The sequence below is a fragment of the Neobacillus sp. BP17 genome, from assembly GCF_059579525.1.
This window is the reverse complement of the sequence record NZ_CM184198.1, coordinates 232501-290171: the sequence shown is the minus strand read 5'-3', so window position 1 is coordinate 290171 and position 57671 is coordinate 232501. Positions and strand designations below refer to the sequence as shown.

Here is a 57671-nt window from a genome sequence, read left to right as displayed (position 1 = left end):
CCGGTAGGTCGTCGGTTTACCATTGTTTTTGTGCCATCATTTAACTGGATTGTAATTTTTCTTGGACGGTCTGCAGAACCATTTGTTATGAAGTCACTTGTTGCAAGCCCTCTTCCGCCTTCATTGTATCCACCTTCATATTGGTTTGCAGCAGTAGCTCCACCCCATAAAAAATTTTCTGGGAATGTTTTTTTCATTTAATTTCATTTCCTTTCTAAGAACGAGTAAGCCAAATAATCTTTAATAAAAAAAGCCCAGTATTGGGCAATTAAAAAATGACATACCTTTTGCAAAGTTACCAACAATGTTTAACTTTTGTATGCCCTCCTGAAAGATGATCTTGTTTTAAGCCTTTTTGATAAGTTTATGCAATTCAATGATTTCTCTCGCTAAATCTTTTAGAGTCAATGAGTTCATCAAATGATCTTGTGCATGAATCATAATAAGAGGAAGATTAAAGTCATCTCCGCCTGCTTCCTTTTGGATTAAATCAGTTTGGACATGATGTGCTTCATTAAATGCAGAATCTGCTTCGGTTAGTTTTCCTTCCGCTTCATCGAAATTTCCCTCTTTAGCTGCATACATCGCTTCCATTGCTAAGCTTTTTGCATTTCCTGAATGAAGGATTAGTTGAAATGCATGATTGTAAAGTTCCTCTTTATTCATGATTAACAGCCTTTCATATGATTTACTAGGAGAGGAACAATATCCTCTCCTGTCAATTTTGGATCCCCGAACTAATACCCAGTCTTTTTTCTTAGGCGATACTTTCCTTTGTTTCACCTTTGTTCATTGCATCTTCTTCTCTCTTTTTCGCTTTATCATATATTCTGAAGAATGGAAGATAAATGACAAAAGAAATAGCAATGTTAACTAAGTTCATGATAGCACCTGAAATATGTCCGCCAGAAGCAAGATATCCTGAGATAATTGGCGGCATGGTCCAAGGCACTGCAATACCGGATGGTTTTGCGACTAATCCCATATCCATTCCTAGGAAGGTGACAATAACAGTAACGATTGAAGTAAGGACGAATGGAATGATCATGATTGGGTTTAACACGATTGGCATACCAAATATTAATGGCTCGTTAATGTTAAAGATACTTGGAGCAAGCGCCAAACGACCAAGACTTTTCATTTGTTGAGATTTAGCAAACATAACCATGGATAGAACCAAACCAAATGTTACACCTGTTCCACCGATGTGAACAAAGTTATCCCAGAATTGTTGTGTAACAATATGAGGTAGAGGCTGGCCAGCTTGATAGGCCGTCATATTGTCACCCATCGCACCAAACCAAATTGGTTCCATTACACTTTTAACAATGTTTGTACCGTGTAATCCAGTAGCCCATAATAAAGTTACGAATAATTCAGCAACAATGGTTCCACCTAGAGTAAGACCTACCAACTTTAATGGGTCACCTAAAAGGGTCGTAACTAAACCGTTGATACTTTGATAAGGAGTCATTTCAACAAGTAAACGGATTACCCAAACCACAAGAAGGACAAAAAATCCTGGAATTAATGCTGCAAATGATTTACCAACACTAGGCGGTACACCCGCTGGCATTTTAATAACAATATCTTTTTTGACAACCCAACGATAAATTTCTGTTGATATAATGGCAAACAGTAACGCAACAAACAAACCTTTACTGCTCAAGAAAGCTTTTGAAATTGCACCAGTTACCAAAACTCCTTCTTCAGCTCCAGTTGGAGTAAATAAGAAACTAAATGGTGTTGTCAACATGAAAGCAGCAACTGAAATTGCACCCGCACTCATCGCGTCAAGCTTATAGCCTTCTGCTAGTCGGTAAGCCACGGCGAACGCTGCAATAAGTGACATGATATTGAAAGTTGCATCTACTGGATAACTTAATTTAGCAGCCCATGTTGGGCCAAAAATAGAAGTCATCCAATCAGCATAACCTGGAATCGGTAAATTAGCCACGATCAAGAAAAATGAACCAATGACAATGAATGGCATGGTCGCAATAAGACCATCACGAAGAGCCAATAAGTGTCTTTGCGCACCAATTTTTCCTGCAACTGGCATGACTTTCTCTTCTAGAAAGCTGTTGAATTTACTCATTTTCTTTTCTCCCTTTATTATTTATTATTGGCTAGATTTATAGCTGTTTTTAAAACTTCTGCACCGTTACATGTACCATAGTGGATGGGATTGATGGCATCCACTGGTATGCCCTTTTCTTCACCTAACTTTTTCATATTTGAAAGAAGGTATCTAACTTGAGGTCCTAAAAGAAGGACATCCGCATTGTCAATATGTTGATTGACTGAGTTAGCTGCAACTGCCCAGATTTTCCCTTCCAACCCTTGTTCTTGGGCTGCTTTTTCCATCTTGGTTACTAATAAACTTGTACTCATTCCTGCTGCACAACATAATAAAATATTCATTGATTTATTCCTCCTATTATTCATAAAAGTTATTTTGAAAAATAATCTAAAGTGTTTTAACCTCTTTATGTTTTATAGTTTACGTTGAAAGCGTTTAATTTTACAGAAAGGTTTTTTCCGTTAGGTAACGGAAATATAATAAAAATTGGCTGTGTAACTAGTCTGTTGATTTCCGTTCCGGGCACAAGCGGTTCGCGGGCGTGCCGGGGAGCCTCCTCGTCGCTGCGCTTCTGCGGGGTCTCCCCTGCCCCGTACTCCCGCAGGAGTCTTCGTGCCCTCCACTCCAATCAACAGGGTGCCAAAATCAACATTTTCCTTTAACACAGCCTAAAAATTATGATGAAGTTACTGTCATGTAAATTTTAGACCCAATATAAAAAAGGGAATTCCTTTTGGAATACCCTCGTTCTTTCCTATGGCATAAGTTAAGATTCGTTTAATATCTTTATAATTTCTTCAGCTGATTCACTTTTAATAACTTTTTGGACCGTTGTACTGTTTTCAACTAGAGCAATGAGCCTTTTATACATACTATCCAGATCACTCTCAGGTACTTTTCTTATGTTCAACAAGCAAATAAATTGAACCCTATGTTTGTCTGTCCATTCGATTGGCCTCTTTAATGTGCACACGGTCCAAAATGTTTCATCTGTTTCCGGCGTAAGTGGATGAGGGATGGCCACCAGATTCCCAAAGCTGGTGGGAGCAACCGCCTCCCTTTCCAACACCAAATTCACATAATCTTTGGAGACGAGTTTTTGTTTGTATAATTCATCACACATAAAACGGATAACACTTTCTTTATCCTTCAAGTCTTTATGAATAAACACTTTGGATCTATCTAAATAGCTCTGACACTCTTTTCCAGACGATACTCCCTTCCGAATATTGGCAATATCTCCTTCCCCTAAAAAGGTATTAACGACTAGTACTGGAACGCCTATCTCTTCTTTTACAGGGATCGTACTAATAATAAAATCAATAGACGATAGATCGTATTCTTTTAATTGATAATAATTGGTTGTAGCCACAATATCGAGTTCATCATTGAATTCATTTCGTAAGCGATAAAACAAAAGCCTTGCACTGCCCACACCAGACGCACATACCACGAGTACCCGTTTTGCTTTTTTCTGCCTTGTCTTCATTCTTTCTAATGCTACCCCTATATGTAAGGCAATATATGCAATTTCGTGTTCTCCTACCTCTCTCTCCAAATAATCGTCGATGCATCTGCTCGCAATGGCTGCCCCCTCAAAGGCACTAGGATATTTTCGTTTAATTTCCTCTAATAATGGATTCCGAATGTTCATGTTATAGCGTAACCTGTTCATTGCTGGCCGAATGTGTAAAGTCAGTGCTTGAATGAATTCGGAATCTTCTTGGAAATTCCAATTTAATTCAGTTTTCAATCTTTCCAACATGCATTGAATGATGGTGCCTAGTTCATCAAATTTACTAAATTCATTCAACGTATTCTTATGAATTAATTTTGTCCCCAACAAATGGACAATAATATAGTCAATCTCAGATTTGGGAAATTCCAAACCCGTAAAATCCTCTACCTCTTTGACAATTTCATTTGCCACTATTTTTTCAAATGGATATTTTCCTATTAAATCTTGTTCAAGGTTTTCAATGACAAATCCTTTTTCAATTCTATTGCATCCAATTGTGATATGGGTTGCCAAATTTTCGAGTGCAATGTCAGATACCTCAATTTTATATTCATTCACTTTTTTTATAATCGTTTCCTTTATCTTTTCAAACAGATTTTGATCCAAAAGTTGAAAGGAATGACTGTCAATGTTTAAGTTGCTATTTCGCCGTAAAATATAATTTGAAAAACATAGCCGCTTCATATATTCATCGCCTTCTGCCTGCGAACCATGATGCGGTCTTGTAACTAACTTTAGATGATAACTTTCCAATAATTCACGGACGATTTTTAAGTCATTTTGAAGCTTTGGCTTGGAAACGAATAGCTCTTCTTCAAGACTTTCTAATTTTATAGGTCCCTTTTCTAATAAAAATCGTTTTAATATATACAAAACCCGATTTTCCTGTTCGGAAAAATCAGATTGGCTTTCATTTATTGCATCATTCGCATTAGAAATAAACTCCTGCTCAAACACTTCATAATCCTTTATATCTAATAGGTAACCTTTTCCTCGAACCGATTCAATCATGATTCCTAGCGAAGTGGATTGTGACTGAAGTTCCTTGATCTCGGTACGAATGGTTCTATCACTCACACCGAGCTCTTTTGCTATCCATTCGGCTGTAACAGGTTCTTTCTCCTTCATTAAAGACAACACGATGTCTTTTTGTCGTTTCGACACCATTTATTTATCTACTACCTTTCTTCATAAGTTGATAAATATATTATTCATAGGTTATTTTGCGTTTTTGTGTCATGGTTACTCCTTCACCTCACGAGGGGTGACAGGCACCGACTGAACCCCCTGAATGAATTCAGTCGGGGCACAGCCCATGTATTTATTAAATACCGAATTGTATTGTTTGTAGTCACTAAAGCCTACTTTTTCGGCTATTTCATACATCATATATTTTTTGGATAGCAATAATGGAATCGAGGCTTGAATTCTTTGTTGATTAAGGAAATGGTGGAAGGTCCGGTTGGTATCCTTTTTGAACACTCGGCTTAAATAACTGGAACTCACACACAGTTCCTTTGCTAAATCATCAAGATTAATCTTTTCGGCATAACGTGACTGAAGACTTTCGATTACTTTCTGTGTATAGGCGTTATAGGATTGCAAGTTTTCATTTTCCGGAAAAAGTAACTCCATCGAAGAAATACCGATTTTATTCTGGAGAAGTTCTTGCTTCTTTTTCTCTTTTATTTTCTTCACCAAGGATTCCATCATTGTTCTTAAGATCTCTTCATCAATGGGTTTAAGTAGATAGTCAAAAACCTTTAATTGGATACACTTCTTTGTATACTCAAAATCACTAAAACTAGTGAGTATGACGGTTTCAAAATCATGAAAACGAGAAGCCTCCTGAACCATTTCGATACCGTTCAATATTGGCATTTTGATATCCGTAATCACAATATCCGGTTGTAACTCGATTATTTTCTTCAGACCTTCTTGACCATTGGCTGCTTCGCCGATAATTTCTGTCTGCATTGCTTTCCAGTCAATCGTATACATCATCCCTTTACGGATAATTTGTTCGTCCTCTACGATAATAGCCTTGATCACCCTAACTTCCCTCCTTTATGATTGGCAGCCTTACTATAACAAGGGTTCCAATCCCCTCTTCACTAAAGATCCGTAAGCTATAACGCTTGCCATATAACAATTGAATCCGACGATTTACATTATGGATACCGATATGATTGGTTTCGTTTTCTTCCACTAGGAGCGAATCTTTCAACTCTTTTAATCTTTCTTTTTCAATTCCTTCTCCATTATCACGAATAATTACGTACATCGCCTTTTTGTTGCTCTTAATGACAATGTCAATCTTTAAGTCCGCTTTTGACTGAAAACCATATTTAATGGAATTTTCTACAAGCGGCTGGATAATAAGCTTAGGAAGAAGATATCTTTCTGTCCCTTCTTGAACACTAATGCTATAGTCTAAAGCATCGCCAAACCGAATTTGCTGCAGGGTTAAATAATCTCTTAAATAATTTATATCCGCTTCAATTCGGTTGAATTGCATCCCATTGTTAATACTATACCGTAATAAATTTGATAAAATCACGATCAAACGTTCTGCCTTAACAGGATCGGTTTTCGTTATATATCTAATATTCTCTAATGTGTTAAATAAAAAATGGGGATCAATTTGAGTTTCTAATTGTTTCAGCTCTGCTTGAGCACTTCTTTTAATCGACTCATTATTTTCCTTCATTAATCGTACAATATCCTGAAGAAGCTGTTGAACATACTCTCCAATAACTTGAAATTCATCCTCTTTTTCAAACTTCACTTTCTGATTAAAATGACCTCTTTTGGCCCTTGTGATAATTTTTAATAACTGATCAATCGATTGCATCTTTTTTCTTGTTGAGTGGTTTGCAAAAAAGATAGTTCCGATGGTAATCAGTAAAAACATACTGATTAATGTAACCAAGCCAATTTTATAAATCTTTGTTAATAAGCCTATATACAAAATTGCATGGACTTCAATGGTTTCATTCAGGATCTTGATTTGCTTGGTAATATAACTGTGCTCATCCACAGCCCTCAATTTCCCAGCCTGCGTTAACAGCATCTCATTCGAGGTTAAAATACTGTTTTCAAACTGATCACTAATCACGATATCTGTGTAATGAACATTGTTCATTTGCTGCCTAAATTTATTCTCCAATAAATTAAAAATAATATATCCCGTTACCTGCCCTTGCTCATCATAAATGGCATTTGCAATATTATAAAAGACGCGGTCGTTTTTTAACAGCTGACGATTGGGATACATTAAGCTTCCAGATGGATTTCCTTTTTTCAAGCGTTTATTCAAATACCAAATTGCATTCTTATGGGTATCGTCTTGTTCCTCAATCCAGTTTGTTGCGATCACATCTCCCTCTGCATCAATTACAGAGAACAAGCTGTTTAGTTTTTGTTCATTAACGGCATTGTACAATTTTCCATACATTTCTTGCCGATAGGAGCTATTAAACTCCAATTTATTGATATCTATCTCTTTCGCTAATTTCACACTCTGGGCCGAGATTTGCGAGAACTTCAACAGAAGTTCATCGCCTACTTTTTTCCCCTCATTGTACGTATTCTCGTTCAAAATTTGATAGCTGATCACGAAAAATAGATTATAAAAAAGAAGCAAAATGATGGCTACCGGAATAATACCAAACCCAATTAATGATCGCTTTAACTCTTTTCGATAGAGACTTGATACCTTCATTGTCTGTTCCATAAATGCTCCCCTATTCACAGAGAAATAGTATCTAATGCAGAAAAAGACAACCCCTTTCCGTAGAGTTGCCTTTTCCATATCAAGTTATAAGCTTACTTCTTTTGAGCCTGTCATCCGGAAGAAAATTAGCAACGAGACCACGGTTGTGACCGTTAAAATTGTCGATAGTGCAGCTGCCGTTCCGTAGCTGGCTCTGATGACTTCCGAATAAATGGCTACAGACATCGTCCTGGTATTCCCCGTAAACAAGATAATTGAGGAACTCAACTCATTTATTACGGTAATCCAACTTAGTAGTGCCCCGGCTAAAACACCAGGCATCATTAATCGTGCTGTCACATTAATAAATGTTCTCATTGGTGAATATCCCAGACTAATCGAGGCCTCTTCCATACTAGGGCTGAGCTGGTAAATAATCGCAGCACTAGACCGCATTGTATATGGAAGTCGACGAATGATAAACGATATAATTAAAATACTTGCCGTTCCACTTAATAAAAGCGGTGATTTATTAAAGGCGAGCAATAAGGTAATCCCCAACACCGAGCCTGGCACGATATAAGGAAACATGGCAATCGTGTCAATGAACGAAGTAAAGAAATTCTTTCTTCTTACAGACGCATAGGAAATCAGCATCCCCAAAATAATAATAATTACTAAAGCGATAATACCATATACATACGTATTTAAAATGGAATCACCCATCCGTTCGAGCACTCTTTTGTAACTATCTAGTGTAAATCCTTCAATGAACATGGCACCTCTAGTCTTTAAGAAGGAGGTGTAGATCACCGTTACTTGAGGAATAATCGCTAATCCTACAATAACATAAATGAATAAATGAGCAAAAAAGTTTTTTATTCCCGTTGCCTTAACAGGCTGGATTGGTCTAAGAGAACTCATTTCATAGGATTTCTTATTAACCACATATTTCTGCGCAATAAAAATAATCGTGGTGATTAGAATCATAATAGTAGATAGGGCCGCAGCAAAATGGGCATTCCCGCCTACCTCGCTAATAAACTCAGAGTAGATGAGAACAGGCATGGTTGAATAGCCTTCACCAATTAACATTGGTGTACCAAAATCCGCCAGTGAGTTCATAAATACGAGCATTGCTCCTGCTAATACTGTAGGCAGCACAAGAGGTAAGACGAGTGTGGTCATTTTCTTAATCCCGGTCACGCCTAAACTTTCCGCCGCTTCCATTAGTGAGGAATCCATCTTTTTTAATGCACCAGAAACATACAAATAAATATAAGGAAATAATTTCAAGGTAAACACTAACAAAATACCGCCAAATCCATAAATACTCGGCACGGTAATATCAAAATGCTCCATGAAGAATTTCGACACAACTCCGCTTCTGCCTAGTAACAGGATCCATGAATAAGCCCCAATAAAGGGTGGTGAAAGGACCGAAATAATAATAAAGATTTCAATAATCCCTTTTCCGCGAATTTTCAAGGTAGACATTAAATAAGCAAGTGGCACTCCTATAGCAATTGCCAAAATTGTCACACAGATCGTAACAGCAAAACTATGCATCAACGATTGATAGTAATATTTTTTTTCGAAGAAGGTTTGGAAATGCTCCAAAGTAAAAGACCCATCATTGCCTTGAAAGCTTCCTAATAGTAAAGCTCCTAATGGGTAAATTAAAAATACCGCAAAGAATACAATTAAGGTAATGGTCGTTAGGTTCCAAAAGTCGAGTTGTTTCTTTAGTTTATTCAACATATCGGGTCACTCCCGAAATGAGGCTTTTCTCACCATCTGCGGTATAAACGTTGATTTTTTCAGTAATTGCCTCTAGATAAACCATCCCGCCTACCTCAAGGAAGCGGTTCCTTAGATTCGTATCTTGAGTAAATTCAATGCTCTGACCATCTTCGAGAATAAGCTCATAATTTATATATTTTCCAAGAAAGTTGCGGTGCTTTACGTTTGCACGTATGCCCTCTTGTTTCTCAGATAGCGCAAATTCTTCTGGGCGAATCGCAATCATTACATTTTGCTTATCTTGAACCTCATTTATGAGAGTATCAATGGCAACGCGGTAATCCTTTGTAACACGAACGTACGTCACTCCATTCTCCTTTTCAATCGCACCCTGGAATAGATTCGAATGCCCGATGAAAGTAGCAACAAACGTATTAAATGGCCTTAAATAAATGGTATCAGGATAGCCGACTTGTTGGATAAATCCGTCCTTCATTACCGCAATCCGATCTGATATCGCCAGTGCCTCTTCTTGGTCATGTGTAACATAAACAGTAGTGATATCAATAGACTTTTGAATTTCACTAATGGCCCGTCGCATATCAATTCTTAATTTTGCATCTAGATTTGATAACGGTTCGTCCATTAGGAGCACTTTAGGATGAATAACAATCGCTCTAGCCAAGGCGACACGTTGCTGCTGTCCTCCTGACAATCGGTTCGGAAGACGGTCTTTGTATTCTGTAATCTTTACAGTCTCAATAATATCATCCAGACGATTAATCATTTCTTCCTTGCTGATTTTTCTATTCTTAAGACCATATTTTACATTGTTGTATACCGTCATATGAGGAAAAATCGCATAGTTTTGAAAAACCATTCCGATATTACGTTTATGGGCCGGAATATCATTAATAGATAGTTCATCGAAAGAAATAGAGCCACCATCAATACTGTGGAACCCGGCAATCATCCGAAGCAACGTTGTTTTTCCGCACCCTGAAGGTCCTAATAATGTAAATAATTCCCCCGGTTTAATTACTAAATTAAGATTAGAAATAACGGTGTTTTTTCCATAATCTTTTCGTACCTGTTCAAACTTAATCGTTGTACTCACGATCTGTCTCCTCCTTGTGATCCTCTCATATTTACCCGTAATTTTTAAAAGAGTATGAGTCAAATTCAACTCATACTCTTTACTTTCATGGTTTAGTTACTTGTAAAGATGTCTTTAAATTGATCGAGAATGGCTTCTTTGTTTTTATTGGACCATTCTTGGTCATCCTCAATTAACTCGATGTCTTTTAAAGGCTTCATTCCATTGTCATCCTTGATTTTTACTGTAGATAAAATCGGACGACGGTTTAATTCGTTGGCCACCAATGTTTGCGATTCCTCGTTGGTAATGAAATCAATGAATTTTTTAGCATTCTCAAGATTCTTGGCACCTTTAATAATTACAACTCCATCCGGTTTTACAATGGTTCCTTCTTTAGGGTAGACAATGTCTACAGGTGCTCCATCATTCATGTAATTCACAACTGGCTCTTCAAATGTGAGTCCAACAGAATATTCTCCGTCTGCCACACCTTTATAAACTGCGGAGGATCCACTTAATAATTTCTGATCTAAATTGCCAATGAGTTTGGTAACATAATTCCAGCCCTTTTCAGGATCGCCTTTTCCCATGGCATATAATTGGTTGATAACCTGTTCAAATGAGGAAGAGGATTTCGCTGGATCTGCGAAAGCAATCTTTCCTTTTAATTGCTTATCTAAAAGGTCTTCATATCCATCAATTTTCATGTCACCGACAAGATTTTTATTAACCATAATGACACTTGGGACTAAAGAAAATCTTGTAATATAGCCATCTTCATTTTTAAAATCCTCTATTACCTTGTCCTCATTTTGGGATTGATACTTTTCAAAATGGTCGGTAAATGGTTCAAGCGAGGATAGGGATCCGCCCCACATCACATCACCTAATGGATTTTCACCTTCCGATTCAATACGTTTAAGAAGCTCTCCTGCTCCTGCTGATATCACTTCAACCTTAATTCCCGTCTCATCTTCGAACTCTTTTACAAGCGGCTCATTAAATTCAATCGGATTCGGTGAATACACTACAAGCTCTTTACTTTCAGCTTTGCCCGCTGTCTTGTCTGATTTGCCCTCTGAAGAACAACCAGCTAATATCCCTGATACCCCTAAAGCTGCGACTAACGCTACTGATAATAACCTTCTTTTTTTCATTGCTTAATCTCCCCCGTTCCCTTTTTAAACGCTTCCATTTCTCTACACTCCAAATATTAAACGCTTTCATACTGGTCAACAATCCAAAAAAGTGACGTAAATATCTGAAAAAATGAACAAGAAAAAATTGCCCCTTTAAACCTATGGAACTAAATTTTAAAGAAACTTATAAACGAGTTACCATTTGTACATTTTAAAAGAGAAAGGAGGGGGCTTTTATATTGGTATGGATTTTTGGACTCTATTTATTAAATACTATTTTTATGATCATTATGGCGGTCCGCGAGGTAAGGCGACCAGCAGTGGCATTAAATTGGATAACCATTAGTTTTATCTTCCCTGTGATTGGTTTTGGGCTCTATCTTATTACATCAAATCCGATACGTATGAATCGAAGTAAAAAGCCAGCGATTATTTCTTCTGAATCAGACATGCTTCCTGATTCTTTTGGCAGCTCAGCTCAGCAAATAGCGAAAGCATTGAAACATTTAACCGGGAATGGAGTAAAGTCAGGTCAAGTACAAGTACTTATAAATGGGATGAATACTTATGAAAAACTTATGGAATCTATACAGAACGCCCAAAAAACGATTGACCTTGAATATTACATCTATAGAGACGACGAAATCGGAAGGTACATGACGGACTTACTGATTGAACGGTCATTGGAAGGTGTACATATCCGGTTTATAAGAGACGGTTGGGGGAGCAGGAAATTATCCAAAAATCAGGTTTTTCGGATGATGGATGCTGGAATAGAATGCCGGACTATTTTTCCTTTACGTCCCCCTTGGATATTTTCAACATTGAATAACCGGGATCATTGTAAGATTGCCCTAATCGACGGCAAAGAAGCGTTTACCGGCGGGATTAATATTGGGGAAGAATATACTGGATTAAAGCCAAATGTAGGCCACTGGCGTGACACTCATGTAAAAATTGTTGGGGAAGCTTCAGCTGATTTGAAAATGGTTTTCGAGAACCATTGGAAGATTGCCTCACCAGAATACATTAAGGGGAATTCTGGAATGAAAACAATAAAGGATGGACCCTCAATCATTCCTAAAACCAGCAAGTTAAAACCATTTACCATGATGACAGAATGGAGCACAGAGCTGGGCACGGTTGAACGAACAAAGACGAATAAAGTTCCGGCAAATGAGAAAATGCACCAAGCCTATGTTCAGACAGTAGAAGGGAATCCAAGTATTCCTACACCTTTTATTAGGCAAGCTTACTTTATAGGGTTAATACAAGCCACAAAGACTGTTGATATCACCACACCCTACTTTGTACCAGATCAGGATATTATTATGGGGCTTAAGACGGCTGTGCAACGTGGAGTACGTGTAAGATTGCTGGTTCCCCATCAAGGGGACCAAAAAATGGTGGAACGTGCAAGCTTTACTTATTATGGAGAGTTATTGGAAGCAGGAGTCCAAATCTACTTATATAACAAAGGAATGCTTCATGCGAAGACGATGGTTATCGATGGGGAAGTAGCAGAAGTGGGAGCAGCAAACTACGATATGAGAAGTTTTCGTTTGAATTACGAAGTGAGTGAATTTTTTTACAGTAAGGATGTGGCGAAAGATCTTACAGAACAGTTTGAGCAAGACCTTTGTGATTCTGTCCCATTGCGAATGGATGATTTATTGCAACTCTCGCCTTCACAGCGGTTAATGCAGCAAGGGGCCCGCCTACTTTTTCCGCTGTTATAGCTATTAACTTTTATTTTGAAGATAATCATAATAATACATTCCATAAGCCCTCAGACGATTCAAATCTGAGGGCCTTTTTGAAAATTAAATTAGAACCCCGGGAAGAAATACAAACGAACAGATCAGTTTGGATTTTATTATGAAAAGGTCGGGGCAGGAAATTCATCAATTTTGATACGGAGTAAACTATATGGTTTCTGTCGTAAGTCTTTTCCATAATGAAATCTAGGCTGTCGATGTAATTGGTTCACAATGACATACAAATATTGATCTGGACCAATTGAAAATGTATCCGGCCACAAAATTCTCGGATCATGTGCGATAGTTTCCATTATCCCATTTGCCAATATCTTACGGATACTGTTGTTTTCATAATCTCCAGCGTAAACAGTTCCCTTTGCATCGGTGATCATTCCATCAGACGCACCTTTTTCTCCCCAATACTCCACATGATAAGGTAAATCCATGTCCGGTATATTTCTGTCTCTAAGGGCTTCTGTTGTGATCGAGAACAGATGACGACTGGTTAGTGGACAAAAAAATAATACGCTTCCATCAGGAGAAATCGCAATACCGTCAGACGCCAGTCTAAATGGAGAAGTACTGCCATCTTTATTTCGATTCATTAACACCTTTCCTTCTACTTTTGGGATAAAATAGGGATCGGGTGAAGTTGAATTTGCCCCATTTAACCGTCTAACCGCTTTTCCATTTGATAAATCTACGACAATAATAGCTCCTGGTCCTCTTGAAGAAGAATCTGTTATATAGGCATAACCAGCTTTTCCAACACGAAAATCAAAACGGACATCATTCAGATAAGTTGTTGGCAAGACAACATCATCTGTAAAGGTATATACTTTTCTTATTGTATTGGTTTCTAAATCAACAGCGACTAATTTTGCCCCCCCTTTAATAGGTTCAGAAAAGTTGGGTGCCGCTGTATCTAATACCCAAAGCGTTCCCCTTCCATCAGCAACTACACTTTGGACACTGATGAAAGTCATTGTGATATTCTCGGGATTAACCAAATTGGTTTGTAAATTAGGATAAGGCTGCAATTTATCCTCAACAATTTCCCCCACCGTAAATTTAACATCGTCTCCCCATTTCGGAAAGCAAATGAAAATACGACCGGTTTCTGAAACAGTAACACCTGTAGGCATAGCCCCATAAAATGCATAAACTAGTTCTAAATTACCGAAATATTTTTCACTAGGTAACATAGGTTTCATAATATCCTCCTCAAACGGGATATCACCTATATATGATTTATATTTTTTCTAGTGCATGTTCCTTAATAAGTTTTTCAAACGGCAGGTACCAGTTCAATCTGGTGCTCTTGGTATTTTTGTTCAGCTGCTTTTAACAATCTGGACGAGGAAGCCTTTTTAGTTTGAAGATGTGAAGGCATTTCCCTTTTTAAAACGAGCCATCCTTCAACTCTGGTAAATACGGTGGTATTGGTACATTTATGGTTGATGCCGGTATCTCAAGTATCTTTCCCATTTGAATATCGTAGGGCGAAATGAATGCGTTGGCTTTTTGTAGATTATCAACGGATATACCATATTGATTAGCCAGCGATTGCAAAGTATCTTCTTCAGTAACGATATGCTGGGTCCGCAACTTTTCGATTTTACATGCTGATTGCTTAAATGTTGGCTGTTTGGATAGTGGATCGGTAAAATCCGCTGTTAACTCATTTGCAGCTTCCCGTCTTTCCCAACCGCCAAAATGAAATGGAACAAATACTAGTCCTTTTTGTACCACATTTCCAATTCTTGCAGGAACCTTAATCCATCCACGTGGGGACGAAATACGTATAAGTTCTCCGGGAAGAAGAGAAAGTAACTCTGCATCTGCCTCATTGATTTCCACATATCCTTGGGGAGAAGCAACATGCAAAAGAGGTGAGCGGGCGGTCTTTGTCCTGGTATGCCAATGCCAAACAAGTCGTCCTGTTGTCAGCCACATTGGATACTCTTTTGTTGGCTGTTCAGCAGGTGGCAAATAGGTGATTGGATAAAGGATTGCCCGGCCATTTGGATTTTTCCTTTCATATTCCAATTGGAGGTGCAGTTTTTACACTGTCTTATTTTCCTGCTTGATTCATTGCTTTATGAATCATTTCAACCACAAAGGGATCTCGATTTTCCAAATCATGTAGTTTTACAGATCCATTCATTAAACTGTCGCAAATCTCATTTATATCTTCTTGAACTGATACAGGAACTAGGTTCCAGGTTATCATTTGTTGAAGTTCATTTGCTACTTTTGTTTCTTGATCCAAGAAAAACACAGCCTTTCCGAAGTTATTCAATTTAGTGTTGGTTTTTCAATGTTTTTTATTCAATAGGGGTGGAAATTCTTCTGGCTAGGATGGTGAAGAATTTTACTTACTATCAGGGGCTTTATCATAATTTAAATCGATTAGGCACCTTTCTATTGTGATGTATTTATCGGTAACCTAACTTCAACCGTGGTACCATGGCTTTCCTTACTTTTTACTATTATGCTCCCATTATGCTGCCGAACAATTTTATAACATAACATCAAACCCAGACCAGTGCCTTTTTCTTTATTGCTGAAGTACGGTTCACCTAATCGTTTAATACGTTCTTTATTTATACCAATTCCATTATCAATAATTTTCATTAGGAGATTTCCATCTTCTACAGTACCCTCAATTTTCACAAATCCTCCATTAGGAATTGCTTCAATGCTATTTTTTATAATATTAACGAAAACTTGTTTAATTTGGTTCCTATCGCACAAAACTTGTGGAAGATTTGGTTGAAATTCTTGAGAAATCTCTACGTTTCTCAAATTTGCTTCGGAATTAAGTAATATAGTAACGTCATTAAAAATAGTTTGAATATTAACCTTTTCCAACTGAATCTCCTGTGGTTTTGCAAGAGTTAAAAATTCTTTTAGAATTCCCTCAATCTGATCAAATTCTTTAAAAATGATTTCAAAATATTCTTTGTTATTGCTTCCTTGCTCAAGAAGCTTAATAAACCCTTTTATCGAAGTTAGAGGGTTTCTAACCTCATGTGCCACTCCTGCTGCAAGTTGACCAACAATAGATAGTTTTTCAGCTTTGGAGAGCTTTTCTTCTGTGATCCTTTTTTCGGTAATATCTCTTCCAACCACAATAAAATATTCTGGTTCTCCATTTTTCCCAAGTACCGGTGTACCAACACCTTCAAATAACACGGAATTTCCACTGCCTGTCAAAAAATGAGCTTCCATCCTAGCTGGTGTTTTCGTGTCTATTACTTGTTGAAACTCCATTATTACGCTTTGTTTGTCTTCGGGATGTATTAAATCAAATGAACTTTCACCTACAAATGATCTTAAAGGGTCACCGATTATATTTGCTAAGGATGGTGATGAATATAATATTTTTCCATGGATGTCCAATAACATTATTATGTCGGTCATATTATCAGCAATAAGGCGATATTTACACTCACTCTCTTTTAAAGCTTGCTCTGCTTTTTTTCGTGCAGTAATATCAATACAGGACCCAATAACTTCAACCACTTCTCCTCCCTTTTTTAATGGGCGTAAATGGGCTAAATAACAAATTCCATTTAACTCGTCCTCATAAGTAACAAATTCTTCTCCATCCCAAGATCTATTGTAGAAAGAAGTTTTTTCGATAGCACTTTGTTGAGGCAGAAACTCCTCTAAACTTTTGCCAATAACTTGAGAAGGAATCATTCCAAATCGGTAGAGTAAGTCCCCATCGCAGAGTGTATGAATAAATCGATCATTAATTTTTTTAAACTTGAAAATCATACCTTGTTGTAATCGAACAGTATCTTGTAACTCTCTTTTAGCTTTTTCATAAAATTCTTTCATCCACAAATTTTCTTTTAGATCCCCAGGGATCCCTTGGTCTCCAACAATTTGTTCAATTCCAAAACGTTTTTGTTCTAATTCATTAGCTAGTAACGGCTTACTTAAGAAATAACCTTGCCCTTCGTCGCATAAATGGTGCTGCAGAAAAACAAGTTGCTCCTTTGTTTCAATTCCTTCTGCGACTACTTTCAAATTTAAATTATGTGCCATTGAAATGATTGTTTTAACAATTGTTTCATCGTTAGGATTGTTGTGAAGTTTTCTAACAAATGATTGGTCAATCTTTAAGGTGTCTACAGGGAAATATTTTAAATAGCTAAGAGAACTGAATCCAGCTCCAAAATCATCAATACTTATATGAATACCAATCTTTTTTAGTTGCTGTAACATTAAAATTGTACTGTCAATATCAGCAGTTATGCTTTCCGTAAGTTCAACTTCTAAAAAATGTGGTTCAAGTCCTGTTTTTTGAAGAATAGTTTCGATTGTATCAATTAAATTTGATTGATTAAATTGAATCGCTGACAAATTAACAGAAACAACTGTATTAAATCCTTGTTCTTGCCATAATTTGTTTTGTTTACAAGCAGCTTTCAAAGCCCATTCACCTATAGGTATAATTAATCCTGTTTCTTCAGCTATTGGAATAAATGTCCGAGGTGAAACTACTCCCCACTCTGGATGTTCCCAACGAATTAACGCTTCTACACCTACTATTTTCCCTGTTTTTAAATTTATTTTAGGTTGATAGTGGAGGAATAACTGATCTCGATCTATAGCTTTATAAAGCTCCACTTCCAGCTTTAATGGGTCAATACTTCCTTCTCCCTCATTAATGGAGTAATTAGCTAGATAATTCATTTTTTGATACTCTTGTTTTTGCTCAGTAATATCTCTAAAAAATACGGACAAACCTTCAGCAGATGGGAAAGCCCTTATTTCATACAATCTATTGTTAAAATACTCTTTAAATTCTACCGTATTTTGTTTTAATAAAGCCCTTTTGTATCGGTTTACAAAATTCTGTATATCACTGTGTGGTAATACATTATATATATATTGTCCAATCGCCTTTTCACGGTTAATTTGTAAGAGGCTTTCGGTTACATTATTTATGTATTCAAATTTTAAATCTTTATCTAACGAGTAAAAAGCATCGGAAATTCTTTCCAAGATAATCTCAGTATTTCTTGTCTTGCTCAAACTCCTAAACTCCTTTCCATTAGAGTATTGATTATTCGTCCCCAACATAACATAGTTACAATTAAATTTCCCGCTTCGTTAGCTCCATAAGAAAAAAAGCCACCAAGTGGCTCCAACTAACCCATCAATTGATATGATTGTTTTAAAAGAATACATTAGGTACCTTTTTTAAGAATAATTCATCTTCTAACATATTCCCATTACCTTTATTCAACCTGCACTGTAGCAGGAACATGACTGAACAAACCATTACCATAAGTGCTAAATTTAAAAACTGATAAAATGTAATTTGCTACATTCTTACTTAATTTTTTTACATAAGTTAATAATGATTTCCACATACTACTTTCGAAATTTAAAATCATACGAAAGAAGGATTAACCAATGACAGTTGGAAAACAAGTTCAACAAGCACTTGCAGGTTTAAAAAGTGCACAAGCGAGCTTTGAAGGCTTCGCCCTAGCAACCGATAACCAAAATGCCAAGCAGCTTTATCAACAGGCAGCACAACAAACACAACAGGTTCTTGATAGTCTTGAACCACGTCTTCAAGAAATTCAAAGTGAAGAACCTCAGTACAAACAGCAATAAATTGTAAACGTTTTTCTTAAATATGATAATCAACCCTGATTCATTATCTGAAGATTATAATATAATATTATATGAAAAATTAAATCCATTTTCCTCAACCATCCATAATAGGATGGTTTTGTTTTTAAATAAACCATCCTTTTTTTCATAAGCGTTTTACAATAGCACATCCGAAAAAAAAGAAAATTAGTTTTATATGTATTAAGCACGAGTGCTGTTTTTCCAAATTTAGATTATTTCATTTAGACATATTTACCGTAGCTTATTTACTTTTTCTAGATAAACATCTACACGACTAATTATTTACAGCGGTTGCCTAAATGTTGTCCATTCCTATTATTATATAGAAAAAAATATCAGTCAGCACATACTAAATCTTTCTAATGATAGTATATGATGACTGAATGATAAGCCTGTTCACTGATGCAATAGAGAATTGTGATGAGTAAATTTATTTATCTGTTCACTTCAGAGCGTTAAGGGCTACCTTGGCGGCTTCTGCGATAAGCGCATTGTCATAGGTGGCATTCTGTGTATCGCGCTTGGATAGAACTGCAATGACAATGGGAGCTCTATTCGGCGGCCAAACAACAGCAATGTCATTCCGCGTTCCATAGCTACCTGCCCCGCTCTTATCACCGACTTCCCAGCCTGTTGGTGCACCAGCACGGATCAATGCATCTCCAGTGGTATTTCCCCGCATCCAATCTGTCAGGGTTGTACGTTTTTCAGCAGGGAGCAAGTCACTGACAGCGAAGGCCTTGAGGCTGGTAGCAAGTGCTTTTGGTGTGCTTGTGTCACGTGTATCTCCAGGAACAGCTGAGTTCAAATCCGTCTCGTAGCGATCAACTTGGGTAATGTTATCGCCAATCTGCCTCAGTGCTGTTTCAAATCCCTCAGGACCTCCCAGTTTCTTTAATAAAAGGTTCCCTGCGGTGTTGTCGCTATATCGAACAGCTGCCTCAATCACTTCCCCAAGAGTCATCCCGGTATCTACGTGAAGCTGTGTAACAGGTGAATATGAAACGATGTCCTCGCTGTTGTATGTGACTAACTCGTCTAGTTGATCTATTGAGTAATGCTGCAGCAATGCACCTGCTGCTAAAGCTTTGTATGTAGATGCGTAAGCGAACCGCTCCTGAGGCCGATAGGAGACGGTACGATTTGTACCTGTATCAATAGCGTAGACCCCGAGCCGGGCGTCAAATTTGCTCTCGAGTTCTGCAAACTCACGGTGTATATGGGGTACTGATGTTTTCTTGACTGCCTTTCCGTGCTGATCAGAAAGGTTATGGGTGGTCATTGACCAACCGGCGAGGGGTACAATGGCAACCACTAGCACAAGCAGGGCCAATATAAAATTATTAATGCTGTAAATATCATGTGTTTTCCTCAAGATCTTAACCTCTTTTCTCCAATTTGATTACATGCGTAATATTAGATAACGCACATAATACTACATATGTAGTATTTAATTACGTTTGTAATACTACACGTGTAATAAAAAGATGTCAATATCATTTTGTAGTTGGCCCCGTTTGGCATCCGGTACGTTTCCCGGTAGGTTTCTGCTTCAAAATACATCAGCCCTTTCATACTGGGAAGTTTGTGTACAAGGTAGCTATAAATATTACAACTGTAGTATTTGGTACCAGAAAGTCCCAAAAAGGAAGGGTAATCCTTTCTGGGGTTAATTATAATATATCTTTTTATGATGCAGGATCTGCTTGGCAATCTCCGCTGCCTTACTTCCTTGAGCTTGACCATCCTTATTTTGAATATTAACGGCAAAATAAAAACGATCATCACCTTTATCGACAAAGCCAATAAACCAGCCATTTACATTCTTTCCATTAATCATACCGGTTCCCGTTTTACCATACAACCGCCCATTCTTTTGCCCATCTATTAAAATTGCCTTTTTTACCGCTTTGATATTTTCCCCTTTAAAACCCCATTGATTTTCTTCTAATTGGTATAATAATTGGACTTGTTCAATAGGTGATATTTTTAAGGAAGATTCCATCCAGTAACTATCCAAATTCCCTGAAAGATCCTCATTTCCGTATTTTATCTTGTGAAAATAATCTTGCAGCGGCTTTCTCCCTACCTCTCGATCGGTATTCTGGAAATACCAATTCACGGAACGGCTTAAGGCAGTCGCTAAATTTTGATTTTGATTCCATTCTGGATAAGGATAAATCTTCCCATCCCAAACCTGTTTATTGGTATTCGTGGAAATCACATTGGATTCCAATGCAAATAAGGCAGAATATATTTTATAGGTGCTATCAGGAGAATTTCTCTGTTCACTCATCTCTCGATTATAAATTTGATATTGGTTTTTAGAGGGATCATATAAAACAAAGCTGCCCTTGTAGCCCTTAAAATAGGAGCTTAGATCTTCATAGACCGCATTCTTCCCGCTAAACTGATACACATCATCTGGGCTGGCAATGACGGTGGTAATCGGAGCAAGGAATAGCACAACAATTCCTAAAACAGAACAGATGACCTTGCTTTTCCATTTCAATACTAGAGAATCACTAGAGAAGCTTGCAATGCACTGGATTCTTTGTTTGATTTGTTTTTTTGTCCCACCTATACCTGGAGCAAGCTGTTCAAGGGTACGATCATATTTTTTATCTGCAAAACGAATGATGGTATGCCCATATTCGATATATCCACTCTCATCCAAGAGATTTAAAACGGATGCATCACAGGCTAATTCCCGATCCATTCGAATCCTTTTTAAGGCATACCAGACGAACGGGTTAAACCAATAAATAATACGAAACATCCACATGACGTAATTCACGAACAAATCTTTGCTTTTATGATGGTGCAGCTCGTGCAAAAACACGTATTTTAATTCATTTAACGAGAATGCTTCTCGTGTTTTGCTTGGTAAAAAAATAAAGGGCTGAAAAATCCCGAACGTGATCGGCGAGGAAATAAGAGAGGTCTCCCGCAACCTTATGTTTCTTTTCACCCCAACCATCTCTTTACACGCTTCTAATAGTTTAATTAGCTTTTGGTTATGAACAGCTGCAGCCGACTTTTTAATTTGATAGAGTTGATAGTTTGAATAAACAGCAGCCCCAACAAAAAGAACCACTCCAATGATCCAAACTGTAAAAAATGTATGGTAGACGAAATCGGGCGTTGACTTATTTACCGATACCGTGAAATCATGTAATAAATCGCTGTTTGGCGCCTGAGAGGCATCCACTCCATTAATCCTTTCACTCTTCGATGGCGTTTCTCTATGGAAAAAAAGTAAGCTTTTAAAAAAGCGAGTTCCTTCTCTAAGGCGAAAATAATTCCAAGGTAAAAAGGCAGCAAGGATTGGAATGCAAAGAAAATACCAAATATGATAATGTGCTTTCACTGTCATATGATTGTTTAATAGCTTTTTGATTAACAGAATTATGAAAATAAGGAGGGATACCACGATTGTACTTACTAAAATCCGCAGCAGCATGGTATCCATTATTTTTCACCTTTCTTATCTCTCATGGATAATATTTTCTTTAATTCCGAAATATCGTCATTCGATAACTTATCATTTTCAATAAAATTTAATATCATTGAATTTAACGTGCCGCCGAAAAACTGCTGCAGAAAGGATTTACTTTTTTGCTCAACATATTCGTGCTTTTCAACCAGTGAAGTATAAATAAACACGCGGCCATCTTTTCTTGCGTGCAAAGCCTTTTTCTTAACTAGGCGCGCCAGCATGGTGTGAATGGTATTTGGCTTCCAATCACTCTTATTCGATAATTTCTCCACTACCTCAGGAGTCGAAATCGGCTCATAGTTCCATATAACCTTCATCACTTCATATTCTGCTTCTGATATTTGTGGAATCTCCTTCATGATAACCCTCCTACTTTTACAACTGTAGTATTTATTATAGCAAGACGGTTCAAATACATAAAGAATATTCGTCCACTCACTAAAAAACGCAAGGAGATATCTAAAGGTGCTTTAAAACACAAAGACAGCTTGGAAATACGGATATTAATACGACAATGAATATCTATGCTCATATAACCTCTAAAATGGAAGAAAAGGCATCCCAACAGTTTAGCAAACTGATGAAAGACCTTCTCCTATAGTTAGCTTTTTAGTCATGGGCTGCCCTGTTTTTTATAAAACGAGAACAAGAAAAGCATTATATCATTTTATACAAAATGAAACAATCCACTCTAGGAATAAATGGATAATTCACAACAATTAATTAGTGTTTTTTAATCCTTTGCGCTTGATCAAAGAAAACAAACGAATCCGGTTTATGGCGTGATTGAGTGAACTCAAACATGATTCCCTTAGCATTAAATGTATAGTTGTTGATTACCGCTACACAATTATAACCATTCAACCCAATGTACTTCTCATCATTTACATTGGCTTTTTCAACTGTCATAAATCGTTTGGTAGTTACGATGTTTTCGCCGAGTTCATTTTCTATATATTCATATATTGAGCCCTTGGCTATCTCTTCCGTTAGATGCTTTACAACATCTCTCCTAAAATAGTTATGATCAATGATTAATACTTTTTCGTCCAGCAGCCTTAGTCGCTGGATATAATAGATTTCTGTTCCTTCAGGAATGGATGTCATTTTATTTATTTCTTTATCTACTATCAATTCTTGAAAACAAACGACCTTTGTTCCATACACTTTCTTGTTCCTGATAGAAGATTCCTTGAAGGTCTCTACCCCTCCAAGTATATATTCAGCTTGTTGATATGGATCATAAATAACACGTACACCCTTGCCATGGAGACTTTGTACATATCCCTCTGAAACAAGGTTTGCTATCGCCCTGCGGATTGTGTTCCGAGAGCATTCATATTGTTCGACCAACGTATACTCTGAAGGTAATAAATCCTGATAAGCATAAACTTTATTTTCAATTTTATCCTTCAGATCTCTATAGATTTTATCGTATTTTGTTCTTGTCATTCTTCACGCACCTAATTATTCAATTTTATCCATCTCATTTTATCATAAAGGTTATTACTAGAAAAATTTAAAAAAATTGCACATGGAAAACCCATGTGCAACATTGACCTATTCGTTTTTAAGAAAAGTAAGGGATTCATATGGTTTCAAAATCAAACGATTACTAGGGTCCCTACTTTCATAATTGGATAGGATACATTGGTATCCTTCCATGTTCTCTTCCAGTTCAACCTCTGTTTCTGTTCCGTAGAAATTATTGATAACAATCAAGGTTTGACTATCATATGTTCTCTTGTAGGAAAAAACTGACTCATGGTCAAGAAGGATTGGAATATAGGATCCTTCAGAGATAACCTTGTATTCCTTTCTTAGTCTGACCAACTTCTTGTAATAGTCCAAAATGGAATCTGGTTCAACAGCACTGTTTTTTACATTAATTTCCTTGTAATTTCCAGTAACTTCGATCCAAGGTTTATTTTCGCTGAAGCCTGCATAAGGTGAATCATCCCACTGCATAGGGGTTCTTGAGTTATCTCTTGAACGCTCCTGAAGAATGCGGTAAATATCCTCTTCCTTTTTACCTTCCTTCTTCAGGATTTTGAAATAGTTAATGCTTTCAACATCCCGGTACTGCTCAATATGTTCAAAATACGCATTGGTCATACCGATTTCTTCCCCTTGGTAAATATAAGGTGTTCCGCGCAAAAAATGTATCATACTTGCAAGCATTTTTGCTGATTCTTTATGATATTGTTTGTCATCACCAAAACGAGACACAATTCTTGGCTGATCATGATTGCACCAGAATAATGCGTTCCATCCGTTGCCCTCTTGCAATCCAAGTTGCCAATCGTTTAGCAATTTTTTCAGCGCCATGAAATCACAATTCCGCAGAATCCACTTTTGTTGATCTTTATAGTCCACCTTCAGATGATGAAAATTAAAGCACATCGACAGTTCTTTTTCTTCCGGATTTGAATAACGAATGCAGTTATCGATGGTAGTTGAAGACATCTCCCCAACCGTCACCATCCCATCATCATTCAGTCCACTTTCATGGCATAGTTCCTTCAAGTAGTCATGAACTTTAGGGCCATCTGTATAAAATCTTCGTCCATCGCCTTCGTGGTCATCAGCATATTTTTCAGGTTTCGATATGAGATTCACCACATCAAAACGGAACCCTTTAACACCTTTATCCATCCAGAATTTTAGTACATTGACAAGCTCTTTTCTCACATTTTTGTTTTCCCAGTTCAAATCTGCCTGTGTCTTATCAAATAAATGCAAGTAATATTGATTAAAAGCTGATACATATTCCCATGCACTTCCACCAAACTTGGATACCCAATTGGTTGGTGGAGTGCCTGGTTTGCCATCCTTGAAAATGTAAAAATCCTTATAATATTGGTCTCCCGCCAGCGCTTTTTGGAACCACTCATGTTCCGTCGAGGTATGATTGAACACCATATCCAGCATGATACCTATTCCTCTGCGCTTCGCTTCTTCCACCAATTCTTCAAAGTCCTTCATCGTTCCAAAGAGAGTGTCAATATTCCTGTAATCCGCAACATCATATCCATTATCTTTCTGTGGCGATGTAAAAAATGGTGTGATCCAAAGGTATTCAATTCCTAGCGATTGAAGATAGTCTAATTTTTCTGTAATTCCTTTTAGATCTCCAATCCCATCTCCATTGGAGTCATGGAAAGATTTTGGGTAAATTTGATAAATTGTTCTTGCCTTAAAATCACTCATAATAAACTCCTATCAGTTCAAATTATTCCTTCCACTGTTAATTGTCTTTCGAGTGAAAGATTTTAAAGCGATAAAATATAAGTGTTAAACCAACGGTCATCGCAAACGCAATTCCCTCTCCGATAAAATAGGAAACCCAATGTTCAGGGAATACAGAAAGGAAAGACAAGACGCCTCCCACGCCGACAGAAGTTGCCTTAACATTTTGATAGGCAAGGAAAGCACTCCCTACCGCACTTCCTATCATGACTGCAACGAACGGATAACGGAATCTTAAGTTAATCCCGTAAATAGCCGGCTCAGTGATTCCCATCCATGCGGATGCAGTCGAAGTGAGCGCGACTCCTCTTAACTTCTTGTTATTCTTAAGAAGGAAAAACATAGTTAATGCAGCTGCACCTTGAGCCATTGTTACCGTTTCTCCAATCGGCCAAAGTGTTACATAACCAAGTGATCCGGCCATTTGAAGATTGACTCCCAAAAATAAATGATGCATTCCTGTAATGACTAAAGGCGGGGAAATTAAACCATAGATAGCTCCCGCTAATACTGGTGCTGAATGAAATAGGGAAACAATGCTGTCTGTAATCAAGTTGGCACCAGCCATCGTAATAGGACCGATCACTGCGAAAGTAATAAATCCCGTCACCAAAAGAGCGATTGGTGAAACTAATATCAACTGAATGGATTCAGGTATGATTTTTTTCAATTTCAATTCACAAAAAGATAGGATATATGCTGCAAAGATGACTGGAATAACCTGTCCCTGATATCCAACTTTCGGTATGTGTATTCCAAAAAGAGACCAATTTTCTGCTTTACTTGGATCGGCAGCAAATTCATAGGCAGACATCAAAGAAGGATGAACCAGTACTAGCCCTAACACAATCCCGAGAACAGGGTTGCCGCCAAATTTTTTTACGGCAGACCAGCCTATCAGAGCCGGCAGGAAAGTGAACGCTGTATTTGCAATGACATTGATGATGCCGGCTGCACCATCCCAAGAGCTATAAACATCTAAAAAGGACTTATCCTTAAAGAAAATTCCCGGGTTAGCCAGGACATTATTTAACCCCATTAACAATCCAGCAGCGACGATAGCCGGCAGGATTGGAATGAAGATATCTGCCAAAGTCCGAACGGCTTTTTGGATAGGATTATTCTTTTGATTAACCATTTCTTTTATTTCTTCCTTGGAGTTTTCCGAAATCCCAGTTTGAGAGATAAATTCTCCATATACCTTTTCTACCAGCCCAGGGCCTATAATCACCTGGAATTGACCGCTTGCTTCAAAACTTCCTTTTACTATATCAATCTCTTCTAGCTTTTTACCATCAACTAAGCTTTGGTCATTTAAAATCAATCTTAATCTTGTGACACAGTGTGTACCACTTTGGACATTATCTGCCCCGCCGACGCTTTCAATAATCTGCTCAACACTCTGTTTCAAATCCTGCATTTGATTTCAACCTCTCCATTGAACTCCTATTCGATTAGACGAAAGGGTTGGTCTATTAGAATGAATTTACGACAACTTGTTTGAACAAGTTTTAATGCCTTCATCTTAACTTGTTTGAACAAGTTTTAATGCCTTCATCTTAACTTGTTTAAACAAGATTTGTCAACCATCATTTTTGCGCTTTCATTTGGGTTATATCAATTATGTGAGTGTTTTACTGAAATCCCTTACATATTCAACATTTTTTTAAAATTAATGCAAAAGACTAAAGGTGTGTAATTACAACTAAAAGATTCGAACCGAGAAATTTCATCCCATAATTTAGCATTTTATCTTCTTGACTAGGGATATTTTATATTTATAATGAGGAGTAGTAAAACTTGTTTAAACAAGCTAAAAGAAGGGAGTTTTCACTCATGAACCTAGCCCACACACCATTCAGCTACTTCGGATCCTATCTATCGCTTTCTTACCAAGAAAGTGAAAACGATTCCGAAAATGGCCTTTTTTTACGTTCCTTACACGGTAAATCAAAACCTCACATGAATTCACTTAAATTAATACCATTAAAAAATGGAATACCTGTAGACTATAGCTACACAGCTGATTACAACCTCATTACTCTTACATTTGAAGGAGGAGATATTTCTATCTGTTTTGATGGAGAATCGAAGCTGCTGGTAAAAGGTACCGGAGAAAAGATAGGATTCCGGCTCGACACTCAGCCCCTCTATAATTTCGAATATAATTACTTGCTTGGCAAGGATGATAGGAAATTTTGCATCGTCAACAGCTATAAAAACTTAACTAAATATCTTATTTTTTGCTCCAAGGGTTCAGTGGATCTTAAGCAGAACATCCACATCGATGAAACCGGGAGCATGAACAAGGCTGACAACATATCTATTATTGAAGTGTCATCCATTAAGGATGAATTTCTATGCGTTATTCAGGACATCCCGACCCATGTGTTGAAACCAGACTGGAAAGAATATGATTTCGAGCAATCGCTGGAAAAAAGCCGGGAGAACTTCCAGAGCTTTTGCGATAAGCAGCTGGCAGTTCCTGCAGCCTATCAAGCAGCTCTTAAACCAGCGGCTTATATTACATGGTCATCGATCGTAAGACCCGAAGGATACTTAAAAAGGTATACGATGTACGCTTCGAATCATCATTTTCCTGGAGCATGGAGCTGGGATCACTGCTTTAATGCTGTAGCTTTGGCGGGAGTCGATAATGATTTGGCATGGGATCAAATGGCCGTATTGTTCGATCATCAAGACGAACTTGGGCAAATTCCGGGATCCGTTTCTGATTCGACCATACGCTGGAACTTTACGAAACCGCCGGTACAGGGGTTGTTTTTCTCTAAAATGATGAAAAAAATGGATTTTTCCCCTGAACAATTAGAACAGGTTTATCACTATGTAAGCAAACAGGTGAATTTCTATTCATCCTACAAGGACTCAAATGAGGATGGGATTTGTGAATATCATCACGGTAACGATTCAGGACAGGACAACAGCACGGTATTTAATTCGCCCATTGTTGTTGATTCTCCTGATCTGACGGCATTTCTCATAAAAGCAATGGATATGCTGTCTGAAGTTGCCAGCAAATTGGGCATGGGCTCTGAGCAGACAAAATGGCAAGAAAAGGCCGATCATTTAACGAGAGCCTTCTGTGCCTATTTTATTAAAGACAACTTACCAGTTGCTAGAATTACAGCAAACGGAGAAATAATAGAAAGCTACAGTATCCTTCCTCTCATCTCAATCATTTTGGAGAATAGGCTTCCTGAAGAGATTAAGGAAAACATTATCGAACTGCTTTCCAGTGAGCGTTATTTAACACAATGGGGTATCGCTACTGAAGCGATTGATAGTCCATTGTATGAGAATGATGCATACTGGCGCGGAGCTATTTGGGGCCCGACTACCCTTCTCGTAGTGGATGCTTTGGAGGGTTGTGGAAAACGAGGGCTGGCTATGGAAATTGCAGACCGATACTGCCGACTGACATCCAAGAGCGGATTTCCAGAAAACTTCAATGCCATTACAGGAGAACCATTGAGAGACCGTTCATTTGCCTGGACAGCTAGTACCTTTCTTTACTTAGGAGCTAAATTAGTCAAGTAAATGAATAATAAAACGAGTGTAAATTAAGCCATGTAACATTTTTGTTAAGCCTTCCTGAGTAAACCAACAACTGGAAGGCTTTTTGCATAGCTATCTAATTTGTTTCATTATAAATTTCAACTAACATAGTACCACTGTGTATTTTTACATCCATGAACAATTATTCTTTGATAACTTTGAACTTATAGAATTGCCTCCATCATTGTGGTTCCCAAACCCTCGAACAGTTAAGGCAAGAAACTACACTCCGAAACTTACTTTCCTATAATCCATCTAGGCGCCCACCAATTCGCAGGACCTAGCAGCTTCATTAATGCAGGAACCAGGATAATCCGAATAAGGGTAGCGTCAATGAAAATAGCACAAAATAAACCTACACCCAGTGCCTTTGTAATTTCAATGTTTGTAAAAATGAACGATCCAACGACAACTAGTAGAATTAATGCAGCACTACTAATTAGACGACCAGTTTTTTGTAGCCCTATAGCGGTACTTTTTACGTTATCACCTAACTTATCATATTCTTCCTTAATCCTTGAAATTAAAAATACTTCATAATCCATTGATATACCAAACACAATACAAAAGATTGTAACGGGCATAATGACACTAACATATCCAGTTGAGGTAATATTTAGAAAATCAGCCAGCCACCCATATTGAAAAACAATTACCACAATGCCCAGGCTTGCTCCAAGGCTTAAGACGTTCATAATAACGGCTTTAAGCGGAATTAGAACAGACTTGAAAGCCGACAGTAATATGGAATAAGTCACGATGATAATAAACAACATCATCAGGGGTAATCCTGAATTTATTCGATCGATTAGGTCTACACGCAAAGCTGTTTGCCCAGTAACATACGTTTCTAATTGACTCATTGATTTATTTCTTATCCGATTAACAAGATCAGAAGATTCTGCTGAATCCGGCTTCGACCTTGGCACTACTGTCAGCAAGGCAAAATTTCCTCTTAATAAATTTTCGTTTTGCATTCGGTCATGTGTACCTTTTAACTCTAATAGATGTGAGGTTTCTTCTGGTGTTCGATTTCCAAGTATGTCTATATAACTTTGTACCTCCAACACACCATGAATTTGGCGAATTTTTTCCTCCAATTTTTTAATCTTCCTAATAGATGCTACTTCTGTGACATTTTCCTTTGCCTTCACAATAATGTAAAGTGGACTTGATTTCCGTACGTCATAATTTCCTTTCAATAATTCCGCCCCTTTCCTAGATTCATAAGCAGGGGGGAGTACTTCCGTAGTAGGAACCCCTACTTTCATCCGAAAAATTGGCAGCATAAGTGATATTAGTAAAGTGCTTATCAAGATAGCTAATATCGCTGGTTTTTTCATTACAGAATTGGCGATTCGCTCCCACATAATTGAATTTTCCAGTTTCTTTTGAGTACCAGGAAACACTTGAAGAGAATTTATATGATGTCCAAAAATACCCAATAAAGAAGGTAAAAGTGTGCATGAAAGGATCATTGCTGAAAAGACCACTAGCACTCCACCCAGACATAACGAATAAATTATAGGCAGTTTTATAAATAACATGCCAAACATACCAATCAAAACAGCAAATCCTGAAAAGATAACAGATTGTCCTGCTGTTTGTGTAGCCATGGCTACAGCGTCCCCTACTGACTGTTGCCTCTTTAATTCCTCCCTAAAACGGCTGACAAGAAAAAGAGCATAATCAACTCCAATCGCAAGTCCCAGCATCATCACTATATTAGGAAGAAAATTCGAAAGCGAATAATAACCAGTAAGATAATACGTAATACCCATTGTCAGAGATACACTCATCAACCCAACCAGCAGAGGTAGAATAGCTGCCCATAAAGTCCCAAATATAAATAAAAGAACAATTAAGGCAATAGGAAGGCCAATCTTTTCTGATTTTGCCATATCATGTTTTGTCGCCAACTGAACTTCATGAATTGTAGCTATTTCTCCATCAACATATGTATCCATTCCCTGGGGCTTCCTTATTAGCCTTTTCATCTCTGGAAAATTGTTGAGGGCCTCTTCATTATTTAGTTTTAGTTCAACCACAACAGACTGAATTCCCTTATCTACTATTAAACGCGGTGTTTTGTTTATTTGAATTTTTTCAACATATTTCTGCTTTTTTAATTTATCTAACGATTCTATTATGTCCCTCATTGCTTTTTCACTAGTTAAGTCCAACTTACGACTAGTATAAACAATAGTGATCGTTGACGGGGAGGATCTTAATTCCTTTTTCATTAATGATACACCGATGTCCGACTCACTCCCCCTTGGATTTAAACCACTATCATTTAGCCTATCAGGCAGCCGTTGGGCAAAAAATGCTGAAAGGATGAATAACAATATCCAAAAAATTGCTATTGCCCAGCGAAATTTGTACATCTTTATTCCCCAATGCCAGAATAGTCCTTTTTTATTAATTTCTCTCATCTATTCCTTCCCCCCCTTTTGTTTCCACTGAGAATAGGATTACTCATTTCTCACTTTTTTATCATAAAGAAAGAACGTCACTAGAATTAGTGCTTATTTATAAAGATTTAGGAATTATTTGCATTTCTAATTAGTTTCAAAAAGGTAAAAATATTATTGCACCAAATTATAAGGAGGATACCAATGGTCTATATAAAAGCAATGTTAATGTGCATGCTTACTATCCCATTCCTGTTCAATGTTCCTTCGGCTCAAGCTGCTCCTTCTGAAAATGAATTAAATCAATATTTAACCGAAATCGGATGGACAAAACAGGATTTAATGGATTATCTAGACTACTACGAAATCCCTTTAGATGATTTTAGTACAGTGGAAGAGCTAAAAGAAATTATGGGTACCCCTATTAACTCAAAAAATTTACAGGAGTTATTAACTAAATATGGTCTGACTGAGAAAGAATTAAATGAGTTAATGGATCATTTTGGTGATAACTTGAATGAATATAAATTTATTGAGGATTTGGATGCGACAGTTGAATTTTACGCCAACTATGACAAATATATGGCTGAAATCGAAAGTGGTTTAAAGGAATTTGGCATAACAGAAGAAGAAGCAGAGAGATTTTTCACCTATTTAACTGAAGTAGAAGAAAAAAATAAAGACCAATTGGACCAAATAGCAACAAACGATACACTTTGGGAAAAAGTTGCGAATGTTGAAGATCCTTCCCAATTAAGCGATGAAGACCTGGATGAAATGGTTAGAATATTAGAGCAAACCATTGCATTGTATGAAGTTAAAATGAATTTTAAGGTTAATGGCCAAGCTGTGACGTTAAAGGATTTATTGAAAATGGAAGAACCTCCAGCAGGTAATTTGTCTGGTAGTATCTACAGTACTTCAGGGGAACTTCTAATCGATTTTAATATCCCTAAAGAGTATTTTGAATCACTGGAAGTAGTTGATGAAGGTGAAGACATACTTCATTTGGGTGAGATTTCCGATGATTATGTAGATCATATGCATGAAGAAAAATATGAAGATGGACGGAAAGGTTTAAAATAAAACTGTAATTGTTGTTAGGCTCTTCCGTTGGGAAGGGCTTATTTTTTGATTGGACTTCCTCAATTAAAGCACCCGTTTGTTTAAGTATATTACTTCACATAATTGTGTACAATATGTCCTGTCAATAAAGCAAGTAGCCGTAAATTAATACCTATAAAAGCTAGCTAATAAAAAAGTGCAAAATAAATTGGTTATTATCAGGCTTTGATAGGGTTATAAAAATTATTTTGGAGGCATAGCAGTGATAAAAAAAATCGTAGAACTGGATGTATCGAATCTTTGGACCCCCTATCTCACCAACTCGATGGCACGGTGCGTTAATTCCTATGCATTAAAAACCATTATGGATTCCGACATCTATTCCATTTTTGATAAAGCACAACAACTGTCCAATCATCTCCTTCAAATGATCACTGAGATTTTTCAAAAAGAACAGTTTCCGATTCCGCATGGATTTACGGAGAAAGATGTCCATCTTGATGCCCCTCGCTTATTTTCTGATGAATTTTGGCTGTTTTATCTTCACGGAATGACTACCCATGGATTAACCGCTTATTCACTCGGAATGACCATATCTCACAGGCTGGACGTACGAAGATTTTATTTAGAAGCATTCAAAGGCGCTTCTGAGATATATGATACGACCTTAGACATGTTAAAATCTAAGGGACTATTGGATCGGGTTCCTACCATCACCTTGCCAGAAGAAGTGGAATTTGCTAAAAAACAAAGTTTTCTTGCCGGGTGGTTAGGGGACCATCGACCCTTGAACGTTATTGAAATCAGCAGTCTTTATTTTAATTTACAGAAGAGTACACTCGCAAAAGATTTAATCTTAGGTTTTAGCCAAACTGCGGAGTCGAAAGAAATTCGGACATTTTTCCAACGGGTGGTGGAACAGACAGAAGAGCATCTTACGATTTTTCGTTCAATCCTGCATGAGGACTTTATCAGTTCGTCGATTTCCTGGGATACCCATATCACCGATTCCGAGACAGCACCTTTTTCCGATAAATTAATGATTTTCCATTGTGCCTTTCTTATTCAATCTGCCATGGCATATTATGGAACTGCCTTATCCGGTTCCATGCGGCGCGATCTAGGACTCAGATATGCTTCTGCAATTAAAAATGATGTCAAACTCGCGGAAGACTGTGCGGAAATCATGATTGCTAATGAATGGTTCGAGAAACCACCTCATTCGGTTGATCGTAGAGAATTCTCTAATTGATAAATTTACCGAATTCTGCAAGATGAACATGGTGATTCTGTCAATCATATTGTACAAAACATGACTGGAATGGGCGGTATGACTGACCAAGTCAGCAACAAATACAGCGTTGAATCTTGCACAGCAATAATAAAAAGGAGAACAATTTCTCCAAGGCAAATATATGTATATTTCAAGCTTTATGGCAGTTCTTATTATGAAAGGCTACTTGCGAATCGCAAGTAGCCTGTAGCCATATTATTTTATTCATACATTTTAAGGTTTAGAAAAGTGTTAACACATCAATACTGTTAACGAGAAGTATTTCCTGAACCACCAAACTGACCTGCTAATTGAGATTGAGCTGTTGCAACTAGACGTTTTGTGATCTCACCACCAACTGAACCGTTAGCACGAGATACTGTGTCTGCGCCTAATTGTACACCAAATTCAGAAGCAATTTCATACTTCATTTGATCAATCGCTTGTTCAGCACCTTGAACTAATTTTTGACGATTTCCACCGCTACGTGACATTTGTCTTCACCTCCTATAAAATTTAATATTCCTCATATTATATTAATAATACTTTGTAAATTTTGGATGAAATAATAATAGATGTGATGAATTGATCGTGCCGTTATGTAATTTAATTTATGGTAAAATTTATCAGCTATATTATATATGGTTTAAAATCATAATAAGTATTGTTTAGAAGAGTAATTGCCTATTCAGAGGAATCTCTCTCTAATCTCCTTGTGAAAAAATTTGTCTTGCCATGTGTAAAAGGGATTATGACGTAGTCATAATCCCTTTATCAATAACTTCAGTTTTAATATCCCTTTTAAATCAAGCTGTTCCTGCTTATTTAATAGAACTTTAATCATGCAGTTGAGCTAGGACTTATTAAAATTAATCCCACGGAAAATACCCAATTACCAAAATATCAAGTGTGGTTGAGGAGATTGAAAGCCAACAGGAGGAAATAAAGTTTTTAGAAAAAGAAGAGCTTACCCACAATTAAGAAAAGTAATTGAAACTGGGCTAATATGACCGCCAATATGGAAGAAAAGGCCTCCCAACAGTTTAGCAAACTGATGAAAGACCTTCTCCTATAGTTAGCTTTTTAGTCATAGGCTGCCCTGTCTTTTTAAAACGAGGACAAATCCGAGGACAAGAAAAGCAAATTATCTTTTTAGACGTTGATATAACAAGGTTTTAAAACCCCTAATTACATCATGCCGCCCATGCCGCCCATGCCGCCCATGTCAGGCATACCCATGCCTTGGCCAGCTGGTTCTGGTTTGTCAGCAACAACTGCTTCAGTTGTTAAGAACATAGCTGCTACAGATGCAGCATTTTGTAATGCAGAACGAGTTACTTTAGTTGGGTCAACGATACCAGCTTGAATCATGTTTACCCATTCGCCGTTTGCAGCGTTGAAACCAGTGCCGATTTCTTCGCGCTTTAAGCGGTCAACGATAACAGATCCTTCAAGGCCAGCGTTGTGAGCGATTGTGCGGACAGGCTCTTCCATCGCACGTAATACGATGTTTATACCAGTTGCTACGTCGCCTTCAGCTTGGATTTCAGCTACTTTGCTGTATACGTTAAGAAGGGCTACACCACCACCGGATACGATACCTTCTTCAACTGCAGCACGAGTTGAGTTTAAAGCATCTTCGATACGAAGTTTGCGCTCTTTTAATTCAGTTTCAGTTGCAGCACCAACTTTAATAACTGCTACACCGCCAGCTAATTTAGCTAAACGCTCTTGTAATTTTTCACGGTCAAATTCAGAAGTAGTTTCTTCTAATTGAACACGGATTTGGTTCACACGAGCTGCGATTTCAGCAGAATCTCCTGCACCTTCAACGATTGTTGTATTTTCTTTTGTAACAACAACTTTAGCCGCACGGCCTAAAGAGCTGATTTGAGTAGTTTTAAGTTCACGGCCTAACTCTTCAGTGATCACTTCCCCGCCAGTTAATGCAGCGATATCTTCAAGCATTGCTTTACGACGATCACCAAAGCCAGGAGCTTTAACAGCAACCGCATTGAATGTTCCGCGAAGTTTGTTCACTACTAAAGTAGAAAGTGCTTCACCTTCAACATCTTCAGCAACTAACAATAATGGCTTGCCTTGTTGTACAACTTGCTCAAGAACTGGAAGGATTTCTTGAATGCTAGAAATCTTCTTATCAGTGATTAAGATATATGGATTTTCTAAAACAGCTTCCATTTTGTCTGTATTAGTTACCATGTAAGCAGAAGTATAACCACGGTCAAATTGCATACCTTCTACTACATCTAATTCAGTTGTGAAACCTTTAGATTCTTCAATTGTGATAACGCCATCGTTGCCAACGCGCTCCATTGCTTCAGCAATTAATTGTCCAACTTCTTCGTCAGCAGCAGAGATAGCAGCAACTTGTGCGATTGACTCTTTGTTTTCGATTGGTTTAGAAATTGCTTTTAATTCTTGTACAGCAGTTGCAACAGCTTTTTCGATCCCTTTACGGATACCCATTGGGTTCGCACCAGCAGTTACGTTCTTTAAGCCTTCACGAATCATCGCTTGAGCTAGAACAGTTGCAGTTGTTGTACCGTCACCAGCAACATCGTTAGTTTTGCTTGCTACTTCAGCAACAAGTTTTGCACCCATGTTTTCGAATGCATCTTCTAATTCGATTTCTTTTGCAATCGTTACACCGTCATTTGTGATTAATGGTGAACCAAATTTTTTCTCAAGAACCACGTTGCGTCCTTTAGGTCCAAGAGTAACTTTTACTGCATTTGCAAGGGCATCAACACCACTTAGCATTTTGCGGCGTGCATCTTCACTAAACATAATCTCTTTAGCCATTGTTTGAAAACCTCCTCATATTGTTTAACTGTTTATGGTAAACTTATCTATTTGTCAGGCTCGAGCGCCCTCGTACTAGTAATTTAAGGACGCTGCACTTTTTCTAATTAAGCACCAACGACTGCAAGAATATCAGATTCGCGCAGGATTAAGTATTCAGTACCTTGATATTTAACTTCTGTACCGCCGTATTTTGAGAAGATGATACGATCACCTACAGAAACTTCAAGTGCTACACGCTCTCCGCTTTCAAGTACGCGGCCAGTACCAACGGCAACAACTTTTCCTTCTTGAGGCTTTTCTTTCGCTGAATCCGGTAATACGATCCCGCTTGCAGTTTTTTCTTCTGATTCAACAAGCTCAATGATAATACGATCACCTAATGGTCTTAACAAATCAAACAACCTCCTCAAAGATATATGTAATTCTGACTTATTAGCACTCTCGTTTAATGAGTGCTAACACAATTATTATAATAATGAATCTCAAAATCTTTTGCAAGTATGAAGCATAAAATTTTACAAAAAAAATAGAAAAGCGGAAGCGTTTAACCATTCCTTCAGACAACCTTATAAAGTATGGGAAAAACACGATATTCTATACCTATTTTTTAAAAGTATTTCTAAATTGAAACAATCCTGGTTTTAAGAGTAGAATTAAGAATAGTATAGATTAAGGTATGAGCGATTTTGGCATCTTTGAAAATGAATGATTATAAATAACCTAATCGGCAAAATTATTAAAATGGAATCTAAAGGGGACTAGATATTTGAAACGAGAATATTGGATAATCTTAGTTGTTTACATCGCAATGCAATTTTCAAGTTTAATCGGTGTACCACTCTTTTTGTATGGCTTTAAATACTTGGGGATTAACCAAAGCCTTGCGGTTCCGTCATGGCTCCTCGCAAGTTTTACGATTGCCTTATTAATTATTGTTTTTATGCTTCGAAAGGAAATGAACGATCGCAGCTATAGAAAGAATGGTGGTTCATTCGGTATTTCGGTGGTATGGGCCATTGCTGGCATTTTCCTTGCCCTATTTTCCCAATACGTTGCGGCATTCATTGAGAACCTATTAGGGGTGGAAATGGGCTCTGAAAATACACAAGATATTCTAAAGATTATCGAGGCCTTTCCTTTGGCGATCATTGTTACGAGTATCATTGGCCCCATCTTAGAAGAAATTGTTTTTCGTAAAATCATTTTCGGATCGCTTCACAATCGATATAACTTTTTTATCTCTGCACTCATTAGTTCGGTCATTTTTGCTGCAGCACATATGGAATTTCAGCACATTTTGCTTTATTCGGCCATGGGCTTTACGTTTGCTTTTCTTTATGTTATTACTAAATCCATTTTTGTGCCAATATTTGCCCATGTTGCGATGAATACCATGGTTGTCTTGGTTCAATCTATATTTAAAGACGATATTGAACGACTGCAAAGACAAGCGGAGGCCGTTCAAAACTTTATCGGAGGATTTCTATGAGACGTTCACCCTTGTTTTCAGGATTGATTTACTTTCTCCTTGGCGGCTTATTTACTTACTTCGCCATTGATGATGTACAAAGTAACGGCTGGGGGTTTTTCAGCTACCTCCTCATTTTATTAGCCACCTTTGACTTTGGCTCAGGCCTAAAAATGGTCATCTTTCACATCAAATACAAAGATCAGTTAAAGAAAAAGAAGCAGAGAAAAAACTAAGGTGTCAGGCACCATGTGAATTGAAGTGACACCCGTCAAGTAGACAGTGGAAATAAATAAATGACACTAAGCGGCTTGAGCCCTGTATTCTAAGGGGCTTAGGCCGTTTAGTTTTTTTTGTAATCGTTCATAATTATAAAATTTTATGTACTCCTCAATGTCTTTCTTCAGCTCTTCAAAGGTGCTGTACTTGTTCAGATAATACTTTTCACTTTTCAATGTTCCCCAAAAAGCTTCCATTGGTCCATTATCGATACACCTTCCGACCCTCGACATACTCTGAACCAGCTCTGCCTTATCAATTTTCCTTTTAAAAGTAGGGGAAGTGTATTGAAATCCTCGATCACTATGGAGGATAGGTTTTGCTCCTGGGTTAGTTTCCAAAGCTAAATCGAGGGTTTTAAATACCAATGGATTATTATTTGAATTGCCTAATACATAACTGACAATGGATCCATCGTACAAATCTAAAATCGCACTTAAATAAGCTTTTTGTGAGACTCCATACTTCAATTCAGTTACATCTGTTAACCATTTTTCATTTTGCTTCTCTGCGTGGAACTCTCTGTTCAAGATGTTCTCAGCTACATGTTGTGGAGTGCTTGGCTTATACTTTTTCCTTTTGCGTCTAATAACGGATTGTATTCCAGCTATTCTCATTAATCGATACACTCGTTTATGATTAATGGACTTTGGTAAGGTACGATTTAGGTTCATCGTAATGCGGCGGTATCCATATATACCGTCCACTTTCTTATATAGACGTTTTATCTCCTCCAGGATTTCCTCATTCATCTTTTCATTCTCAGGAGGGGTGCGATTAAGCCATTTATAATAAGAAGAGCGTTGAATTCTCGCAATTTCACATAATAGCACAATGGAGAATTTCTCTTTCTCATGAAGTTCTTGAATAGCTGTATATTTATCGGCCAAACGGACCTGGCTTATCTCTTTAACCGCCTCCTTTCGAGTTCCTCCAACTTTTTTAAGAATGCATTCTCCGCCCGAAGGCGTTCATTTTCCTGCTCTAACCGCTTCATTTCGCGCTGTATTTTCTCTTCAGGGGTTAACTCTGATTCCGTTTTACGCTTCCCCCTCTTATCTTCTAGACCGTCCGGTCCTTCCTTCTCAAACTTCTTTATCCATTGATACACCTGTTGATAGGAAACATTAAAGTGATCAGATGTTTGTTGATAGTTTTTCCCGTTCTGTATGCAATACATAACAATCTCAAATCGTTCCTCTAATGTCGTGGATCGGCCTTTAATCATAGAGTTCTTCTCCCTTTTCGTCTCTTCTATTTCTCTATGATCATTATAAATCCTAATCCATCCTTGTAACACTGAACGACTTGATATTTCATACTTACGTACAATCTCAACTTGAGAGAATTGACCCGAAAGAAAGTCATTAACCGCAGCTGTTTTTACTTTCTTCGAATACCGCTTCCATTCCCCCGAACCCTGAAGCCATTCAGTTCCATATGTCTGAAATTGATAAATCCAATCATTCAGAGTTCTAGAAGATATGTGGTGTTGTTTACAAAAGTCTGAAACTGAGATTTTTCTGTTTTCATAAGCCGTTATTATCTCAAATTTTTCTTGTGATGAATATTTCCCCATAGAAAAAGCCCCCAAAAAAGTAAACAGATTTTTATTATTTCATCTGTCTACTTTATCGGGAGCATATCAAATTCTTTTTTCACATGGTGCCTGACACCTTTTTACAATTCGCTGATTGGAAGTCCAAATTCGCCGATTAACCTCTCCTATTCGCTGATTAGACAAGGAAATTCGCCGATAGAACCAATGACAACACGAAAACCCCATAAAAGAACAAGCAAAAACTTTACTAATATCCAGGACCAATGCTCATAAGTAAGTCTCAAACCTCAAATAGTTTGTTTATTACGAAAAAACTGACTCGAATAGGCTTTTTTCACCTAATTTGAATCAGTTACTTTTTCAAACAATTATTTCGACACTTGCCCCTTATTAATAACCATCCGCTCTTTCCCAAGGATAAAGATAAATAGGAAAGCAAGGCCGGCTGGGACGAGAGCCCATGTGAATGTGTGGACGATCGAACTTGAGAGCGCCTCCGTGATTTTATCGAGAATTGGTGCAGGAATTAATTTTCTTGCTTCCTCCGATAATAAGGCACGTGAATCCCCGAAACTTTGCCCCTTAGGCATCTGCCCCATTCCCGCAAAAGCATTTTCCAACCCTTCTTTAAAGTCACTTCGTTGAATCGTACCAAAAACGGTGATCCCAATCGTCATTCCTAAGGAACGGATAAAGTTACTTGTCGAGGTGGCAGAGCCCCTTTGTTCCATTCCAAACGGATGAATCGCAGCCATGCTTAACACCGAAAAGGAGAAGCCGACCCCCAAACCAATAATTATCATGTAAAGCGTCAACACGGCTCTCTTTGTATCCGGTGAAATCGTGCTCAACAACAATAAGCCGCCAATCAAAATTACTCCGGATATAAACATGATGTTTCTGTAACTCATCTTCGTCGTTAAGAAACCTCCTGCTTGTGCAGTAACGACCGAACCAAGCATCATAGGCAATAAAATTAATCCTGAATTAGTGGCTGTTCCGCCATACACCCCTTGCACAAAAATCGGGATGTACACCGTGGCAGCCATAAATGCCGCACCATAAAATAAGCCAACAATCGTACTGCCTGCAAACAAGCGGTTCCTAAACATCGAAAAGGATATAATCGGATCCTTCGCTTTCGTCTCCACATATAAAAAGATCAAAAACAGAAGCCCGAATCCACCAAACAAGCTCATGATCACCGTAGAATCCCATTCATATTTTTGTCCCCCAAGTTCAAGCGCAAACATTAAACAAACAACTGCTCCAACCAAGGTAACGGCTCCCGACCAATCAATAATTTGCTTTTTGTGAATGGGGGATTCCTTATAGGCAATGGTAATAAAAATCAGCGAAAGAATCCCTAGAGGCATGTTAATATAAAAAATCCAATGCCAGCTGATATAGTCTGTGATATACGCCCCAAGCAATGGCCCAAAAATACTCGATAAGCCAAAAACCGCTCCGAACAGTCCACCCATTTTTCCACGCTTTTCAGGAGGAAACAGGTCAAACATAATCGTAAAGGCAATCGGTACCAACGCTCCGCCGCCAATTCCCTGGATCGCCCGATAAATGCTTAATTGCGTGATCGTTTCAGCTGTTCCACACAATGCAGAACCTGCCATAAACAAGATCAATCCAAAAATATAGAATCTTTTTCGCCCATACATATCCGATAATTTACCGAAAATCGGCATCCCTGCCATCTCAGCGACCATATAGGCGGAAACAACCCAGACAAAGCTTTCTAGTCCGCCAAGATCGCCTACAATTGTTCCCATCGCTGTAACGACAATTGTATTATCCATCGAGGCCATCAAAATACCTAGCAATAGCCCCGCAACCACTAGTCCTAACTTACTTTCCTTCGTCACCATCCACATTTCTCCCTTATATCTTTGTCGTAATTTTTACCGTTGCCTTTGAATCATGTGTGAAATCGTCCCTGTATTCCACCACTCCGATTTGGCAGCCAGGGCCAATTTTCACTTTGTTACCTCGGACAATTTCGGCTTTTGTATTTTCAAGATAAATGTCATCCCCTTCAATAACTTTCGCACTAAGGGACCCGATCTCCTTTCCAAAGGGCAGCAGTGTGTTACTCCTTTTTTTCACAGTGATTTTCCCGCCGCCGATTTCCTCGGCACTGCTTTGCCCGAAACGAAGACCCACCTTAATGGTATCCGCCGTTAGTAAGCCTTTAATCTCAAAACCGCCGCTCGAGTCAAACGTCTCATACTCCACATCACCATTCACCGCAATACTACCTTTAATGTTTGCCTCATCTCCCGTAAGACCTTCGCCGACTTCCAGCAATCCTAAAATCTTGATTTTTTTCATGTGAGCATTGCCGCCGACCATCATCGTCCCCATCACAAGTGTATCCTCGGCTTCCATATTCCTTTTGACTTCTGCTTCGCCAAAAACTTTTACCGAGCCTGTTTTAACATTTTCAGCGGCTTCACTTGTACCATATACATTGAAAGCCGAACATTCCACATCAGTCATAATGGTCCCTTCGCCGCGGATACTGATTTTTTCGTAACGGCCGCCAGGGTAGCTTCCCGATCCATTAATAATAAGATTTCCGTTCTTTTCCATCATCACTCTTTTCCCTCCTATTAAACCCGTCTGTTTTCAGTAACCACGGCCTTTTTATCCATCGAAAATTCCTCTGTATATTCAACGAGACCAATCTGACAATTGGGACCAATTGATACCTGGTTTCCACGTACGATTTTGGCAGTAGTATTTTCGAGTTCAATTTTGTCCCCTTCGATTAATTCCACTTCCAGCTGTGGTTTATAAAAGGGCTTAAGCAAATGACCGACTAAGGATGATCCCTTCTGCTTTACTGTGATCGTTTGCCCGCCAATTTCTTTTGCTTTACATTCTCCAAACATCTTTATGTCGATATGGTCAGCATTTAGAAGTCCGCCAATCGTAAACTGCGATTCTGCTTTAAAGATTTCCGCTTCACAATCCTCCCCGGCCGTAAAGGTGCCATGGATTTTGATTTCCTCACATTTAACCCTGCCGCCAACGGTGCTTTTACCATTCACCTTTAATTTTTCCACCGATAGGTTTTTGTCGATCCGTGCAGATCCATCAATCGATAGGTTTTGAGCTTCAAGATTCCCTCTGAACCTCCCATTCCCGTTCACCTTTACTTTCTCAGCAATAACATTGCCATTCAGGATACCTGAACCATTACAATCAAGTTCCATACATTCTAAATCGCTGTTAATCGTTCCTCTGCCATTTAATGTAACAACGCGGAACTGCCCCCCGTTGGATGCACCGAAGCCATTAATCACCAAGTCTCCTCTGCTTTTCGTATCCATCGTCAGTCTCCTTTATAATAATTTCGCTTTAATCTCTTCCATGCACTTCATCAGTGAAAGGACAGTGACTACCTTGGTACCACGTTCAAAGTGAAATTCTTCTGCATTTACGAGTAATAGACATGATGACATTCCCAACTTTCGGGTAATCACTAACTCACAGCTTTTTTGCTTAATTAATGCTGTATGGTCCTTTAACACCTGCAAGACCATTTTCCCTTCCTCTAGGTTTATTTCTCCCGATTGAAGCAATTTGTCTAAAACAAACACTTCAAGCATCCTTGTAAAATTAAATTCCAAACTACCGTTTTCCTGTTCTAAGTAAAAATCGACAACGGCTGTCGAAACAATGTTACGTTTTATTAAGTCATCCTTGTTATAATTTAAGTTTGCTACATTAGGTGAGAACATGTCTGCTAGTTCATCTAAGGATAAGTTTTCCTTCATTGTTTGGATTTTTTCGATTCTTTCAAGGATCTTCTCCTTAGGAAAAAATGTTTCTTGACCTGTAAACGTAGACTTGCGCACAAACCATTCTTCCGGGATTAAGTCCTTTCGTTTCCATCTATATAGCTGTCCATAGGATATTCCTGCTAATTCTAATAGGTCTTTCTTTGAGATTAACTCCTCACTCATACTAAAAACCCCTTTCCATAAACAATGTAACATAACACTGTTACGCATGTAAAGTGCAAATGTAAATATTAGGCTGTCCTAATTATTTTCACCAAAAAAAGGCCCTTCACGTTGATTAACGTGAAAGACCTTATTAAACTTATTCTCTTCTAACACCCACCAATGGGTTGAATTGGATTTCTAAATGATTTCTACTAGTTTTTTGCTACTCATTCCTTTTCTAGCTACTCCCTCTTCAATGGCTGCGTTCGAAACGGCGGCGGCAACTCTTTCCCCTACACGTGAATCCAAGGCGTTTGGAATGATATACTGCGGTGAAAGTTCTTCATCCGATACAAGTCTTGAAATGGCGTAGGCGGCGGCAAGCTTCATCTCCTCTGTGATATCTGTTGCCCTTACATCAAGTGCTCCGCGGAAGATCCCTGGAAAAGCGAGTACATTATTTACCTGATTAGGATAATCAGAACGGCCTGTTCCAACTACTGCTGCACCGGCTGCTATAGCCTCCTCAGGATAGATTTCTGGCACCGGGTTTGCCATTGCAAAAACGATTGAATCTTTATTCATTGTTCTGAACATTTCTCCAGTTAAAGCCTTTGGCCCTGAGACTCCGATAAAAATATCCGTATTTTTAATGGCATCTTGTAAGGTGCCCTGTATCCCTCGCAGGTTTGTTTTCACTGCTATTTCTGCCTGCCGATCGTTCATCCACATTTCACCTGGGCAAACAATCCCTTCCAAGCTTACTAACGTAATATCCTTAAAACCGGCAGTTAATAAAAGCTTGGCAATCGCAATCCCAGCAGAACCTGCGCCATTGATGACTACCTTTACCCTATAGATACTTTTCTTAACAATTCTAAGTGCATTTAAAAGGCCAGCCAGTACGACAATTGCTGTCCCATGCTGGTCATCATGAAACACAGGAATGTTTAATTCCTTTTTTAAGCGTTCTTCAATTTCAAAGCATCTTGGAGCAGCGATATCCTCCAAATTGATTCCGCCGAACGTTGGCTCTAATGCTTTGATGATATTGACTATTTCATCGACATTTTTTGTTCCCAAGCAGAGCGGATAAGCATCAATCCCTGCGAATTGTTTAAATAAAACTGCCTTCCCCTCCATTACCGGCATTGCTGCTTCGGGACCAATATCTCCTAACCCTAAGACCGCTGTTCCATCTGTGACAACAGCTACTAAATTACCACGCCCTGTATGCTCAAAAGAAGCCTCACTATTTTTGGCAATAATCTTACATGGCTCCGCTACACCTGGTGTATAGGCTAAACTTAAATCATCTGCATTGTTAACTTCTACCTTACTGACAATACTAATTTTCCCGGCAAGCTTTTTGTGAAGCAGCACGGCCTCTTCTTTGATCATTCTTTCATTCATTCCAACCTTCTCCTTTTGCTCCAACCTAAGTCTAGATGTTAATCTGGGTGACGAAAATCAAATCTATTATTTAAAAAGTCGAGCCGTGACAGATAGCCACAGCCCTTTTGAGGAATTACTAACTTAATAATTTCAGTAAAAGAATAGCCAATATAACGGTTGAGGCGCCGCCAATTCTTGTGGAAACTTGGGCAAATGGCATTAATGACATCCGATTAGATGCCGAAAGAATCGCGACATCCCCCGTACCTCCTAAACCACTATGACAGCCTGTAACAATTGCTGAGTCAACAGGATACATCTTCATCAATTTTCCTACAAAGTAACCCGTAGTAATCATTGCGACTACAACAGAAGCACAAACAACCGCATATCCAGGTGTTACGATCTTAACTACATCCTTAAGCGGAATATAAAGCATCCCTAAACCAACCATTAATGGCCATGTTAAACTTGATGATACAAATTTATATAAGTGATACGCACCTTGTTCCATTTTAGCTGGCATTATCTTAATACTTTTTACTACTGCTGCTGCAATAATCATTAACACTGGTCCAGGAATTCCAAGAAATTTATTTCCAAGTCCACCTAAGATAAAGAAACTGCATGCTATTAACAATCCTGCACCCATAAGTGGGAAATCAACCGGCTTATCAATCGTTGCGGCTTCTGTGATTCCGTCGCCGCCTTTTGTTTTCACTAATACACCATTACCCGTAAGGTGTTTCTTTTTCTCACCTATGCGAGACAAAATACCAGCACAAACGATAGCGACAATATTCCCAATTACAGCGGCGGGGATCAACTGACCAACAAATGTTTCTGAAGATTTTCCGAGAACCTCTGCATAGCCTAATGAAAGAGGCAAAATTCCTTCTCCGATGCCGCCACCGATTATTGGTACAACAATATAGAAAAGTGTGTGTTTCATATCATATCCAAAAAGCAAACCAACAAGGACCCCTACGATAACTGAAGCAATGGTCCCTAAAATAAGCGGGATAAACATTCGTGTGAAACCTTGAATTAAGACTCTGCGATTCATCCCAAGAATACTTCCGACTACTAAAACAGAGATATATAGATAAAGGAAATTTGATGTTTTCATTAATTGCGTAACCGCATTCATTCCAGTTGTGTTAATCACACTAAAATAGACTAATATAGATGGGACCAACAGTGCTAGAATTGCCGGACCCCCAATATCCTTCAAGACCGGAATCTTCATACCAAGGTCACCAAGTAAAATACCCATAACAATAATGATGGCAAATCCGCCAATCATGTCAGCTGGAAGCAATTTATAGACAGCTGAAAAGTAGACAACAGCTGCGATAACGATATAAAGCGGCAGTGGAATAACCCCTATCTTCATACTGCCAATTTTACCTAAAAAACCTTTCTTTTCTTCCTTTTCCCCTGAAACAACCGTAAGCGGTTGCAATTTTCTAACTGGTTCCATAAATTCATCCCCCTATGAAATTTATGTCTATATCATATTCTTGATTGAAACGCTTTCATAGTTTATGTAAATTTAATAAGATTTTTGTAAATAAAAAAAGTAAGCAGTTTTCGGCTGCTTACAAAAAGGCTTTGATTAGATGTTCTTTCATTTGATTATATTCATGCTGGTATACAGGTCTGCCGACAGTACCGTAAATTACCTTCACATCAAGAATTCCGATTTCCTTTAAAAAGTTTAAATACTTACGGACCGATACCCGAGAAATGCCGACCACCTTTACAACGTCCTCTGTTGAAAACGGAGCATTTTTTAATTCCTGAATGGCTTCCCAAATTTGTTTTAAGGTGTCTTTTGTCAGTCCTTTCGGGAGGTCTTCGATAAGAGACTTTTCCTCTCGGTGCAGGATCTGCTGGTCCAGCACGTCTTGATTAATTACATGTTGTGTCTGAATAATCTTTGTTTGGTTCTTATAGTCAACTAACGCTCTGCTAAATCGGTCAAATTCAAAAGGTTTAATTAAATAATCTACAGCTCCGTACCTCAAAGCCTTTTTAATCCGCTCCATGTCTGACGCTGCTGAAATAATAATTACATCGGTCTCTTTCTCATTTTCGCGGAGGTAGGTTAACAGCTCTAAACCTAGTTTCCCCGGCATAAATATATCAAGCAAGATAAGATCGATTTCTAGCTTTTCCAATTTCATAATCGCCTCATCTACAGATGCAGCCATTGCCATCAATTTAAATCCGGGGACCTGCTCAAGATAGCGTTTATTGAATTCAGCCACCATTGGATCGTCATCAACGATCATCACTCGGATCATTTCTGTCCCCCTCCCCATCATATGGTATATACACGGCGAAAACGGTCCCTTTTTCAGGCTTTGATGATAGAATTAAATCCCCGTCCAACTTTTTAACCGCCTGCGAAACGAGATACAATCCTAATCCTCTATTTTCACCTTTTGTGGAGAACCCTTTGTTGAAAATTTGGTTTTGTATTTCTTCACTCATCCCTTTTCCGGTATCTTTTACTTCAATTGTTAAAATATCATCTGCATAATCAAGGGAAACTGTTACTTTTTTGAGTGGACAACCGCTCACAGCCATAATCGCATTATCAATTAAATTACCTAAAATCGTAATCAGTTCATGTGTTATATCAGAATCCTCGGGTTGAGGAATTGGTTGTTCACACAAAACTGATAACTCTGTCCCCGATTCCCTTGCATAACTTAACTTTCCAATTAAAAAGCCTGCTAATACAGGGTCCTTTATTTTTTTGGTCACAAAGCCAATTTCGTTATTGCGATGATTAACCGTTTCATTGATGTATTCAACAACTTTTTCATAATACCCTGTATGGACCATCCCTAAAATAACATGAAGCTTATTCATATATTCATGTGCCTGGGCTCGAAGTGCATCGGCGTAAGTTCTCACTCCAGTCAGTTCTTCGGCGAGTACTTGTATTTCTGTTTTATCGCGAAAAGTTGCAATGGCCCCTACGACCTTATTCCCAACAATAACAGGGACTCGATTAGTTAAAATAGTCATTCCATTTAAATTCTGTTCTTCATCCAATTCAGCTTTACCCGTTTGTAAGAGATCTTTTAAGCGCGTGGTAGACAAATACCTTTCTATATTTACCCCCTTCGGATTATCCGGCAGTCCTGCCTTGTGAAACATCTTTAAAGCAGCTCGGTTGACAAGTGTTATCTTTGACTCTTGATCAACCGCGACTATTCCTTCTCTGACGGATTGAAGCATAGCGCTTCTTTCTTCTAATAATTTTGCGATCGCAAACGGCTCAAGCCCAAGTAAGATTTTTTTGATATATCTAGCTAAAATAACAGCCCCAAGAACACCGATTAATAGGCCGATCAGGGTTCCAATATAGATCCCAGTTCGGCTCTTTTTGACGGCCTTTTCCACATTATCCAGCGAAATCCCAACGGCCACTGCCCCGATTTGTTTCCCTTTTTCGTCCTTAATGGGTGTAAAAGAGCGTAATGAAGGTCCCAGCGATCCCTTTGATATTGACGCATGCTCTCTTCCTTTTAAAACAGGCCCTTCATCTCCACCCCTGAATGGCAACCCTATTTTTTTACTGTCGGGGTGGGATTTTCGAATGGCATTCATATCCATCACGACAATAAAGTAAACATTTGTAACTTTCCTCATTTCATTTGCATAGCTTTGAATGTCCTTTTCATCGCGTTTCCCACTCATCGCCTCAATCACAAGCGGACTATGTGCAACCATGCGAGCTACACTTCTTGCTTGCTCCGCCTGATTCTTTTCCGTCTCTGAAGCAATTCTGGAACTTATAAGTAAATCCGTTATCAACAGCGAAAAAGTAACCACTACACAAACGAAGACAATAATCACTGATTTTAAACTCCATCTGCCCCTTCTCATATTTCCCTCCAGCTGTACCGGGTGTCAGGCACCATCTTGATGCACCCCTTGATGACAATGTAATCATTCAGGTAAGTAAAGTAAACGCAAAAAAGCTGCAAAGCTTGCTATGACAGAACTTTGCAGCCTTGGAAGCTTTCTTTAGCTTATCAGTAATATAGCTCCTGCTAAAATAGGGGTCAGGACCATCGCACTTTTTAAAACGGGCTGAGGTGCAAAGTCCGTAAACTTAGCCCCGACATAAGAACCAATCATGGTTCCTGCCACCACTTCAAATAACAATGGGAAGTTCAAGTATCCTTGAAAATAATAGCCAGCTCCCCCTGCTAAAGCGATGGGCAGAATAACAAGCATGGTTGTACCCACAGATTGTTTAAGCGTAAGTCCCAAGATTAAAAGCAGTCCGATTTGAATGAACGGTGCAGCACCAATCCCAAATGTCCCAGACAACAACCCGGTAACCAAACCGACTAGCGCTGCTTTCTTAATGAGAAGAAGGTTGCTCGGTTCGTCTTTTTTATAGTTTGCCTTAATTTTTTGAACGATAAACAATCGTACGACCAAGATCATAGCTGATAGAAACAACATCCCTGCGGTTAACCAATGCAAGGAATGGATGGGAATCAAACCAGCAAGCTTTGAACCAATAAAGGAAGCAATCGACCCAAAGCCTCCGACAATTAGACCCGTTTTAATCGAAATATTTCCTTGTCGAAAATGACTGTACGCACCTGACAAGGTAGTAAACACCATGGCAGCTAAAGATGTCCCTAACGCTACATGGATGGGAACTCCAAAACCCACTGTTAAAATGGCAATAATAAAGCCAGAACCTCCTGCTCCGACAAATCCTAATAATACCCCAAGTACAAACATAGTCAGCACGATCGCCAACTTCATCCCCTCCAATTGCAAAAACCCTAGATGTCACTCTAGGGAATGTGTGATCTATAATCCCGATAGTAATCGCTTGCAAATAAACTACCTACATCTTAGTCCAGCCCTCAGTATTTTGATAGATTATGTAATTAAAAAAAGCAAGCATACAAAAGAGCTCTCCACAAATATTGTGAAAAGCTCTTAACTAAATTACTATTCTTCTTCCTCTAATTCCACCGTCGGATAATGCTTTAAAAAATAAACAAGCGATTGCAGTTCCACTGCTAAGTCAATATGATGGACTCTAATTTGCGGGGGAACATTTAAGCGTGCTGGCGTAAAGTTTAATATTCCCTTTATATTTGCACTCACAAGTCGATCAGTAATCATCTGTGCAACTGGGGCTGGAACCGTTAATATCGCAACGGATATACCTCCCTCAGATAAAACCTTCTCCAATTCATCCATATGATAAACCGGGACCTCGCGAATTTTTGTTCCCATTTTTTCTGGATCCACATCAAAGGCACATTCTATTTTCGTGTTATTATTCTTTAAAAAATTATAGTTTAAAAATGCCGTGCCCAGATTTCCTACCCCTATTAAAGCAACCTTTGTTAATTCATCCTGGTCCAAGGTTTTACGAAAGAAGGAAATCAAATAATTGACATTATACCCATAACCTTTTTTTCCTAATGCTCCGAAATAAGAAAAATCGCGGCGAATCGTGGCTGAGTCGACCTTTACGGCTTCACTTAGTTCGGCTGATGAAACCCTTTGCTTACCGGAAGAATGCAGGTTTTTAAGAAATCGGTAATAAAGGGGCAGCCGTTTGGCTGTCGCCTGTGGTATTTTCATTGTTTCATTACTCATAATCTCCCACACCCCATGGATAATTTAGTTAAAAATCATTTAACTTTTTCGTTTCTCTTAAAATCACCATTTTTACCGCCTGTTTTTTCGACAAGATATGTAGGGCCAATCACCATACCTTTATCAACTGCTTTACACATATCATAAACCGTTAAAGCGCATGCTGACGCAGCTGTTAACGCTTCCATTTCTACACCTGTATTCCCCTTGGTTTTAACGGCTGCCGATATATTTAAGCGATAATTCTCTTCTGTGTCCTGCTCCCAGGAAAAAGATATATTAACCCCCGTTAAGGGAATCGGATGACACATCGGAATCAAATCCCACGTCTTCTTTGCTGCCATGACCGCAGCTACCTGTGCCACTGCTAAGACATCACCTTTTTTTATCGCGTGATTCGTAATTCTATCGTAAATTTCTTTCCTAACTGTAATACTGGAATGAGCAAGTGCCGTCCGTGCTGTTTCTGGCTTATCACTGACATCGACCATTTTTGCTCGGCCTTCTTCATTAAAATGCGTTAATTCTGCCATATAAATAATCCTCCCTTCAAATCATACACTATTTTTCCTTATCTGTCTGTGAAACTTTGAACGAAATTCAAGGTTTTTGCCGATTTAACACCTTCATCCACCTAATCTGCGCCTCAGTTTATTGCCGATATACGGGGAATAAGGTACACTAAACCTATGTAATAGAGGTGAAAAAGAATGATTTTGTTACAGGTTAATCAACTACAAAAATATTATGGTGCTGACCTAATTTTATCGAATATTAAATTAGAATTACAAACTCGAGACCGTGTGGCTCTAGTTGGTCGCAACGGGGCAGGAAAATCAACATTATTGAAGATTATTGCTGGCCACTTGTCACATGATGGCGGTGAAATCATCAAACCAAAAGAAGTAATGATTGGCTATTTAGCCCAAAATACTGGTTTAGAGTCCACTTTGTCGATATGGGACGAGATGTTGACTGTATTTGAACCGCTGCGTTTAATGGAAAAGTCACTTCGGGCCCTTGAAGAGCAAATGGCCGATCCTAATGTATTTGATGATACTGGAAGATACGAGAGAATCCTAAAAGAGTACGACCATCTTCAAGTGAAATTTAAGGAGCAGGGTGGATATCAATACGAGGCAGAGCTCCGTTCTGTACTCCATGGGTTAAATTTCCCTGATAAATCCTTGATGATATCAAGTTTAAGCGGCGGACAGAAAACGCGTCTTGCCCTTGGTAAACTGCTATTAACTAAGCCCGATATCTTAATATTGGACGAGCCGACCAACCATCTTGATATTGATACCCTGTCCTGGCTGGAGCAATATTTACAAAGTTATCACGGGGCCATTTTGATTGTTTCCCATGACCGCTATTTTTTAGATAAGGTGGTTACGCAGGTATATGAAGTGTCCCGTAAGCAAATCCAACGATTCACAGGCAACTATAGTTCCTACCTAGATCAAAAAGCGGCCAATTATGAGCGTGATTTAAAGCTTTTTGAAAAGCAACAGCAAGAGGTGGCAGATCTTCAGGATTTTATCAACCGGAATTTGGCACGTGCATCAACGACCAAACGAGCCCAAAGCCGCCGCAAAAAGTTAGAGAAGATGGAACTGATGGACCGCCCCTTAGGAGATGAAAAATCGGCAAACTTCTCGTTTGAAATTGAAAAACAAAGCGGCAATGACGTGTTAACGGTCGATTCCCTTGCTGTCGGTTATCAGGGCGAAAAGGTCTCAGAAGCCATTTCTTTTCGTGCCTATAAAGGAGAAAGCATTGCCTTAGTTGGCCCAAATGGAATTGGTAAATCAACCTTATTAAAAACAATTATTAAAAAGCTTCCTGCCCTAGACGGAACCATTCTCTATGGAACAAACCTTTCCATCGGATATTACGATCAGGAACAGGCTGAATTAACTTCCAATAAGCGTGTTTTGAATGAACTCTGGGATGATTACCCGTTAAAAAACGAAAAAGAGATTCGAACGGTTCTTGGTAATTTCTTATTTTCCGGTGATGATGTCTTAAAAATTGTCTCCACTTTAAGCGGCGGGGAGAAAGCTCGACTTGCTTTAGCTAAGCTGATGTTGGAAAAAGCCAATGTTCTAATTTTAGATGAGCCCACCAACCATTTGGATTTAGATAGCAAGGAAGTTCTTGAGAATGCATTAATCGATTACCCTGGCACAATTCTTTTTGTCTCCCATGACAGGTATTTTATTAACCGAATTGCCACAAAGGTCTTGGAACTGAGCCGCCATGGCAGTACAGAGTATTTAGGGGATTATGATTATTATGTAGAGAAGAAATTGGAGCAGGAGGAGCTTGCTGCCCTGGCGCTGGCGGATCTTCAAAAAGGGTCTGCGCAAATGGAAGCATTTGAGAAAAATACTTATCAACAGGATAAGGAAAGCAAGAAACAAGAGCGTCAGCGAAAACGAAAATTAGAAGAAGTGGAACAAAGAATTGAAGAACTGGAAGAGCAAATTCAGGAATTCGAACAGCAGTTATGTGATCCAGATATCTTTCAAAATCATGAAAGAGTATTAGAAATCAACCTAAAAAATGAAAAAGCCAAGGCTGAACTCGAGCAACTAATGGAAGCATGGGCGGAATTGGCAGAGTAAAAACCGAGCAGTGCTCGGTTTTTTCTTTTTAATAAGACATATATCGACAACATTCGATATAAACACTTTTTTAAAAAATTATTCACTTTTCCACAAGCTTATTCACATTGTAAACAGAGTATTCCCAATGATTTTTTTAGTTTTCCACAATATCCACAATAATTACCCCACTTATCCACATTATACACAGAAAACAATCCACTTATCCACATTTAAGATTATTTTGATGGAAGTTCAAAAATTCTTATCAACAAAAAAACTCTTCTTATCCAGAAGAGTTTCTAATTATATAATTCAATATCTAATCCAGGATTGGCGTTTAACGTCAAATTTGCTCGAATTCCCTTTTCAAACATCACACTTCCAGCAGCAGCGATCATTGCTGCATTATCTGTACATAGTGATAATGGCGGGATGACTAATTCAATCCCAGGTTTCTTTGAAAAAACCTTCTCTAACGCCTGTCTAAGTCCTTTATTCGCTGCAACCCCGCCCGCTACCAATACTTGCTCTACGCCGTATTCTGTGACCGCTCTTTCTGTTTTTGTGACTAAAACTTCAATGACGCTTTCTTGAAAACTTGCAGCTAGGTCTTCAGGGGCAATCACCTCACCGCGTTGCTCCGCATTATGGACCGTATTAATAACTGCGGATTTTAAACCACTAAAACTAAAATCATAGGAGCCTTCCTCCAGCCATGCCCGAGGTAAGTTAATCGTCGGATTTCCAGACTGAGCCAGGCGGTCAATATGAGGGCCGCCAGGGTACGGCATATTTAATGTGCGGGCTACCTTATCGTAGGCTTCCCCTGCAGCATCATCTCTAGTTTCCCCAATCACTTCAAAATGGCCATGTTCCTTCATATACACCAGTTCTGTATGCCCGCCAGAAACGACAAGAGCGAGGAGCGGGAATTTCATTTCGGTTACCAGCCGATTTGCATAAATATGGCCGGCAATATGGTGAACAGGAACGAGTGGTTTGTTCTCAGCAAAAGCTAATGCTTTCGCGGCATTTACCCCAATTAAAAGGGCACCGACCAGTCCAGGGCCCTCTGTGACAGCAATCGCATCAATCTCAGCAAACAAAATATTAGCTTGCTTTAAGGCTTCCTCGGTAACAATAGTGATTTGTTCAACATGGTGGCGGGAAGCAATCTCTGGCACAACACCACCAAAACGTTTATGACTTTCAATTTGAGATGCCACAACATTTGCCACAATCTCACGGCCGTTTTTAATGATTGCGACAGCCGTTTCATCACAACTTGTTTCAATTCCCATAATCCATTGATCTTTTATCATAAATTTACCCACATCACTAAACCATCTTCCTGATTATCTGAATAATAATTTTTACGGATTCCTCCATTTTGAAAGCCTAGCTTTCGATAAAGAGACTGTGCCACATGATTGGTCACACGTACTTCAAGTGTCATGGTCTTTGCTCCCATCTCCCGGGCTACTGACATCATTTTTTGCAATATAGCTTCCCCCAGCTTCCGGCCCCTATATTCAGGCAAGATTGCTACATTCGTCACATGGGCCTCGTCAATGACAATCCACGCTCCGCAGTATCCAAGAATTTTATTATTTTCTTCTAAAACGATATAAACAGCAAATCGATTATTGTGCAATTCATTATAGAAAGCTTCACGACTCCATGGGGTCGTAAAAGATGCATGCTCTACTTCCAAGATCTGATCAATATCCTCTTCCCTCATATTACGAAAAACAAATGAATCTACCATAACTCTCTATTCCTATCCATTTCATATTTTTCCTTTCGCTTCTAACCATTTCGCTTCAGCCTCAGCTAAACGAATATAATTTGGGACAAAAGAATGTATGTCCTCTCCAGGTTTATCCTTGCCAAGAAGGGCGAGCTCTGATGGACGAGGATTATGTTCTGTGATCGCTGCAAAAACGGCCTGTGATTCCAAATGGTCAGCGATTGTTGCTTGATGGAGTAATAAATCATTTCCGATAAATAATATAGATTTACCGGCTCCTTTTAGAGACTCTGCCCAATCGGCTAACATGACCAAGCGATCCTCTTTAACTGTTAAGAATTCACTGCCATGATTTTGGTATAATCCCGTATACACTTGTCCCCTTCTAGCATCAAAGAGAGGCGAAACATAGCCATCAAAATAACGGCTAACACCTGATGCTAGAATTTCAAGGCTGGAAATACCGACAAGTGGAATGTTTAGGGTCCATGCTAACGTTTTAGCAATGGTTACCCCAATTCTAACTCCTGTATAAGAGCCTGGTCCCTTGGCTACGACAATCTTCGTTAAATCTGCAGGCACCCGCTCACAATCCTTCATCAGTGTTTGAATAGCAGGCATAATCCGAACAGAATGGTTCTTTTTTAAATTGGTTATATATTCTCCAAGTACTTGATTCTCTTCAATAAGCGCTACTCCTAAGGCATAGTTAGAAGTATCAATCGCTAATATCGTCATGAAAAAATCTCCTTACATAATTGCTCATATCTTTTTCCTCTCGGGGCGAAAACCATTCTTCTTTGATCCCCTTCTTCACGATACAAGTAGATGGTCAGTCTTTCCTCGGGAAGCTGCTCCTCAATTAAATGTGCCCATTCTACTACCGTTACTCCATCTCCTTCGAAGTACTCATCAAACCCCAGGTCTTCAAATGCATCTGCCACCCGGTAGACATCCATATGATATAATGGCAGGTTTCCTTTATATTCTTTAATAATGGTAAATGTCGGGCTATTAACGGTTTTCTTAATTTCTAAGCCTTTAGCCAACCCCTTTGTGAAAGTTGTTTTTCCTGCACCTAAATCACCTTCCAGTGCAATGACATCTCCCGGTTTTAAGAGTCCAGCCAATCTTTCGGCAAACTGAGAAGTATCCTCAGAATCCGTTGTAATACGTTCATATTGTTTCATTCGATCACCTTTTTATTTTAACATCGTAGCACATATCTTCATTTTACCTTATTTATCTGCAAAAAAACCTTAGGATTTCTCCTAAGGTGCCTATTTCATATGTAGTTTACCTGATTTTTTACAATTGAGCAAAAAAAGGCATAAAAAAAGACGAAACTTTGTTTCGTACTCATTTTACAATATAAATGGCGGTCCGGACGGGACTCGAACCCGCGACCTCCTGCGTGACAGGCAGGCATTCTAACCAACTGAACTACCGGACCAGAGTTTTTTCAAGCAATGCTTGAAAATAACTTATTGCGGGGACAGGATTTGAACCTGCGACCTTCGGGTTATGAGCCCGACGAGCTACCAGACTGCTCCACCCCGCGACGATAAATATAAATTACTGCACCATAATATTATCTCACTTCAAGAAAATAAATATGTATGGTTTTTAAAGTAATTTTAGCCTGGCAACGTCCTACTCTCACAGGGACGCGTGTCCCAACTACCATCGGCGCTGAGAAGCTTAACTTCCGTGTTCGGTATGGGAACGGGTGTGACCTTCTCGCCATAATTGCCAGACCATATATTCGACACTATTTTATTATAATGTCTTTTTCATATTTTTCAAGAGGAAAATTAATTTTTTTCATTCCCTCAAAACTAGATAATGCAGAAGAAGATTGTAAACTCAGAGATCACCTTAAAATTGGTTAAGTCCTCGAACGATTAGTATCAGTCAGCTCCACATGTTACCACGCTTCCACCTCTGACCTATCAACCTGATCATCTTTCAGGGTTCTTACTAGCTTGCGCTATGGGAAATCTCATCTTGAGGGGGGCTTCATGCTTAGATGCTTTCAGCACTTATCCCGTCCGCACATAGCTACCCAGCGATGCTCTTGGCAGAACAACTGGTACACCAGCGGTGCGTCCATCCCGGTCCTCTCGTACTAAGGACAGCTCCTCTCAAATTTCCTGCGCCCACGACGGATAGGGACCGAACTGTCTCACGACGTTCTGAACCCAGCTCGCGTACCGCTTTAATGGGCGAACAGCCCAACCCTTGGGACCGACTACAGCCCCAGGATGCGATGAGCCGACATCGAGGTGCCAAACCTCCCCGTCGATGTGGACTCTTGGGGGAGATAAGCCTGTTATCCCCGGGGTAGCTTTTATCC

At 38.6% G+C, this 57671-nt stretch carries 48 protein-coding genes, 2 tRNA genes and 2 rRNA genes (2 of these 52 only partly in view); 8 read left to right on the top strand and 44 right to left on the bottom strand.

Annotated features, from left to right (window positions below; genetic code table 11):
- The 10 genes from AC4QJR_RS01515 to AC4QJR_RS01470 form a co-directional block, all read right to left on the bottom strand.
- A protein-coding gene (locus AC4QJR_RS01515) for a family 1 glycosylhydrolase (RefSeq protein WP_496525045.1) crosses the window boundary here: on the bottom strand, positions 1-197 show its 5' portion. It extends 1297 nt beyond the left edge of the window; the window shows 197 of its 1494 coding nt (coding positions 1-197); the start codon lies at positions 195-197; its stop codon lies beyond the left edge, outside the window.
- A gap of 148 nt (positions 198-345) precedes the next feature.
- Positions 346-666 (bottom strand): PTS sugar transporter subunit IIA, encoded by a 321-nt coding sequence (locus AC4QJR_RS01510; RefSeq protein ID WP_098576683.1) that lies wholly within the window; start codon positions 664-666, stop codon positions 346-348.
- Between the two features lie 91 nt (positions 667-757).
- On the bottom strand, positions 758-2098 hold the full coding sequence (gene celB, locus AC4QJR_RS01505) for a PTS cellobiose transporter subunit IIC (RefSeq protein WP_098576682.1): 1341 nt from the start codon (positions 2096-2098) through the stop codon (positions 758-760).
- Between the two features lie 17 nt (positions 2099-2115).
- Positions 2116-2424, bottom strand: coding sequence for a PTS sugar transporter subunit IIB (locus AC4QJR_RS01500; protein ID WP_026565245.1), 309 nt, complete (start codon positions 2422-2424; stop codon positions 2116-2118).
- A gap of 425 nt (positions 2425-2849) precedes the next feature.
- Complete coding sequence (locus AC4QJR_RS01495) at positions 2850-4769, bottom strand: BglG family transcription antiterminator (protein WP_496525044.1); 1920 nt, start codon at positions 4767-4769, stop codon at positions 2850-2852.
- Between the two features lie 75 nt (positions 4770-4844).
- Entirely contained in the window at positions 4845-5654 is an 810-nt protein-coding gene (locus AC4QJR_RS01490; protein ID WP_496525043.1) for a response regulator transcription factor, read from the bottom strand.
- A gap of 1 nt (position 5655) precedes the next feature.
- Positions 5656-7338, bottom strand: a complete 1683-nt coding sequence (locus AC4QJR_RS01485; RefSeq protein ID WP_496525042.1) for a sensor histidine kinase — start codon at positions 7336-7338, stop codon at positions 5656-5658.
- 84 nt (positions 7339-7422) lie between these two features.
- Positions 7423-9078, bottom strand: a complete 1656-nt coding sequence (locus tag AC4QJR_RS01480) for an ABC transporter permease (RefSeq protein WP_496525041.1) — start codon at positions 9076-9078, stop codon at positions 7423-7425.
- Positions 9068-10177 (bottom strand): ABC transporter ATP-binding protein, encoded by a 1110-nt coding sequence (locus AC4QJR_RS01475; protein ID WP_496525040.1) that lies wholly within the window; start codon positions 10175-10177, stop codon positions 9068-9070. The genes AC4QJR_RS01480 and AC4QJR_RS01475 overlap by 11 nt, the downstream gene beginning before the upstream one ends.
- A 92-nt stretch (positions 10178-10269) precedes the next feature.
- On the bottom strand, positions 10270-11316 hold the full coding sequence (locus tag AC4QJR_RS01470) for an ABC transporter substrate-binding protein (RefSeq protein WP_496525039.1): 1047 nt from the start codon (positions 11314-11316) through the stop codon (positions 10270-10272).
- Between the two features lie 221 nt (positions 11317-11537).
- Between AC4QJR_RS01470 and AC4QJR_RS01465 the strand changes: the two genes are divergently transcribed.
- Complete coding sequence (locus AC4QJR_RS01465) at positions 11538-13037, top strand: phospholipase D-like domain-containing protein (RefSeq protein WP_496525038.1); 1500 nt, start codon at positions 11538-11540, stop codon at positions 13035-13037.
- 137 nt (positions 13038-13174) lie between these two features.
- Here AC4QJR_RS01465 and AC4QJR_RS01460 read toward each other — a convergent pair whose 3' ends face one another.
- The 4 genes from AC4QJR_RS01460 to AC4QJR_RS01445 all read right to left on the bottom strand — a co-directional run bounded on the left by AC4QJR_RS01460 (position 13175) and on the right by AC4QJR_RS01445 (position 18110).
- Positions 13175-14272, bottom strand: a complete 1098-nt coding sequence (locus AC4QJR_RS01460) for an L-dopachrome tautomerase-related protein (protein ID WP_496525037.1) — start codon at positions 14270-14272, stop codon at positions 13175-13177.
- Between the two features lie 187 nt (positions 14273-14459).
- A complete protein-coding gene (locus tag AC4QJR_RS01455; protein WP_496525036.1) occupies positions 14460-15107 on the bottom strand; it encodes a molybdopterin dinucleotide binding domain-containing protein in 648 nt (215 codons plus the stop codon).
- Between the two features lie 25 nt (positions 15108-15132).
- Positions 15133-15330 carry a hypothetical protein gene (locus tag AC4QJR_RS01450; RefSeq protein WP_496525035.1) on the bottom strand — a complete coding sequence of 66 codons (198 nt, stop codon included), beginning with the start codon at positions 15328-15330 and terminating at the stop codon, positions 15133-15135.
- A gap of 152 nt (positions 15331-15482) precedes the next feature.
- Complete coding sequence (locus tag AC4QJR_RS01445) at positions 15483-18110, bottom strand: EAL domain-containing protein (protein WP_496525034.1); 2628 nt, start codon at positions 18108-18110, stop codon at positions 15483-15485.
- Positions 18111-18494: 384 nt separating this feature from the next.
- Here AC4QJR_RS01445 and AC4QJR_RS01440 point away from each other — a divergent pair, with 384 nt between their 5' ends.
- Positions 18495-18701 carry a DUF1657 domain-containing protein gene (locus AC4QJR_RS01440; RefSeq protein WP_098576330.1) on the top strand — a complete coding sequence of 69 codons (207 nt, stop codon included), beginning with the start codon at positions 18495-18497 and terminating at the stop codon, positions 18699-18701.
- Between the two features lie 463 nt (positions 18702-19164).
- Here AC4QJR_RS01440 and bla read toward each other — a convergent pair whose 3' ends face one another.
- The 6 genes from bla to AC4QJR_RS01410 all read right to left on the bottom strand — a co-directional run bounded on the left by bla (position 19165) and on the right by AC4QJR_RS01410 (position 26890).
- A complete protein-coding gene (gene bla / locus AC4QJR_RS01435; RefSeq protein WP_496526591.1) occupies positions 19165-20079 on the bottom strand; it encodes a class A beta-lactamase in 915 nt (304 codons plus the stop codon).
- A 312-nt stretch (positions 20080-20391) separates the two neighbouring features.
- Complete coding sequence (locus AC4QJR_RS01430; protein ID WP_496525033.1) at positions 20392-22194, bottom strand: BlaR1 family beta-lactam sensor/signal transducer; 1803 nt, start codon at positions 22192-22194, stop codon at positions 20392-20394.
- On the bottom strand, positions 22194-22580 hold the full coding sequence (locus AC4QJR_RS01425; RefSeq protein WP_098576332.1) for a BlaI/MecI/CopY family transcriptional regulator: 387 nt from the start codon (positions 22578-22580) through the stop codon (positions 22194-22196). Before AC4QJR_RS01425 ends, AC4QJR_RS01430 begins: the two co-directional genes overlap by 1 nt.
- A gap of 364 nt (positions 22581-22944) precedes the next feature.
- The gene (locus tag AC4QJR_RS01420; RefSeq protein WP_098576333.1) at positions 22945-23673 is read right to left on the bottom strand and encodes a UTRA domain-containing protein; all 729 of its coding nucleotides are present in this window, start codon (positions 23671-23673) and stop codon (positions 22945-22947) included.
- Between the two features lie 108 nt (positions 23674-23781).
- Positions 23782-25431, bottom strand: coding sequence for an alpha,alpha-phosphotrehalase (gene treC, locus AC4QJR_RS01415; protein WP_496525032.1), 1650 nt, complete (start codon positions 25429-25431; stop codon positions 23782-23784).
- Between the two features lie 37 nt (positions 25432-25468).
- Positions 25469-26890, bottom strand: a complete 1422-nt coding sequence (locus tag AC4QJR_RS01410; protein WP_496525031.1) for a PTS transporter subunit EIIC — start codon at positions 26888-26890, stop codon at positions 25469-25471.
- A 380-nt stretch (positions 26891-27270) separates the two neighbouring features.
- On the opposite strand from AC4QJR_RS01410, the gene AC4QJR_RS01405 reads away from it, so the two are divergent.
- Positions 27271-29028 (top strand): amylo-alpha-1,6-glucosidase, encoded by a 1758-nt coding sequence (locus AC4QJR_RS01405; protein WP_257148622.1) that lies wholly within the window; start codon positions 27271-27273, stop codon positions 29026-29028.
- 254 nt (positions 29029-29282) lie between these two features.
- On the opposite strand, the gene AC4QJR_RS01400 is transcribed toward AC4QJR_RS01405, so the two are convergent.
- On the bottom strand, positions 29283-31481 hold the full coding sequence (locus tag AC4QJR_RS01400; RefSeq protein ID WP_496525030.1) for an MMPL family transporter: 2199 nt from the start codon (positions 31479-31481) through the stop codon (positions 29283-29285).
- A gap of 183 nt (positions 31482-31664) precedes the next feature.
- Here AC4QJR_RS01400 and AC4QJR_RS01395 point away from each other — a divergent pair, with 183 nt between their 5' ends.
- Positions 31665-32546, top strand: coding sequence for a processed acidic surface protein (locus AC4QJR_RS01395; protein WP_098576338.1), 882 nt, complete (start codon positions 31665-31667; stop codon positions 32544-32546).
- Positions 32547-32787: 241 nt separating this feature from the next.
- On the top strand, positions 32788-33777 hold the full coding sequence (locus tag AC4QJR_RS01390; protein ID WP_496525029.1) for a DUF3231 family protein: 990 nt from the start codon (positions 32788-32790) through the stop codon (positions 33775-33777).
- 290 nt (positions 33778-34067) lie between these two features.
- On the opposite strand, the gene AC4QJR_RS01385 is transcribed toward AC4QJR_RS01390, so the two are convergent.
- The 3 genes from AC4QJR_RS01385 to groES all read right to left on the bottom strand — a co-directional run bounded on the left by AC4QJR_RS01385 (position 34068) and on the right by groES (position 37016).
- Positions 34068-34292 (bottom strand): alpha/beta-type small acid-soluble spore protein, encoded by a 225-nt coding sequence (locus tag AC4QJR_RS01385; protein ID WP_098576341.1) that lies wholly within the window; start codon positions 34290-34292, stop codon positions 34068-34070.
- A 694-nt stretch (positions 34293-34986) separates the two neighbouring features.
- The gene (gene groL, locus AC4QJR_RS01380; protein ID WP_098575100.1) at positions 34987-36621 is read right to left on the bottom strand and encodes a chaperonin GroEL; all 1635 of its coding nucleotides are present in this window, start codon (positions 36619-36621) and stop codon (positions 34987-34989) included.
- Between the two features lie 107 nt (positions 36622-36728).
- Positions 36729-37016, bottom strand: coding sequence for a co-chaperone GroES (gene groES, locus AC4QJR_RS01375; RefSeq protein ID WP_026565252.1), 288 nt, complete (start codon positions 37014-37016; stop codon positions 36729-36731).
- A 374-nt stretch (positions 37017-37390) separates the two neighbouring features.
- On the opposite strand from groES, the gene AC4QJR_RS01370 reads away from it, so the two are divergent.
- Positions 37391-38113 carry a CPBP family intramembrane glutamic endopeptidase gene (locus AC4QJR_RS01370; RefSeq protein ID WP_496525028.1) on the top strand — a complete coding sequence of 241 codons (723 nt, stop codon included), beginning with the start codon at positions 37391-37393 and terminating at the stop codon, positions 38111-38113.
- Positions 38110-38328, top strand: coding sequence for a YdiK family protein (locus AC4QJR_RS01365; RefSeq protein WP_098575102.1), 219 nt, complete (start codon positions 38110-38112; stop codon positions 38326-38328). Before AC4QJR_RS01370 ends, AC4QJR_RS01365 begins: the two co-directional genes overlap by 4 nt.
- Before the next feature lie 66 nt (positions 38329-38394).
- On the opposite strand, the gene AC4QJR_RS01360 is transcribed toward AC4QJR_RS01365, so the two are convergent.
- The 12 genes from AC4QJR_RS01360 to moaC all read right to left on the bottom strand — a co-directional run bounded on the left by AC4QJR_RS01360 (position 38395) and on the right by moaC (position 51486).
- A protein-coding gene (locus AC4QJR_RS01360) for an IS3 family transposase (protein ID WP_496523681.1) occupies positions 38395-39950 on the bottom strand; the annotation gives its coding sequence in 2 pieces (ribosomal slippage) (positions 38395-39305 and positions 39305-39950; 1557 coding nt in all).
- Between the two features lie 350 nt (positions 39951-40300).
- Complete coding sequence (locus AC4QJR_RS01355) at positions 40301-41815, bottom strand: MDR family MFS transporter (RefSeq protein WP_496525027.1); 1515 nt, start codon at positions 41813-41815, stop codon at positions 40301-40303.
- Between the two features lie 13 nt (positions 41816-41828).
- The gene (locus tag AC4QJR_RS01350; protein ID WP_496526590.1) at positions 41829-42542 is read right to left on the bottom strand and encodes a cytoplasmic protein; all 714 of its coding nucleotides are present in this window, start codon (positions 42540-42542) and stop codon (positions 41829-41831) included.
- 17 nt (positions 42543-42559) lie between these two features.
- Complete coding sequence (locus AC4QJR_RS01345; RefSeq protein ID WP_496525026.1) at positions 42560-43282, bottom strand: polymer-forming cytoskeletal protein; 723 nt, start codon at positions 43280-43282, stop codon at positions 42560-42562.
- A gap of 12 nt (positions 43283-43294) precedes the next feature.
- Complete coding sequence (locus AC4QJR_RS01340; RefSeq protein WP_496525025.1) at positions 43295-43918, bottom strand: YhbD family protein; 624 nt, start codon at positions 43916-43918, stop codon at positions 43295-43297.
- A gap of 180 nt (positions 43919-44098) precedes the next feature.
- Positions 44099-45313 (bottom strand): NAD(P)-dependent malic enzyme, encoded by a 1215-nt coding sequence (locus tag AC4QJR_RS01335; protein WP_496525024.1) that lies wholly within the window; start codon positions 45311-45313, stop codon positions 44099-44101.
- 118 nt (positions 45314-45431) lie between these two features.
- On the bottom strand, positions 45432-46778 hold the full coding sequence (locus tag AC4QJR_RS01330; RefSeq protein ID WP_098575107.1) for a 2-hydroxycarboxylate transporter family protein: 1347 nt from the start codon (positions 46776-46778) through the stop codon (positions 45432-45434).
- A gap of 118 nt (positions 46779-46896) precedes the next feature.
- Complete coding sequence (locus tag AC4QJR_RS01325) at positions 46897-47604, bottom strand: response regulator (RefSeq protein WP_496525023.1); 708 nt, start codon at positions 47602-47604, stop codon at positions 46897-46899.
- Positions 47582-49201 carry a DcuS/MalK family sensor histidine kinase gene (gene dcuS, locus AC4QJR_RS01320; protein WP_496525022.1) on the bottom strand — a complete coding sequence of 540 codons (1620 nt, stop codon included), beginning with the start codon at positions 49199-49201 and terminating at the stop codon, positions 47582-47584. The genes AC4QJR_RS01325 and dcuS overlap by 23 nt, the downstream gene beginning before the upstream one ends.
- 141 nt (positions 49202-49342) lie before the next feature.
- Positions 49343-50095, bottom strand: a complete 753-nt coding sequence (locus tag AC4QJR_RS01315; protein WP_496525021.1) for a sulfite exporter TauE/SafE family protein — start codon at positions 50093-50095, stop codon at positions 49343-49345.
- A gap of 198 nt (positions 50096-50293) precedes the next feature.
- Positions 50294-50953 (bottom strand): redox-sensing transcriptional repressor Rex, encoded by a 660-nt coding sequence (locus tag AC4QJR_RS01310; RefSeq protein WP_098575110.1) that lies wholly within the window; start codon positions 50951-50953, stop codon positions 50294-50296.
- Positions 50954-50988: 35 nt separating this feature from the next.
- Complete coding sequence (gene moaC, locus AC4QJR_RS01305; RefSeq protein ID WP_098575111.1) at positions 50989-51486, bottom strand: cyclic pyranopterin monophosphate synthase MoaC; 498 nt, start codon at positions 51484-51486, stop codon at positions 50989-50991.
- Between the two features lie 177 nt (positions 51487-51663).
- Here moaC and AC4QJR_RS01300 point away from each other — a divergent pair, with 177 nt between their 5' ends.
- A complete protein-coding gene (locus AC4QJR_RS01300) occupies positions 51664-53583 on the top strand; it encodes an ABC transporter ATP-binding protein (protein WP_496525020.1) in 1920 nt (639 codons plus the stop codon).
- Positions 53584-53864: 281 nt separating this feature from the next.
- Here AC4QJR_RS01300 and tsaD read toward each other — a convergent pair whose 3' ends face one another.
- From tsaD to AC4QJR_RS01260, 8 genes are all read right to left on the bottom strand, one after another.
- Complete coding sequence (gene tsaD, locus AC4QJR_RS01295) at positions 53865-54887, bottom strand: tRNA (adenosine(37)-N6)-threonylcarbamoyltransferase complex transferase subunit TsaD (RefSeq protein ID WP_496525019.1); 1023 nt, start codon at positions 54885-54887, stop codon at positions 53865-53867.
- Positions 54884-55333 carry a ribosomal protein S18-alanine N-acetyltransferase gene (gene rimI / locus AC4QJR_RS01290; RefSeq protein WP_098575114.1) on the bottom strand — a complete coding sequence of 150 codons (450 nt, stop codon included), beginning with the start codon at positions 55331-55333 and terminating at the stop codon, positions 54884-54886. The genes tsaD and rimI overlap by 4 nt, the downstream gene beginning before the upstream one ends.
- Before the next feature lie 21 nt (positions 55334-55354).
- Positions 55355-56053: a tRNA (adenosine(37)-N6)-threonylcarbamoyltransferase complex dimerization subunit type 1 TsaB gene (tsaB, locus tag AC4QJR_RS01285; protein WP_098575115.1), complete on the bottom strand. Its 699-nt coding sequence runs from the start codon at positions 56051-56053 to the stop codon at positions 55355-55357.
- Entirely contained in the window at positions 56050-56505 is a 456-nt protein-coding gene (gene tsaE / locus AC4QJR_RS01280) for a tRNA (adenosine(37)-N6)-threonylcarbamoyltransferase complex ATPase subunit type 1 TsaE (RefSeq protein WP_496525018.1), read from the bottom strand. Before tsaE ends, tsaB begins: the two co-directional genes overlap by 4 nt.
- Positions 56506-56691: 186 nt before the next feature.
- Positions 56692-56768, bottom strand: a tRNA-Asp gene (locus AC4QJR_RS01275).
- Between the two features lie 34 nt (positions 56769-56802).
- A tRNA-Met gene (locus tag AC4QJR_RS01270) sits at positions 56803-56876 on the bottom strand.
- Positions 56877-56955: 79 nt separating this feature from the next.
- A 5S ribosomal RNA gene (gene rrf, locus AC4QJR_RS01265) occupies positions 56956-57072 on the bottom strand.
- Positions 57073-57199: 127 nt separating this feature from the next.
- Positions 57200-57671: ribosomal RNA gene (locus tag AC4QJR_RS01260) — 23S ribosomal RNA — on the bottom strand; it runs 2465 nt beyond the window's last position.

Bases quoted from the DNA above. Each gene is read 5' to 3' on its own strand.
- AC4QJR_RS01340 (WP_496525025.1), bottom strand. From the start codon at position 43,918: ATGAGTGAGGAGTTAATCTCAAAGAAAGACCTATTAGAATTAGCAGGA.
- AC4QJR_RS01440 (WP_098576330.1), top strand. From the start codon at position 18,495: ATGACAGTTGGAAAACAAGTTCAACAAGCACTTGCAGGTTTAAAAAGT.
- rimI (WP_098575114.1), bottom strand. From the start codon at position 55,333: ATGGTAGATTCATTTGTTTTTCGTAATATGAGGGAAGAGGATATTGAT.
- AC4QJR_RS01310 (WP_098575110.1), bottom strand. From the start codon at position 50,953: ATGAGTAATGAAACAATGAAAATACCACAGGCGACAGCCAAACGGCTG.
- AC4QJR_RS01400 (WP_496525030.1), bottom strand. From the start codon at position 31,481: ATGAGAGAAATTAATAAAAAAGGACTATTCTGGCATTGGGGAATAAAG.
- AC4QJR_RS01510 (WP_098576683.1), bottom strand. From the start codon at position 666: ATGAATAAAGAGGAACTTTACAATCATGCATTTCAACTAATCCTTCAT.
- AC4QJR_RS01470 (WP_496525039.1), bottom strand. From the start codon at position 11,316: ATGAAAAAAAGAAGGTTATTATCAGTAGCGTTAGTCGCAGCTTTAGGG.
- AC4QJR_RS01355 (WP_496525027.1), bottom strand. From the start codon at position 41,815: ATGGTGACGAAGGAAAGTAAGTTAGGACTAGTGGTTGCGGGGCTATTG.
- AC4QJR_RS01330 (WP_098575107.1), bottom strand. From the start codon at position 46,778: ATGGAACCAGTTAGAAAATTGCAACCGCTTACGGTTGTTTCAGGGGAA.
- AC4QJR_RS01410 (WP_496525031.1), bottom strand. From the start codon at position 26,890: ATGCAGGATTTGAAACAGAGTGTTGAGCAGATTATTGAAAGCGTCGGC.
- AC4QJR_RS01335 (WP_496525024.1), bottom strand. From the start codon at position 45,313: ATGAATGAAAGAATGATCAAAGAAGAGGCCGTGCTGCTTCACAAAAAG.
- AC4QJR_RS01385 (WP_098576341.1), bottom strand. From the start codon at position 34,292: ATGTCACGTAGCGGTGGAAATCGTCAAAAATTAGTTCAAGGTGCTGAA.
- groL (WP_098575100.1), bottom strand. From the start codon at position 36,621: ATGGCTAAAGAGATTATGTTTAGTGAAGATGCACGCCGCAAAATGCTA.
- AC4QJR_RS01425 (WP_098576332.1), bottom strand. From the start codon at position 22,580: ATGAAGGAGATTCCACAAATATCAGAAGCAGAATATGAAGTGATGAAG.
- AC4QJR_RS01485 (WP_496525042.1), bottom strand. From the start codon at position 7,338: ATGGAACAGACAATGAAGGTATCAAGTCTCTATCGAAAAGAGTTAAAG.
- AC4QJR_RS01480 (WP_496525041.1), bottom strand. From the start codon at position 9,078: ATGTTGAATAAACTAAAGAAACAACTCGACTTTTGGAACCTAACGACC.
- AC4QJR_RS01325 (WP_496525023.1), bottom strand. From the start codon at position 47,604: ATGATCCGAGTGATGATCGTTGATGACGATCCAATGGTGGCTGAATTC.
- AC4QJR_RS01500 (WP_026565245.1), bottom strand. From the start codon at position 2,424: ATGAATATTTTATTATGTTGTGCAGCAGGAATGAGTACAAGTTTATTA.
- celB (WP_098576682.1), bottom strand. From the start codon at position 2,098: ATGAGTAAATTCAACAGCTTTCTAGAAGAGAAAGTCATGCCAGTTGCA.
- treC (WP_496525032.1), bottom strand. From the start codon at position 25,431: ATGAGTGATTTTAAGGCAAGAACAATTTATCAAATTTACCCAAAATCT.
- AC4QJR_RS01350 (WP_496526590.1), bottom strand. From the start codon at position 42,542: ATGATGGAAAAGAACGGAAATCTTATTATTAATGGATCGGGAAGCTAC.
- AC4QJR_RS01460 (WP_496525037.1), bottom strand. From the start codon at position 14,272: ATGAAACCTATGTTACCTAGTGAAAAATATTTCGGTAATTTAGAACTA.
- dcuS (WP_496525022.1), bottom strand. From the start codon at position 49,201: ATGAGAAGGGGCAGATGGAGTTTAAAATCAGTGATTATTGTCTTCGTT.
- tsaD (WP_496525019.1), bottom strand. From the start codon at position 54,887: ATGATAAAAGATCAATGGATTATGGGAATTGAAACAAGTTGTGATGAA.
- tsaB (WP_098575115.1), bottom strand. From the start codon at position 56,053: ATGACGATATTAGCGATTGATACTTCTAACTATGCCTTAGGAGTAGCG.
- AC4QJR_RS01420 (WP_098576333.1), bottom strand. From the start codon at position 23,673: ATGACAAGAACAAAATACGATAAAATCTATAGAGATCTGAAGGATAAA.
- AC4QJR_RS01495 (WP_496525044.1), bottom strand. From the start codon at position 4,769: ATGGTGTCGAAACGACAAAAAGACATCGTGTTGTCTTTAATGAAGGAG.
- AC4QJR_RS01395 (WP_098576338.1), top strand. From the start codon at position 31,665: ATGGTCTATATAAAAGCAATGTTAATGTGCATGCTTACTATCCCATTC.
- AC4QJR_RS01345 (WP_496525026.1), bottom strand. From the start codon at position 43,282: ATGGATACGAAAAGCAGAGGAGACTTGGTGATTAATGGCTTCGGTGCA.
- tsaE (WP_496525018.1), bottom strand. From the start codon at position 56,505: ATGAAACAATATGAACGTATTACAACGGATTCTGAGGATACTTCTCAG.
- AC4QJR_RS01300 (WP_496525020.1), top strand. From the start codon at position 51,664: ATGATTTTGTTACAGGTTAATCAACTACAAAAATATTATGGTGCTGAC.
- AC4QJR_RS01430 (WP_496525033.1), bottom strand. From the start codon at position 22,194: ATGGATACCATGCTGCTGCGGATTTTAGTAAGTACAATCGTGGTATCC.
- AC4QJR_RS01365 (WP_098575102.1), top strand. From the start codon at position 38,110: ATGAGACGTTCACCCTTGTTTTCAGGATTGATTTACTTTCTCCTTGGC.
- moaC (WP_098575111.1), bottom strand. From the start codon at position 51,486: ATGGCAGAATTAACGCATTTTAATGAAGAAGGCCGAGCAAAAATGGTC.